Raw genomic sequence first — 55,211 nt, forward strand, 5'->3', positions numbered from 1 at the left:
GCACCGAGATCGAGCTGACCGTGCCGCGGGGTGACCGGTGAGCATCCGGGTGATGGTGGTCGACGACCACCCGATGTGGCGGGAGGGCGTGGCCCGGGACCTCACCGAGGCCGGGCACGTGGTGGTGGCGACCACGGGGGAGGGGCGCCAGGCGGTGCGGGTGGCCGCGGCGGCCCGCCCCGACGTGGTCGTGCTCGACCTGCAACTGCCGGACGTCTCCGGCGTCGAGGTGGTCCAGGGGCTGCGTGCCGCCCTTCCCGAGGTGCGGGTGCTCATGCTGTCGGCCAGCGGCGAGCCGCAGAGCGTGCTGGACGCGGTCAAGGCCGGCGCCACCGGCTACCTGCTGAAGTCGGCCGCGCCGGCCGAGTTCCTGGACGCGGTGCGCCGCACGGCGGCCGGCGAGCCGGTCTTCACCCCGGGCCTGGCGGGCCTGGTGCTGGGGGAGTACCGGCGGCTGGCCGCCGCGCCGCCCGCCCCGCACGACGACGCACCCCGGCTCACCGAGCGGGAGACCGAGGTGCTGCGTCTGGTGGCGAAGGGGTTGTCGTACAAGCAGATCGCCGAGCGCCTCGGGCTCTCCCACCGGACGGTGCAGAACCACGTGCAGAACACGCTCGGCAAGCTCCAGCTGCACAACCGGGTCGAGCTGACCCGGTACGCGATCGAGCGGGGCCTGGACGGCTGAGGCTCAGGTCGCCTCCGGCGGCCGCGTCTCGTGGATGGCCAGTTCCTCCGCGGTCGCCCCGCCCCCGGCCGAGCCGGCGTCGTACGCGACGTTGTCGGTCTCCTGGTCGGTGTGCGCCCCCTCGTCCGGCTCGACCAGCCGCCCCACCTGGTGGTCGGCGACCGTGCCGAGCTGGCCGTGGTCGTAGATGGAGACCGGGGAGTGCGGGTCGGAGGTCGGGCCGGGGTCGATCACGTCGGCGTCGAGCTGGGCCTGCGCGGCGGCCTCCTCGCTGTCCGCCTCGGCCGCGATGTCCGGGTCGACCGGGCCGGCCAGCGGGTCGTCGGCGGCCCGCTCGTACTGCTCGCGCTGGAGCTTGTAGTCCAGCGACTCGCCGTCGAGCTGCTCCTCGGCGGTGGTGCCGAAGCGGTCCACGGCCACCGGGGTGCGGTCGCCGGGCAGCTGGGCCGGCTCCGGCCCGTCCGCCTCGCGTCCGGTCAGCACGTCGTCGTTGGCGGTCGAGTCGTCGTCGGCGGTGTCCGGCAGGCCCTCCGCCTCGGGGTCGGACACGGGGGTGGGGTACTCGTCGTCGCGCATGACCGGGATCTACCCACTGCGCTCGCCGGATTAACCGCAACCGGCGGGGTGGATCGGGAGAAACGGGGCAAAAAGGGGCCTCAGCTGCGGAGCCGGGCCTCGTCCTCCGCGTGCAGCACGCACCAGACGACCTTGCCGTCCGGCAGCGGCGTGCTGCCCCAGCACCGGGCCACCGTGTCGATGAGCAGCAGCCCCCGCCCTCCGGTGGAGGTGAGCGGGGCCAGCCCGGCGTACGCCGGCCGCCGGTGGGAGTGGTCCCCGACCGCCAGGTGCAGGGCGCCGTCCCGCGGCGCCACCCGGACGGTCATTGGCGTCCCGGCGTGCGCGACCACGTTGTTGACCATCTCGGTGACCGCGATGGAGGCCGGCTCGGCCAGCTCCGGCACGCCCCACCGGGCGCAGCCGTCGGCGACCACCGCCCGGGCCTCCCGGGCGGCCGCCACCACCGGGGGCAGGTCGGCGGTGAGCACCGCGGCCAGCGGCGCGTCGCGCAGCGCGGCCTGCGCCGCGTCGAGGGACCGGTGAACCGGCGCGGCGCCGCCCGGCCGGCCGGGCGGGTCCAGCACTAGCAGGCCGGCGGCGGGCCAGTCGGACGCCACCCGGTGCACCTCGTCGAGGACGTCCCGGGCCGCCGGGTCGGCGATCAGCACCCCGGACAGGTCGACGATCACCGCGCCCGGCCGCTGCCAGAGCCGGGCGAGCAGCGCGCCCCGCACGGCATCGAGCCCGGCCAGGTCCAGCACGCCGGTCAGCCGGACGACGGCGGAGGACTCGTCCGTCTCCACCAGGCAGCGCACGTCCGTCGGCATGATCGTCCCATTGTGCATGCCCGCCCCCCGACGCGCATCAGTCCGGTCCGCGGGACTCATCCGCGTTCCGTACGGGAACGTCGGCTCATGGCCGCCACGGTGCCGACGGCCGTGCCGGCCGCCGCCAGCCCGAAGGCCGCCGTCAGGCGGATCAGCTGCGCGCGCCGGCCCTGCCACCCGTCGGTCCGCTCTGCCGCCGCGTCCGCCCGGAACACGTTGCCGGTGGCGTCCAGGCGTACGCCCGGGCCGAACTGGGTGCGCGCGGCGTACCAGCCGAGCACCCGCTCGGCCAGCGCCGGGGCGAGCCGCCACTGGATCCCCATGAGCCGGGCCGCGCCCCCGGCGTACGCCTCCCGCCGTGGCCGGCGCAGCAGCCGGACGATCGTCTCGGCCACCATCTCCGGCGGGTAGACCGGTGGGGGCGGGGTCAGCTCCCGGCCGGTGTGGTTGGCGGCGTGCCGGAAGAACGGGGTGTCGATGGTGGCCGGCAGCACCGTGCAGAGCGAGATGTGGCCCCGGCCGGTCACCCGCAGCTCCTGCCGGACCGTGTCGGCCAACCCACGGATCGCGTGCTTCGTGGCGTTGTACGCCGACTGGTACGGCATGGCCACCTCGGCCAGCACCGAGGCGTTGTTGACCAGCACCCCGCCGCCGCCCGCGTCGAGCCAGGGCAGGGCCGCCCTGGTCCCGTACACGGTGCCGAGCAGGTTCACCTCGACCACCCGGCGGAACTCGATCACCGGGATCTCGTCGAAGAGCCCCACCGTGCCCACCGCCGCGTTGTTGACCCAGGCGTCGATCCGGCCGAACTCGGCCGCCGCCCGCGCCGCGAGCCGCACCACCGCCTCCGGGTCCGTCACGTCGGTCGGCACCACCAGGGCCCGCCCGCCCAACTCCCGGCAGCGGTCGGCGACCCGGTGCAGCGCCTCCTCGCTCCGGGCGGCCAGCACCACGTCGGCGCCCCGGCGGGCCAGCGCGTACCCGGTGGCCGCGCCGATGCCGCTGGAGGCGCCCGTGATCACGACCGTGGCGTCGTCGAGGCTGCGGGTGAGAGGCATTCTTCGCCCGTACCCCCGGTCCGGCCGGGTCATGCCGCCCGAGTCGCCCGGATCACGGTTGGTTTGCCGCCCGTCCGGGCAACCTGTCCGTAAGGCGACCGCGCCGCGCGCTGTCCCATCCGCGCGACGGCCCGCCGGTCCGCTCCCGATCTGCCAGGTTTCGGCGCACCGGGGCCGGGTTAATGGGACCCTCTGACCGGAGGACTCCACCGCTCGCGAGAACGCATGGAGGTGCACCATGCGCGTCGGCCTTGTGTGCGCGCACGCCGGCTCGTCCGTCGACGGTCCCACCGTCGGGACGCACCAGCACATCGCGCGGGTGGCGGCCGAGCTCGCCGCACGGGGCCACGACGTCCGGGTGTACGAGCGCCGCGACGCGCCGGGCCAGGAATCCGTCGACGTGGACGGCTACCACCTGGAGCGCGTCCCGGTCGGCCCGCCCGCCCCGCTGCCCACCGCCGAGCTGGTGCCGTACGTGACCGAGTTCGGCCGCTGGCTGGCGCAGCGATGGTCCGGCGACTGGACCCCCGAGGTGGTGCACGGGCACTACTGGGTCGGCGGGCTGGCGGCGGCACACGCCGTCCGCGAGACCGACATCCCGGTGGTGCAGACCTTCCACTCGCTCGGCGTCGAGCAGCTGCGCCACCTCGGCGGCGGGTACGACGGGCCGGGGGAGCGGATCCCGCTGGAACGGGCGCTGACCCGGGCCGTCGACATCGCGGTCGCCCAGTGCAACGACGAGGTCGACGAGCTGACCCGGATGGGACTCCAGCGCACCTCGGTGGCGATGGTGCCGACCGGGGTGGACACCGCGCAGTTCCACCCGGACGGCGAGGCGGCACCTCGCGACCAGCGGGCCCGCATCCTCTCCGTCGGCGGGCTCGCGCCCGGGCACGGCCAGGACGACCTGATCCGGGCCATGCGGCTGGTCGGCGACGCCGAGCTGGTGATCGCCGGTGGCCCGCCGGCCGAGCAGCTCGCCAACCACGCCGAGGCGCGCCGGCTGCGCGAGCTGGCCGAGCGGACCGGGGTGGGCGAGCAGGTGAAGCTGGTCGGCGCGGTCCCGCACGACCAGATGGCCACCTGGTACCGCTCCGCCGACGTGGTCGCCTGCACCCCGCACTACGCGTCGGCCGGCCGGGTGTCGCTGGAGGCGATGGCCTGCGGCGTCCCGGTGGTCGGCTACGCCATGGGCGGTATCGCCGACGCGGTGGTCGACGAGGTGACCGGCAAGCTGGTGCCGCCCGGGGACGTACGCACGCTCGGCGTCACCCTGCGCCGGATCCTCGCCGACAACGCCGGGCGGTTCGCGTACGGGCACGCCGCGGTGGACCGGGTCCGGTGCAGCTACACCTGGGAACGGACGGCCGGCGCGCTGGAGCGGCTCTACGAGCGGGTGATCGGGCGGCGGAAGCCTGCCGAGCCGCCGGCCCCCGTCGAGGTGGCCGCCGAGCGCGGACCCGTCGAGGCGGCCTGACTCAGCGCCGGGCGCGGACGGCCGAGCCGGCCCCGATCATCGCGGGCTCCCGGTCCCGCGCCACCGCGTGGTGGTGCTGCGGCTCGGCGTAGCGGGTCAGGCCGACCACGGCGGCCAGCGTGGCCAGGAAGCCGAGCCCGGCCAGCCACTCCCTGCCCGGCCAGATCCGGTCGTCGAGCAGCAGCAGGCCGACGATCGCCGCGGGCACCGCCCCGGCGGCGTCCATGGCGGCCACCGCGGCCGTGGTCGAGCCGCGCTGCATGGCCAGGCCGAGCAGGAGTTGGCCCACCACCGAGTGGGCGATCAGCAGGTAGAGCAGCGGGTCACGGACGAACGCCTCCGCCGAGTCGGCCGAGGCGAGCGGCCGGGCCGCAACCGCGGCGGCGGAGAACGCCATCCCGGCCAGCGAGCCCAGCACCACGGAGCCGGGCGCGCCGTGCAGCCGGACGGCGAAGAAGCCGAGCACCGCGATCACCCCGAGCGCCACCGCCAGGCCGACCAGCCCGGCGGTGCCGAGCTGCCGGGACGGCGCCGGCTGGGCGGCCAGCACCAGCGCGGTGATCCCGCCGAACAGGAGCACCAGCAGCGCCACCTCGGCGGCCGGCAGGCGCCACTTGAGCACCAGCACGCCGAGTACGGCGGTCACCCCCAGCCCGGCCGCCACGCTCGCCTGGACCAGGAACAGCGGCAGGTCGCGGCGGGCCAGGAAGGCCAGCACGAAGCCGACGACCTGGCAGGAGAGCCCGACCAGGTAGGTCCGGTGACTGGCCAGCCGGATCAGCAGCCCGGGATCGAAGGTGTGGTGCACGGTGGTGCGCGCCGCGGCCACCGACTGGAGGAGGTTGGCGAAGCCGTACGCGACGATCATCGCCGCCAGGAAGCACCAACCGGAGGAGACCACCTGGCGAGGATAGAGGCTACCGGTGGGTCAGCGCGCGGCTGGCCGGCCGAGCCGGGCCAGGATGTCGTCGTGCAGCGGGCCGTTGCTGGCGATGGCGCTGAGGTCACCCGCGCCGTCGCCGGCCAGGGCCGGCCGGCCGGCCAGGTCGGTGAACGTGCCGCCGGCCTCGGTGACGATCGGGACCAGCGCCGCGACGTCCCAGAGCGACAGCTCCGGCTCCACCATCACGTCCAGCGCCCCCTCGGCCAGCAGCATGTAGCCGTAGAAGTCGCCGTACGCCCGGCTGCGCCAGGCGTCCCGCATGATCTGGAGCACCGGCTCCAGCCGGCCGGCTTCCTCCCAGCCGGTGAGCGAGGAGTAGCAGAAGCTGGCGTCGGCCAGGGTGGTCACCCCGGAGACCCGGATCGGGGCGCCGGAGGCCAGGTCGGGGCCGGCGAAGGCGCCCGCGCCGCGGGCCGCCCACCAGCGCCGGCCGAGCGCCGGGGCGGACACCAGGCCGAGCACGGCCCGGTCGCCCTCCAGCAGCGCGATGAGGGTGGCCCAGACGGGTACGCCCCGGACGAAGTTCTTGGTGCCGTCGATCGGGTCGACGATCCACCGCCGCCCGTCCGGGCCGGTGGCCGGCTGCTCGCCGTACTCCTCGCCGAGCAGGCCGTCGCCGGGACGGTGGGTGGCCAGCAGGGACCGGATCTCCCGCTCGACGGCGGTGTCCGCGTCGGAGACCGGGGTCAGGTCGGGCTTCGACTCCACCCGCAGGTCCAGGGCGCGGAACCGGGCCGTGGAGAGGGCGTCGGCGGCGTCCGCGAGCCGGTGGGCGAGGGCGAGGTCGTCGGCGTACCCGGTCATGGTCGACACGGTAGCGACGCCCGCCCGGCCGCGACCGGCGGGTGGCCGGGGTTCCGCCGGTCAGGAACCGGCGAGCGGGTCGCCGGGGTTCCGCTCGGGCTCGCGCGGATCGCCCTCGCCGCTGCGGGAGGCCAGCAGCCGCCGGTACGAGGCCAGCCGGCGCGGGTCGGCCTTGCCGGCGGCCACCCAGGCGTCCAGCGCGCAGTCCGCCTCCTCGGCGGTGTGCTGGCAGTTGGCCGGGCAGTCGACCGTCGCCTCCACGAGGTCGGGGAAGCCGTGCAGCAGGCTCTCCCCGGAGACGTGCGCCAGCCCGAAGCTGCGTACCCCCGGGGTGTCGATGATCCAGCCGGGGTCGCTGTCGGCCTCGGGGAGTGGGGGCAGCCGGAGCGCCACGGCGCTGGTCGAGGTGTGCCGGCCCCGGCCGATCGCGCTGACCGTGCCGACCGCCCGGTCGGCCGCCGGGACGAGGCGGTTGACCAGCGTCGACTTGCCCACCCCGGAGTGCCCCACCAGGACCGAGATCCGCCCAGCGAGCAGCGCGCGCAGCGCGGCCAGGTCGGAGTCCGGCCGGATCAGCACGTACGGCAGCTCCAGCTCGGTGTAGTAGCCGATCACCGCCTCGGGGCCGGCCAGGTCGGCCTTGGTCAGGCAGAGCAGCGGCTCGATGTCGGCGTCGTACGCGGCCACCAGGCAGCGGTCGATGAACCCGGTGCGCGGCGGCGGGTCGGCCAGCGCGCTGACGATCACGAGCTGGTCGGCGTTCGCGACGACCACCCGTTCCAGCCGCCCCTCGGCCGTGGTGGCGTCGTCCTCGGCGGTGCGCCGCAGCACCGAGCGGCGCTCGGCGATCCGGACGATCCGGGCCAGCGCGCCGGGTGCGCCGGAGGTGTCGCCGACCAGGCCCACCCGGTCGCCCACCACCACCGACTTGCGGCCCAGCTCGCGCGCCCGCATGGCGGTGACGGTCGGGTCGTCCGGCCCGGCGTCGGGGAACACGCAGGTGTAGCGCCCCCGGTCGACGGCGACCACGAACCCGTCGACGGCGTCCTCGTGGCGGGGCCGGGTGCGCGTACGTGGGCGCGACGACTTGCCGGGTCGGACCCGTACGTCGTCCTCGTCGTACTCCCGCCGCCTGGTCGCCAGGACGTCCCCCCGTCGTCAGCTCTTGCCGGTCACCATCCCCGACCATAGTGCCGGGAACTCCGGCATGGTCTTCGAGGTGCACGACACGTCGTCGACCTCGATGCCGGGCACGGCCAGCCCGGCCACCGCCGCGGCGTGCGCCATCCGGTGGTCGTCGTACGTCCGGAACGTCCCGCCGCGCAGCGGGCGGGGCCGGATCTCCAGCCCGTCGGCGGTCTCGGTGAGGTCCGCGCCCAGCGCGGCGAACTCCTTCGCCAGCGCGGCGACCCGGTCGGTCTCGTGCCCGCGGATGTGCCCGACGCCGGTCAGCCGGGACGGGGAGTCGGCGAGCATGGCCAGCGCGGTCAGCACCGGGGTCAGCTCGCCGACGTCGGAGAGGTCGGCGTCCAGCCCGCGGACGGTCCCGGTGCCCCGCACGGTCAGCCCGGCGGTGCCCAACGTCACCTCGCCACCCATGCGGTGCAGCAGCCCGCGCAGCTGCTCGACCGGCTGGAGGCTGCTGCGCGGCCAGCCCTGGAGGGTGACCTCACCGCCGGTGACCAGGGCGGCGGCGAAGAACGGCGCCGCGCCGGAGAGGTCCGGCTCGATCTCCCAGCCGCGCCCGGTCAGCGGGCCGGGCTCGACCGTCCAGACGTCGGGGGTGGTGTCGTCGACCGCGGCCCCGGCGGCGCGCAGCATCTGCACGGTCATCCGCAGGTGCGGCGCGGACGGCACGGGCGGCCCCTCGTGCCGGACCACCACGCCCCGGTCGAAGCGGGGCCCGGCCAGCAGCAGCCCGGAGACGAGCTGGCTGGAGGCGGACGCGTCGATGACCACCTCGCCGCCGGTGACCCGGCCGGCGCCGAGGACGACCAGCGGGAGGCTGCCGGCCGGCGGGGCGTCGATGCGGACGCCGAGGGAGCGCAGCGCGCCGATCAGCGGGCCGAGCGGGCGGGTCCGGGCGTGCGGGTCGCCGTCGAAGGTGACCCGGCCCTCGGCCAGGCCGGCCACCGGCGGCAGGAACCGCATCACCGTGCCGGCCAGGCCGACGTCGACGTGCGCGGGGCCGACCAGCGGATGCGGCCGGACCAGCCAGCGGTCGTCGTCGGAGACCGACATGTGCGCGCCCAGCTGCCGCAGGCCGCCGGCCATCAACTCGGTGTCCCGGGCCCGCAGCGGCCGGTCGAGCGTCGACGGGCCGCTGGCCAGCGCGCCGAGCACCAGGGCCCGGGCGGTCATCGACTTGGAGCCGGGCAGGCGCAGCGTCGCGGCGACCGGGTCGCTCGCGGTCGGCGCGGTCCACGGCTGCGGCGGCCGGGTCGCGGTCAGATTCCCCACGCTCACATTCTGCCAACTCCACGGGCCGGTGGAACCGCGCGTCTCGCCTGCTCCCGGTTGGCGGGACAGCCGGAACGCCGGCGGCGGGTTAGCGTTGGCGCCATGTGCGGGAGGTACGCGACGACCCGGAGCGCGGGTGACCTGAGCGCGCTGTTCGAGTCGTCCGACTCCACCGGCGGGGTCGGGCCGGACTACAACGTCGCCCCGACCGATCCCGTGCCGCTGGTCCGGCTGGCCCCGGAGGGGCACCGGCTGCTCTCGGTCGGCCGCTGGGGGCTGGTCCCGCACTGGTCGCGCACCGCCGCGGGCGCCGCCCGCATGATCAACGCGCGGGCGGAGACGGTCGCCACCAGCCGGGCGTACGCCCCGTCGTTCGCCCGCCGGCGCTGCCTGGTCCCGGCCGACGGCTGGTACGAGTGGGTCCGGCAGGCCGACGGCCGGCGCCAGCCCTACTTCATGACCCCCCGCGACGGTTCGGTGCTGGCCTTCGCCGGCATCTGGTCGGCCTGGGAGGCCGCCGGCGAGGCCCGGCTCACCTTCAGCGTGCTCACCACGGCGGCGGTCGGCGAACTGGCCGAGGTGCACGACCGGATGCCGCTGCTGCTGCCCCGGGAGCGCTGGGCGTCCTGGCTCGGCCCGACCGCCGAGCCCGCCGCGCTGCTCGTGCCGCCCGCCCCGGACTGGCTCGCCGGGCTGGAGATCCGGCCGGTCTCGCCGGCGGTCGGCGACGTCCGCAACGACGGCCCGGAGCTGACCGCCCGGGTCCCGCTGGCGCGTGCGGAGGCCGACACGGAAATGACGCTGTTCTGATCACGCTCAGCACATTGTCGTGTGCTGATTTGCCGGGGTTGCGCCTGAAACGTCGCCCGGCCGTTTAGCCATGTTTACCGAAGACCCTTGTCCCCGCCTACGCGAGTGCGATAGAACACAGCGCCGGTGTTGGGCGTCTGTTCGCACGGGGCGGATGACACCCATCGATCTTCCATGATCATTTGCCGGTCCCACGGGGGAGGTGGGTGTATTGACACGGGCACGTATGCCCCGCCCGCACGAGGTGGCCGCCGCGCGGCGAGATCCGCGACTGCTGCGGGCCCTGCGCGAGCGGCGCCAGGACGAGGCGTGGCGGACCAGAGGAACCTGCCAGAGCGTGGATCCGGAGACGTTCTTTCCGGCACCCAACGAACCGGCCGACGCGGCCGTGGCGCTCTGCCGAAGCTGCGACGTCCAGGGGTCCTGCCTCGCCTGGGCCCTGGAGGTGGGCGACTGCCACGGCGTCTGGGGCGGCACCACGCCCCGCGAGCGGCGGGCCATGCTCGTCGCCTGGCGCAGCGAGGTGCAACCGGACCCGGACGCGGTCGACGAGGCCGGCCCGCCGGTCCGTGACCGCCTGCTCACCCTGGTGCCGTCGGGCTGATATTCGTTCCGCCGTCGCCCGCGTCCCCGCCATCGGGCACGCGGGCGACGGCATTTCTCCACCTGACGGCCGGCGCGGCACCGCCCGCACGCAGAATGGGCCGGTGCGGCACAGCGACGAGATCGGAACACCCCGCGGACCGGCCCGCGTCCACACCGACCTGCCGGCGGCCGGCGGGGCCACCGTGCTGGTGCTCGGCCACGGGGCGGGCGGCGACGTGGACGCCCCGGACCTCGTGGCGGTCCGGGACGAGCTGGTCGGCGCCGGGGCGGGCGTGATCCGGGTGACCCAGCCGTACCGGGTGGCCGGCCGGCGCGCCCCCGCCCCGGCGGGGCACCTCGACGAGGCGTGGACGGCGGTGCTGGCCGAACTCCGGTCCCGCCACCCCGAGGCGGCCCGCTGGCTGGTCGGTGGCCGGTCCAGCGGCGCCCGGGTCGCCTGCCGCACCGCGCACACCGTCGGCGCGGCCGGGATCGTCGCACTGGCCTTCCCGCTGCACCCGCCGGGCCGCCCGGAACGGTCGCGGGCCGAGGAGCTGCGTACCGGCCTGCCCACGCTGGTGGTCAACGGTGACCGGGACCCGTTCGGGGTGCCCGAGCCCGGCCCCGGCGTCGAGGTGGTGACCCGGCCGGGGGAGCGGCACGACCTCCGCGGCGACCCGGCGGGCACGGCCGCCGTCGTCCGCGACTGGCTGCGTGGCCGCGGCTGGCTCCCGACCTGACCTCGGTGGATGCGACACGCGGCGGCGCGGGGTCGGCGTGACCGTCGGTGGCGGAGGGTCGTTGCTACGGATGGTGTCGGGCGTCCGGTTCGGGCGTCCGGGGCCACCCTCCCAGGCCCTTCCTGGTCCCAGCGTCGGTCGCGGCCGAGGCCGGGACCAGGAACGGGTGGGCGGTGACGGAATGTCCCGCCCTACGGCGCGCGTTACTACCTTCGGATGACATTTCCAGCCGAGGGGGGTGGCCGGTGCCGACCGAGACACGGAGCCGGGAGCGGGACGAACGGGACGCGCGGCAGCTGAGGCAGCTGCTCGACGCGCCGGAGTGGCCCGCGGGGGCGACGGCCGTGAGCACCGGCACACAGTCCGGAAGTGAATCTGCCGACAGGTGGGTACGCGTATCCTCGGCGAGAAAGCATCCGACGCGAGGGGACGTGCGGTTGACGACCGAGAAGACGGACGAGCGCAGGGCCCGCTTCGAGCGGGACGCGATGCCCTTCGTCGATCAGCTCTACGCTGCCGGGCTGCGGATGACGCGCAACCCGGCGGATGCCGAGGACCTGGTCCAGGAGACGTACCTGAAGGCGTACGCCGCCTTCCACCAGTTCGAGCAGGGCACCAACCTGAAGGCCTGGTTGTACCGGATCCTGACGAACACCTACATCAACTCCTACCGGAAGCGGCAGCGCCAGCCGGTGCAGGCGCCCACGGACGAGATCACCGACTGGCAGCTCGCCGAGGCTGAGTCGCACACGTCCAGCGGGCTGCGCTCGGCCGAGACCGAGGCGCTGGACCGGCTGCCGGACAGCGATGTCAAGGAGGCCCTCCAGCAGTTGCCGGAGGAGTTCCGCCTGGCCGTCTACCTGACCGATGTCGAGGGCTTCTCCTACAAGGAGGTCGCCGACATCATGGGCACGCCGATCGGCACCGTGATGTCCCGGCTGCACCGCGGCCGTCGTAATCTGCGGAAGCTGCTCGAGCAGTACGCGGCGGAGCGGGGTTTCAGCGCCGCGCCGTCGAAGGGTTCGACCGCCGCCGCCGGCCGGGAGGTGTGACCGTGAGCTGTGGAGAGCCGCACGAGACGGACTGCCGCGAGGTGCTGGCGGAGGTCTACCTCTACCTGGATCTGGAATGCGGCGAGGAGCGGCGCGTCCTGATCCGCACCCACCTCGAGGAGTGTGGGCCCTGCCTGCGCGAGTACGGCATCGAGCAGGAGGTGAAGGCGCTGGTTGCCCGCTGCTGCGGCAACGAGACCGCGCCCGAGAAGCTGCGTGAGCGGCTGCGCCTGCGCCTGGCCGAGCTGGTGGTCTTCGAGACCACCGAGTCCCGCGAGCTGGCCGACTGACGGCAGCGGGAACGAGCTGAAGACACCGGTGGCCCGGGTCCTCGTGGACCCGGGCCACCGGTGTGTCCGGCCCTGAAGGGCCGGCGCCTCGCTGATCCGAAATCAGGAGTTGGGGCGCTTGCCGTGGTTGGCGCCGCTCTTCTTCCGGGCCTTCTTCTTGCGGGCCTTCTTCGCCATGCTCTGCCTCCTTGTGCTGGTCACGGTCCGGCCGCGGGCGAGCGCGGCGGAGGTCGCGTACGGTTCCCGGGCGCCGGGAACCGACGGCGCTGATGCTAGTGCCGACCGGGGTGCCCGGGGACCGGTGGGGGCGGAACCGGCGTGCCGGGCGCGCTGTGCCCGGACGTGAGCGGCGTCATGATTGGATACCGTTCGCAGGAACACCGGTGGAGAGGGAGGGCCCGAAGATGGCCGAGGAGATCCGCGCCGAGATGGTGGCGAACGTCTGGAAGGTCGTCGCGTCGGCCGGGGACACCGTGTCCGAGGGCGACACGCTGGTGATCCTGGAGTCGATGAAGATGGAGATCCCGGTGATCGCCGAGTCCGACGGTGTGGTGCAGCAGATCGCGGTCAACGAGGGCGACGTCGTGCAGGACGGTGACCTGATCGCGGTGATCGGTTGAGCGGGCTGCTGGTCCGCCGCGCCGAGCCGGCGGACTTCCCGGCGGTGGCCCGCCTGACGGTCGCCGCGTACGAGGCCGACGGGCAGCTCAAGGGCGAGACCGGCTACGCCCCGGTGCTCGCCGACGTGGCCAGCCGGGCGGAGACCGGCGAGGTGCTGGTCGCCGCCGACGAGGTCACCGGCGAGGTGGTGGGCGCCGTGACGTTCGTGCTGCCCGGCACCCCGTACGCCGAACTCGCCGGCCCGGGCGAGGCCGAGTTCCGCATGCTCGCCGTCGACCCCGCCGCTCAGGGCCGGGGCGCCGGGGCGGCCCTGGTCGGGGCCTGCGTGGCCCGTGCCACCGAGCTGGGCTGCTCGGCCGTGGTGATCTGCGTACGCAGCGGGCTGGCCCCCGTGGCGCGGCGGCTCTACGCGCGGCTGGGCTTCGTGCGGGCGCCGGAGAAGGACTGGACCCCGGTGCCCGGCGTCGAGCTGCTGGGCCTGCGCCTGGACCTGACGCCACCCGCCTGACCCCGCCGGCCCGCCACTGGCCGCCGACCCGGGTCAGGATTCGTCGGTGATCTTCGCGAGCAGCTCGTCGGCCACCTCGAGGGCGATCTTCTTGCGCTCGTCGTCGGTGATGCCCGGGGTGCGGACCGCGAACCAGCTGCTGTGCACGGCGAACAGGGTCAGCACGGCGCGCAGCTGGGCGGCCGGTGTGTCGTCGCCCCGGCTCAGCTCGTGTGCCAGCCGCATCATCCGTTCGCGCATCTGCTGCCCGGCGGCGAGGCTCTTGAGCACCGTCTGGTTCTGCTCGAAGAACCGCATGACCGTCGGCAGCTCACCGGCGAACATCGCGTCCGCGTACCGCCCGATCAGCTCGCGCCGGGTCGCCAGCGTGGCGGGCTGCGTGCCGGCCCACTCGATCAGCTCGTCCATCCGGCGCAGCCGGTCGTCGACGAAGCTGCTGACGATCTCGTCCTTGCTCTTGAAGTGGTAGTAGAGGGCGGCCTTGGTCACGTTCAGCCGCTCGGCGATCTCCCGGAGCGAGGTCTTCTCGTACCCCTGCTCGGTGAAGAGCTCCAGCGCGACGGCCTGAATACGCTCCCGCGTGCCGCCTGTGCTCTCCCTCACCCGTACCACCCAATTCGCTTGACGGTTCCTGGTGTCCAACTTACCGTCCGGCTAGTAAGGTAGCTAGCCGGACGGCAAGTAAGTTGGTCACAGATCTTCGGGGGAGCTTACCCATGAGTCAACCAGCCCAGGTGGCGGCGAGGCCCAACGTCCGGGTCGTGCTGTTCGGCCTGATGATCGCGATGATGCTCGCGATGCTCGACAACATGATCGTCAGCACCGCGCTGCCGCGGATCGTCTTCGAGTTCGGCGGGGCCGACCACTTCACCTGGGTGGTCACCGCGTACGTGCTGGGCACCACGGTCTCCACCCCGATCTGGGGCAAGCTCGGTGACCTCTACGGCCGCAAGACGGTCTTCCTGACCTCGGTGGTCGTCTTCCTGGTCGGCTCCGCGCTCTGCGGCATGTCCGGCTCGGGCTTCTTCGGCGGGGCCGACACCGGGATGATCGAGCTGATCGCGTTCCGGGCGGTCCAGGGCCTCGGCGCCGGCGGCCTCATGGTCGGCGTCATGGCGATCATCGGTGACCTGGTGCCGCCCCGCGAGCGGGGCCGCTACCAGGGCATGATCGCCGGCATCATGGCCATCGCCATGGTGGCCGGCCCGCTGGTCGGCGGGTTCATCACCGACAACCTCTCCTGGCGCTGGGCGTTCTACGTCAACCTGCCGCTCGGCGGCGTGGCCCTGCTGGTCCTCGCCACCACCATGCACCTGCCGAAGTACCGCACCGAGCACAAGATCGACTGGCTGGGCGCCGCGCTGCTCTCCGTCGGCATCACCGCGATCGTGCTGGTCACCACCTGGGGCGGCAACCAGTACGACTGGGTCTCGCCGCAGATCCTCGGCCTCGCCGCGCTCGCTCTGGTCGCCCTGGTGGCCTTCGGTCTCGTCGAGCGGCGCGCCCCCGAGCCGATCCTGCCGCTGGGCCTGTTCGCCAACCGGAACTTCGCCCTCATCTCGGTGATCGGCTTCCTGCTCGGCTTCGCCATGTTCGGCGCCATGAACTTCCTGCCCCTCTACCAGCAGACCGTGCAGGGCGCCTCGGCCACCAACAGCGGCCTCCTGCTGCTCCCGCTGATGTTCGGCATGCTGGTGGTCTCGCTGGTGGTCGGCCGGGCCATCACGAAGACCGGGCGCTACCGGGCCTTCCCGATCGCCGGCGGCGTGGTGATGACCGCCGGCATGGGCCTGCTGACCCAGCTCGACCTGGGCACCAGCAAGACCGTCTCCTCGCTCTACATGGTGGTGCTCGGCGTCGGCATGGGCTTCCTCATGCAGACCTCGATGCTGATCGCGCAGAACAGCGTGGAGCAGAAGGACCTGGGCGCGGCGAGCGGCGCGGCCACCTTCTTCCGGTCGATCGGCGGCTCGTTCGGCGTCTCGCTCTTCGGCGCGATCTTCGCCAACCGGCTGGCCGACTCCGCCGCCGGCCCGGCCTTCGCGGGCGGGGGCGGCGGCGAGGGCGGCGCCATGAACCTCGACAAGCTCAAGGAGCTTTCCGGCCCGGTGCGGGAGGTCGTGCTCGGCGGGCTCTCCGACGCCATCTCGCACGTCTTCTTCTGGGCGGTCTTCTTCACCGTGGCGGTCCCGGTGCTCGCCTGGTTCATCAAGGAGGTCCCGCTGCGCTCGGCGAACGACGCCCCGCCGGCGGACGCCACCCCGGAGGACCAGGCCGAGGCCGCCCTCGGCAAGGCCCCCGTCGCCTGAACCATCCGTCGCGGCCACGCCGTACCCGGTGACGGGTACGGCGTGGCCGCGCCGTTTTCCGTCAGCGGCGGAAGAGGGCCGTGAGGCGGTGCCAGAGGCGGCGCAGGGGGCCGGCCGGAGCGTCCGGTGCCGGGCCGGCGATCAGCGTGCCGGCCAGGGCCCTGGTGGGCGGGTCGAGGTCCGGGGTGGCCAGCGCCAGGTGGGCCAGCGAGACGGCGATCGGCACCCGGCGCTCGCGTGCCACGGCCGCCACGTCGGCGAGCCGCTCGGCCACCGCCCGGGCCACGTCCGGGCGTACGGCGGGGTCCACCCAGGCGGCGGTGACCAGGGCGAACAGCGCCGCCTCGGTGATCCAGTCCTCCACGCCCCAGACCAGTTCCAGCAGCACCCGGCGCCGGGTGGACTCCGCCCACGGCTCGTCGGTGCGGTGGTGCAGCAGGCCGAGGCAGGCCCAGACCTGCACGCAGCGCACCCAGAGCGACGGGTCCTGCCCGGCGAGCACCCGCCCCAGCGCGGTGGCCGGTGCGGCCGGTGGGTGCACCAGCAGGGCGAGCAGGTCGGAAAGGTCCAGTGTGGCCAGTGCCACCGCGGCGTCGTACGCGGCCGGCGGGTGCGGCCAGGCCGGGTGCGCGAGCTGGCGGATCCGCTCCGCCGCCTCGGCCGAGGGGGTGGGCAGCGTGGGCGCGGCCACCGTGCCGTCCCAGCGCCAGAGCTGGCAGGTGGTGGCCCGGCGGGGTTCGCGCGGGTCCGGGTCGGCCACGGCGGCCACCTCGACGGCCAGCCCCGGCGCGGCCGCCGCCGCGGTCCGCATGGCGCTCGGCGGTTCCAGCCCGTCGAGGCGTACGGCGACCGGGGCGCCGCCCTCGGCGGCGAGCGCCTGGCGCAGCGCCTCCAGCACCGGCCCGCCGGCCGGCGTCACCTGGCCGAGCCAGGGGCGCCCACGGCAGGACTCGGCCAGGTCGCCGTGCTCGTGGGTGTCGTCGGGATGGTCGCGGACGAAGTCGGCGAGGGCGACCAGGTGGGCCACGTCCCCGTCGCGCTGGAAGCGCAGCCGGTGCGCGGTGTGCACGGCGCAGTCGAAGGTCGGGTCCTTGACCAGGGCCCGGTCGATCCAGCCCAGCGCCTCGTCGAGCCGGCCGTTGTCGGCCAGGGTGCCGGCGATGTCGGCGTAGACCGCCAGGTCGTCGGGGTCGAGGGCGACGGCCCGTTCGAGGGCGGCGAGCGCGTCCCGGGTCCGGCCGGCGCTGCGGTACGCGTAACCGAGCCACACCTCGCCGAGTTTGGTGGGCTGTGCGCGTACCCCTCGGGAGGCCCAGGTGACGGCGAGGGCGACCTCGCCGAGGCGCCGGGCCAGCGCGGACGCCGCGCCCAGCAGCAGCGGGTGGGCGGGGTGCACGGTGACCGCGTTGCGGGCCAGGGTGAGGTACGGGCGCAGCGGGTCGCGCAGCCGGCGCGGGACCGGGTCGGGCGCGGCCGCGCAGATCTGCATGAGGATCCGGGCGGTGCGCTCGGGGTCGAGCCGTTCGGGCAGATCGGGCGCGGTCACCCAGGGCACGGCGGCCCACTGCGCGGCGGGGGCGTAGCCGGTGGCCGCGGCCAGCAGGTCGAGCCCCTCGGCGGGGCGACCGGCGGCGGCGAGCAGGTGGGCGCGGGCCACCACCGCGCCGACGAAGGCGTGCTGGCCGAGCGGGAAGAGGTCCAGGTCGCCGCCACCGGCCGCGGCGAGCCGGGCGAGCGTCTCGTGGACCTCGGGCAGCGTGGGCGCCTGGACGAGTGCGGCGGCGACGTGGTCGGCGGCGTGCCGGAGGTCCCCCTCGGCCAGCGCCAGCCGGGCCAGCGCGAGTTCCTCCTCCGCGGAGAGCGCGGGGTCGTCCTCGGGCACGTCGTCCTCTCGGTGGTCGGTCCGCCAGCCGGGCAAGCCTAGGGGATCATGCGACCGGATGGTGATCCACTGCGCACTACTGTTCGTTCCGTTGCTCGTTACCGCCGAAAGGTGCAAGACTGAGCACCGAACGCGCGGCAATCGCGCAGGAGGGGGTCTTTCGTGACGCGTCCAGGGGCCGGGATGGCCGCCGACATCGACGAGCAGCCGGCCGGCTACGACCGCCTGCTCTCCGCCGAGCACGCCGGGGCGATCGCCCGGGTCGCGGCGGTGATCGCCGAGCGTCGGCCCCGCCACGTGGTCTTCACCGCCCGGGGCACCTCCGACCACGCGGCGCTCTACGCGGCCTACCTCACCGAGATCCGGCTCGGCCTGCCCGCCGGGCTCGCCTCGCCCAGCGCCATCACGGTCTTCGGCGCCCGGCCGGACCTCTCCGACGCCCTGGTGGTCGGGGTCAGCCAGAGCGGCGGCTCGCCCGACCTGGCCGAGGTGCTGCGGGTGGCCCGGGAGTCCGGCGCGCTCACCCTGGCCGTCACCAACAACCCCGACTCGCGGCTGGTGGGCACGGCTGAGCTGAGCGTGGACATCGCCGCCGGCCACGAGCGGGCCGTCGCCGCCACCAAGACCTACACGGCCGAGCTGCTCGCGCTGCTCATGCTCGTCGAGGGGGTACGCGCCGGCGACGGCGTGCTCCCCGCCGAGGAGCGGGCCTGCCTGGCCCGGCTGCCCGAGCTGGCCGAGCGCACCCTGTCCGACGCCACCCCGGCCCAGCTCGCCCCGCGCTACCGGTTCGCCGCCCAGCTCGTCACCACCGGCCGGGGCTACGCGTACCCGACGGCCCGGGAGGCGGCGCTGAAGCTGATGGAGACCTCCTACCTGCCGGCGCTCGCCTTCTCCGGCGCCGACCTGCTGCACGGCCCGCTCGCCATGACCGACCCGGACGTGCCGGTGCTCGCCGTGGTCGGCTCCGGCCCCGGCGGGCGGTCGATGCGCGAGGTGCTGCCCCGGCTCGGCGAGCGCCGCGCCGACGTCGTGGTGGTCGGCTCCGCCGACGTCGAGGCGACCGCCCGGATGGCCGTGCCCGAGGTCGACGAGCGGTACGCCCCGCTGCTCGACATCCTGCCGCTGCAGCGGCTCGCCCTGGCCCTGGCCCTGGCCCGGGGCGAGGACCCGGACGCCCCGCGCGGGTTGAAGAAGGTCACGGCGACGATGTGAGGCCCGGCGTGGCACGCTGGTCAGCGTGTCCACCCTCCGTGACCTCGCCGAGGAGCACACCTCGCTCCGGCCGGCCGACATCGACCACCTGCACCGGATCGCCGGCGACTGGCAGCTCCTCTCCGACCTGTCCTTCGCCGACCTGCTGCTCTGGGTGCCGGTCGACGGCGACGGCACGTTCCTCTGCGTGGCCCAGGTCCGCCCGACGACCGCGCCGACCGCGTACCTCGACGACCAGGTCGGCCGGATCGTCGGCGGGCCCGAGGTGGCGCACCTGGAGGTCGCCCACCGGCAGGGCCGGATCTGGCGGGAGGGCGACCCGGTCTGGTACGGCGACGTGCCGGCCCGGCACGAGGCCATCCCGGTGCGGCTGCGCACCGCCGACGGGGAGTCCGGCGAGGTCGTGGCGGTGGTCGGCCGGGACACCAACCTCTCCACCGCGCGCACGCCCAGCCAGCTCGAACTGAACTACCTGACCACCGCCGACGACCTGGCCCAGATGATCGCCGACGGCACCTTCCCGCCGCACCGCCACCCGGGCGAGACCACCTCGGCGCCCCGGGTCGGCGACGGCCTGGTCCGGCTCGACGCCAACGGGAAGGTCACCTACGCCAGCCCCAATGCGCAGTCCGCGTACCGCCGGCTGGGTTATGCCTCCCACCTGGTGGGGGAGGACCTGGCCAAGCTGCACCGCCGGCTCGCCAGCGATCCCCTGGAGGGCACCGACGCCGGCAACGCCGTGCTGGCCGCGCTGCGCGGTGAGGCGCCGCCCCGGCGGGAGATCGACGCCCGGGGCGCCACCATGCTCACCCGGGCCCTGCCGCTGATGCCCGCGGGCGTGCCGATCGGCGCGCTGGTCCTGGTCCGCGACATCACCGAGGTACGCCGCCGCGACCGCGCCCTGATCACCAAGGACGCCACCATCCGGGAGATCCACCACCGGGTGAAGAACAACCTTCAGACCGTCGCCGCGCTGCTCCGCCTCCAGGCCCGCCGGGTGGCCATGCCCGAGGCCCGGGTCGCCCTGGAGGAGTCGGTACGCCGGGTCGCCTCCATCGCGCTGGTCCACGAGACGCTCTCCATGTCCAGCGACGAGGCGGTCGAGTTCGACGGCATCGTCGACCGGGTCGCCAGCGCGGCCACCGAGGTGGCGGCCACCGAGGTGTCCGTCGGCATGCGCCGCCAGGGCAGCTTCGGCGTGCTCCCCGCCGAGATCGCCACCTCCCTGGTGATGGTCCTCAACGAGCTGCTGCTCAACGCCGTCGAGCACGGCTTCCCGCCGGCCGGCGAGGAGGGCGCGCCCGGCCCCGAGGGCGCGCCGGAGCCGGCCGTGGTGGTCACCGCGCACCGGTTCCGCAAGCAGTTGCACGTCTCGGTGGCCGACAACGGCCGGGGCCTGCCCGAGCAGTTCGACGCCGAGAAGGGCGGCAACCTCGGCCTCCAGATCGTCCGGGCCCTGGTCACCGGCGAGCTGCGCGGCACCATCGAGCTGCGCAACGGCGCCGAGGGCGGCACCGAGGCCATGCTGGTCGTCCCCCTGGCCCGGGGCACCGCCGACCGCCTGGCCGGCTGACCGCGTCCCGGTCCTCGGCCTCGGGCACGTCAAGCGACCTGCCGCGTCACCGGCGCGGATCACCGGGTGAGGAGGGCGACCGTGAGGCCCGGGCGGGGCCACACCTGGCGCACCGTGAAGGCGTCGCGCAGGGCGTCGCCCTTGGCGCCGGGCACCGCCGCCAGCGGGTCGGCACGCCGGCCCGTGACCACCAGCCAGACCCGGTCCACGCCGGCCAGGCACTCCGCCGGGCGGTCGCACTCGGCGGCCCAGAGGTCCGCGCGCTGCCGCTGGTCGCGTACCACCAGCACGTCGCGCGGTCGCCGCGCCCCCACGTGGTACGCCAGGCCCAGATCGGGGAAGAGCCAGCTGTCCCGGGGCGAGTAGACGATCGCGTCGCCCGGCTGCTCGCGGTCGGCGACGATCCGGGCCACGCCCGCGTAGTCCACCGGGGCGGTCCGCGGCCACTCGTGGGTGCGCCGCAGCGCCGCCTGGTCGGGCAGCCCGAGCAGGCCGGCCAGGGTCACCACGGCCAGCGCCGGCCCCAGGCGTACGCCGGCCAGCGCCGCCCCGGCCAGCAGGCAGGCGAACGGCACCGTGAAGACCAGGTACCGGGTCACCCAGAGCGGCACCGCCGTGCCGGCGGCGAAGAGCAGCAGCACCGGCAGCAGCACGGCGGTCCCCGGCAGCAGCGCCCGCCGGCCGAGCCATCCCGCGCCGAGCGCGGCGAGACCGACGAGCAGGCCGCCCACCACCCCGCTCTGCGCCAGCCCGCCGGGCAGCGCGGCCAGGTCGTCGACGCGGACCAGGCGTACCCAGTCGAGCTGGCGGCCGCGCTGCCCCCCGGCCGCCAGCACCAGCGGGGCGACCAGCACGGCCGCCGGCAGCAGCGCCACCAGCCACCGCCAGAGCAGGCCGCGGCCCGTCGCGCCGGCTGGCGGGGCCGCCTCCCGTCCTCCGGCGCCGCCCGGGGCCGGGTCGGGTGCGTCGGGCCAGGGCTCCACGCCGGCCGCCGGCCGGCCCCGCGCGGCCGCCAGCACCACCACGAGGGCGTGCGCGGCGAGCAGGGTGAAGGCGATCAGGTGGAGCAGGCCGAGCGCGGCCACGGCGACGGCGTACCCGGCCCAGCGCCGCCAGGTGGGCCGGCGCAGCGCCCCGACCAGCAGCAGCGTGGCGAGCACGGCGAGCAGGGTGGCCAGCGCGTACGGGCGGGCCTCCTGGCCGTACCGGGAGGTGCCCGGCAGCACGGCGAGGAGCAGCCCGGCGAGCAGCCCGGCCCGGGGACCGGCCAGCCGGTCGCCCAGCCGGGCGGTGAGCGCGGCGGCCCCGGCCATGGCCAGCGCGGACGGCAGCCGCAGCGCGGTCGGCGAGGTCCCGGCCAGCGCGGTCCAGCCGTGCATGAGCAGGTAGTACGGCCCGGTCGCGGCGTCGATGGTGCCGGCCAGCCGGACCAGGTCGGGGACCGGGCGGGTGGCGGCGCTCCAGGTCGCCAGCTCGTCCCGCCACGGCTGCGCGTGCCCGATCCCGGCGAGCGTGACCACCAGGGTGACCAGCGCCGGCAGCACCCAGACCAGCCATCCCCGCCGGTCGCGGGACCGTGCGGGTTCGGCGGGCGGGGTCACATTCCGCAGCGTCACACGGCGGCGGTGCCCGGCGGGCCGGTCCGCCGATTTGTCTCCACCCCTCCCGGGGCCGGTGCGGCGGATTCGATCAACGAGGTCGATGCCGCACGGCTGCCCGTGATGTGGGATCACACACTCGGTCATTGGCCGGTCATCCACGGCTGTGGGAGCATGTGGCCTATGACCGCCGCTGTCATCCGCCGCTTCGTGGCTCGCCGCCACGTCGATTACGGCCGCGTCCGCAGCGCGATCTGTCCGGCCAACTGACGACGCCCGACCCATCCGTCTCGGGCGCGTTCCGCGCCGGCCGTCATCGACATCGCCGTCCTCGGCCCTCACCCAGGGCCGGCCGCCGCGTCCGCGCTTCCAGGCACAGCAGACAACGGAGGACGCCGCGATGGCGGTCAGCAGCACCACCACGACCCGGCCCGACACCCCGGCGCCCGCCGCCCGGGCCCCGCGCCGGCCACGTGGCGAGGGGCAGTGGGCGCTCGGGCACCGCGAGCCGCTCAACGCCAACGAGCGCATCAAGAAGGACGACGACCCGCTGAACGTGCGGGCCCGGATCGAGAACATCTACGCGCACCGGGGCTTCGCCTCGATCGACCCGCAGGACCTGCGCGGCCGGTTCCGCTGGTGGGGTCTCTACACGCAGCGCAAGGCGGGCATCGACGGCGGGCGCACGGCCGTGCTGGAGCCGCACGAGCTGGAGGACGAGTTCTTCATGCTCCGGGTGCGGGTGGACGGCGGTGAGCTCACCCTGGCCCAGCTCCGGGTCGTCGCGGACATCTCGCGGGAGTTCGCCCGCGACACCGCCGACATCACCGACCGGCAGAACATCCAGTACCACTGGATCCGGGTCGAGGACATGCCGGAGATCTGGCGCCGGTTGGAGTCGGTCGGCCTGCAGACCACGGAGGCGTGCGGCGACTGCCCCCGGGTCGTGCTGGGCAGCCCGGTCGCCGGGGTGGCCCGGGACGAGGTGCTCGACCCGACGCCGGCGGTCGACGAGATCGTCCGCCGGTACGTCGGCGACAAGGCGTACTCCAACCTGCCCCGCAAGTTCAAGACCTCGATCTCCTGGCTGGTCGACACCCCGTACGAGGCGAACGACATCGCCTTCCTCGGCGTCGAGCACCCCGACCACGGTCCCGGCTTCGACGTCTGGGTGGGCGGCGGACTGTCCACCAACCCGATGCTGGCCAAGCGCCTCGGCGTCTGGGTGCCGCTGGCCGAGGTGCCGGACGTCTGGGCCGGGGTGGTCGGCATCTTCCGCGACTACGGCTACCGCCGGCTGCGCAACCGGGCGCGGCTGAAGTTCCTGGTCGCCGACTGGGGCGTGGCGAAGTTCCGCGAGGTGCTGGAGAAGGAGTACCTGGGCCGGGCGCTGCTCGACGGCCCGGCCGCGGCGCTGCCGGCGAAGCCGGTCGACCACATCGGCGTGCACCCGCAGCGTGACGGCGCCAACTACGTGGGCGCCGCCCCGGTGGTGGGCCGGGTCTCCGGCACCCAGCTCGCCCGGCTCGCCGACGTGGCCGATGCGCACGGCAGCGGCCGGGTGCGGCTCACCCCGTACCAGAAGCTGCTGGTGCTGGACGTGGCGCCGGAGCGGACCGACTCGCTGGTGGCGGAGCTGCGCGGGATCGGCCTGGAGGCCCGGCCGTCGGCCTGGCGGCGCGGCACCATGGCCTGCACGGGCATCGAGTTCTGCAAGCTCGCCATCGTCGAGACCAAGCGGCGCGGCGAGGAGCTGGTGGCGCGGCTGGAGGAGCGGCTGCGCGACTTCGACGCGGACATCTCCATCCACCTCAACGGCTGCCCGAACGCCTGCGCCCGCACCCAGGTCGCCGACATCGGCCTCAAGGGTCAGCTCGTGGTGGGCCCGGACGGCCGGCAGGTGGAGGGCTTCCAGGTGCACCTCGGCGGCGGCCTGGGCATGGCCGCGGGGCAGACCGCCGGCTTCGGCCGCAAGCTGCGCGGCCTGAAGACCACCGCCGAGGAGCTTCCGGAGTACGTGGAACGCCTGGCCCGCCGCTACCTGGCCGGCCGGACCGAGGGCGAGAGCTTCGCCAACTGGGTGATCAGGGTCGACGAGGAGGAATTGCGATGAGCGATGCCCGATCTGCGCCTCTCTACTGCCCGTACTGCGGGGAGGAGGACCTGCGGCCGCACGAGGCCGGGCACGGCGCCTGGGAGTGCCACGCCTGCGCCCGGGTCTTCACCGTCAGGTTCACCGGCCTGCTGAGCCGGGCGGTGACCCGATGAGCGCCCTGCCCTCCGCCGCCGGCCTGGGCCTGGTCGGGATCGGCGGGCCGGCCCCGGCCGACCCGGCCCGGCGCGACCCGGAGGAGCTGCGCGCGCTGGCCGAGCGGGCCGGCCGGGAGCTGGAGGGCGCGCCCGCGCTGGAGATCGCCCGCTGGGCCGCCGAGACCTTCGGGGACCGGTTCTGCGTGACCAGCTCGATGGCCGACGGGGTGCTGGCCCACCTGGTCTCCCGGGTCGCACCCGGGGTCGACGTGGTCTTCCTGGACACCGGCCTGCACTTCCCGGAGACGCTCAAGGTCCGCGACGAGGTGGCCCGGCGGCTGCCGGTGACCGTGCGCTCGATCCGCCCCCGGATGACCGTGGGCCAGCAGGACGGCCAGTACGGCCCCCGGCTGTTCAGCAAGTCCCCGGACGACTGCTGCCAGCTGCGCAAGGTCGAGCCGCTGGAGCGGGCGCTGACCGGGTACGACGCCTGGGCCGCCGGGCTGCGCCGGGACGAGTCCCCGACCCGGGCCAACACCCCCGTGGTGGCCTTCGACGCCCGGCGCGGCAAGGTCAAGGTCAACCCGATCGCGGCCTGGAGCCAGCGGGACGTGGACGCCTACATCGCCCGCTACGACATCCCGGTGAACGAGCTGTTCGCCCGGGGCTACGGCTCGATCGGCTGCTGGCCCTGCACCCGCCGCACCCGGGCGGGGGAGGACCCGCGGGCGGGCCGCTGGGCCATGTTCGAGAAGACCGAGTGCGGCCTGCACACCTGACCGGCGAGCCGCCGGTGGTGCTGGTCGCGCACGGCAGTCGGGATCCGCGAGCGGCCGCGGCGACCCGGGCGCTGGCCCGGGCCGTGGCGGCCGCCCGCCCCGGCGTCCCGGTGCTGCCGAGCTGGCTGGACCACACCGACCCCGGTCCCGCCGCCGTGCTGCGGGACCTGGCCGCCGCGGGTCACCCCCGGGCGGTGCTGGTGCCGTTGCTGCTGACCGCCGCGTACCACCGGAAGGTCGACGTCCCGGCGGCGGTGGCGGCGGCCCGCGCGGACGGCACCGCCATCGACGTACGGGTGACGGACGTGCTGGGGCCGGCGGACGGGATGGTGGACGCCCGGCTGCTGGCCGGGCTGCGCCGCCGGCTGGCCGAGGCGGAGCCGGGCGGCTTCGACGCCGTGGTGCTGGCCGCGGCGGGCACCCGGGATCCCCGGGCGCGGGGCTCGGTGGGGCGGGTGGCCGCGGCGCTCGGCGCCGAGCTGGGCGTGCCCTGCCGGGTGTCGTACGCCTCGGCGGCGCCCCCGGGCGCCGGTGTCGCGGTGTCCCGACTGCGCGCGGCGGGCGCGCGCCGGGTGGCGGTGGCCGCCTACTTCCTGGCCCCGGGCCTGTTCCACGACGCGGTCCGGGCGACGGCGGAACGGGCCGGTGCCGTGGCGGTCGCCGACCCGCTGACCGACCTGCCCGAACTCGCCGACCTGGTGCTGCGGCGGGTCGATGCCGTGCCGGTCGGGAGCCCGGTGTGACGCGCGTCGCCTTCATGATCAACCAGGCCGGCGTCGGGGTAGCCGGGTGTCATGGGCCCGGACAGCAGAACGCCCCGGCCGGAATCCGGCCGGGGCGTGCAGCGTGCGTGCGAATCAGGCGGAGTGAGCGCGCAGCACCCGGAGACCACCGCGGCGCTTGACCGCGCGGCGCTCCTCCTCGCTCATCCCGCCCCAGACGCCGGCGTCCTGACCGGACTCCAGCGCCCACTGGAGGCAGTGGTCGGTCACCGGGCAGCGCCGGCAGACGGCCTTGGCCTGCTCCACCTGCAGGAGGGCCGGGCCGGACGTCCCGATCGGGAAGAACAGCTCCGGGTCCTCGTCGCGGCAGACGGCATCGTGGCGCCAGTCCATGGCGGCAACACTCCTCATTCTTAAGTGGGTGGCCAGATAACGCTTCGTTGCTATTCCTATATGCATCCGCATTGCCGATCGGTGACGGTCAGCATCCATCAATTCGGCTCTGCGTGAGCAAGCTTGCGGGCCCGTGGACCTGCTGGAACAGCTCAACCTGCCGAGCATATCCAGGCAATGTCCCGGTAACACGTCTTCGCTTGTGAATACTTTCACGAACTGTCGTGATGTCAAGGGTGACGCTCGGAAAAACTCCGAACAGTGAGCGGGCTCACCACCCTTTTGTCCGGGTTTCAGAGCGCTCTGGTTACCCGGCGTGCCACAGTCGAGGATCAATATAGTACGGTCTGCGTGACGTTGCTGACATTTCCGGCACCTTCCCTCGGTGTGGCGGACACCGCCGGGGGCGGTGAGGGGTCCGCGTCAACCGACGGGAGTACCCGAGACCTAGCAGATTACTCTCAGTGCCGCGGGCACGGATGCGAATCTGACTTTTTCCCGCTCGCCGAGGTAGTCGCCGTCCAGTTGGAAGGCCAGCGGACGGGCCGAGAGCAGGGTGAACTCCGCCACGTCGTGCAGCCGGAGCACCTGCCGGCCGTGCGGGTCGGGCTGTCGCGAGAAGAACTGGGTCACCGTGCGTGCCGTGCTGGCCACCTTCAGCTGTCGCATGGCGAGCACGTCCAGGCCGAGGTCGAACGAGGCCTCCGGGTTCGGGTTGATCTCCCGGTCGCCCAGGTACGTCCACGGCGCGGTGTTCTGGATGATGACCGTGCCCAGGTCGGTCTCGGCGGCCTCACCGGGGCGCTCCAGCGTGATCGCCGGATGCCGGCGGTCGGAGGCGAGGAAGTACTGGCTCACCGTGGAGCGGAAGTAGAGCGCCGGGGTGGACACCCGGCCCCGCTTGCGGGCCTGCTCGACCCGCTGGATGACGGCCGCGTCGATGCCGAAGCCCGCGCAGAAGGTGAAGTAGCGGTCGTCCGCCCGGCCCAGCCCGATGGTCCGGGACCGGCCCAGCCGCAGCCCCTCCAGGATCATGCTGGTGCCGTCCGGCCACTCCCGCGGCAGGCCGAGGGCGCGGGCGAAGACGTTTGTCGAGCCGCCCGGGACGGTGGCCAGCGCCGGCAGCCGCTCCGCCGGGGTCTGCCCGGTGCGGAACGTCGGCGGCTCGGCGGCCATCAGGCCGTTCACCACCTCGTTGACCGTGCCGTCGCCGCCGAGCGTGACCACCAGGTCGACGCCCTCCTGGGCGGCCTCCCGCGCCAGGTCCATGGCGTGACCCCGCCGGCGGGTGTACCGCACCGACAGGTCGACTTCGCTGCGCAGCGCCCGGACCAGCACGTCCCGGCTGCGTTCGCTGGTGGTGGTGGCCTTCGGATTGACCACCAGGACGGCCCGCATGGGCGGCACTGTACCGCGACTACCCACGGGTATCGTGTCGCGCGTGACGATCGACTCCGGCCCGGTCCCCGGCACGCTCCGCTGGGCGGTGCTCCTGCTGCGCGCCGAGGCGGTGGCGCTCGGCCTGGTCGCGGCGTGGCTGATCTGGTCCGACCTGACGGCGCGTACCACCGACCTGACCTCGGCGCTGCTCGTCACCGCGTTCGCGGTCGGCGGGGCGGTCGCGCTCTGGGCGCTCGGCGGCGCGCTGGCCCGCCGCCGGTCCGGCGCCCGGGCACCGGCCATCGTGCTCCAGCTCATGCTGCTGCCGGTCGGCTGGTACATGATCCAGGGCGGGCTGGGCTGGCTGGGGGTGCCGCTCATGGCGCTCGGCCTCGGCGTCACCGGCCTGCTGGTGAGCACCCCGACCAACCGCGCGCTCGGCTTCGAGTGAGGCCGCGCCGACGCGCCGGAACGGTCAGTAGCCGGAGGCGCGGCGGGTGAGCAGGGAGATGGTGGCCCGGCCGTCGGCGGCCCGGGCGCTCGCCGAGGTGGTCAGCGCGGTGAGCACCTTCCAGGCGAAGGACGACTCCGAGGGAAGCGTGGCGCCCCGCACGGTCGGCACGGTCACCTCGACGGTGAGCGCGTCCTCGGTGACCGCGAAGCGGCACTCCAGCTCGGCGTCGCGGGTGGCGATGGCGAGCAGCATGGCGCACGCCTCGTCGACCGCGATACGCAGGTCCTCGATCTCGTCGAGGGCGAACTGGAGCCGGGCCGCCAGACCGGCGGTGGCGGTGCGCAGCACGCCCAGGTAGCCGCCGTCGGCGGGCACCGTGAGGTGCACGACGTCGTCGTCCGTCGTGGGCTGGCCGGTCAGTTGAGTCACGCCTCATCCCCCCGGTGCGGGACTCTACCCGGTCAGGCGTCCGGCTGTGTGGGGGCGGCCGGCACCTGCGCGGCGAGCTCGTGCAGCGCCTTCCCGGCCAGCCGGTACGGCACCCACTCGTCCATGGGGGTGGCCCCGATGGCGGCGTAGAAGCGGGCGGCCGGATTCCAGTTGATCATCCACCAGTCGAGCCGCCGGTAGCCGCGTTCGACGCAGATCGCCGCGAGGGTGGCGAGCAGCAGCCGGCCCGCGCCGGTGCCGCGGGCGGCCGGCCGGACGTACAGGTCCTCCAGGTAGATGCCGTGCACGCCCTCCCAGGTGGAGAAGTTCAGGAACCAGAGGGCGAAGCCGATCGGCTGGTCGGCGGCATCCACCGCGACGTGCCCGAACAGCGCCGGCGCCGGGCCGAAGAGGGCGGCGGTGAGCTGCTCCTCGGTGAGGTGGCACTGCTCGGGGGCGCGCTCGTAGTCGGCGAGTTCGTGCACCATCGCGACGACGGCCGGCACGTCCTCGGGACGCGCCGGCCGGATCGTCGGTGCCTGGGCGGGCAGGCTCACGCCTGCTTGGTCTCCCAGAAGATCTTCGAGATCTCGTCGATCTTCGAGAGCAGCTCGTCGGCCTTGGCGGGGTCGGTGGCGCCCTTGGCGCCGGCCGCGCCGGCCAGCTTGGTGGTCTCGTTGAACAGCTGGTGCAGGTGCGGGTACTTCTCGAAGTGCTGCGGCTTGAAGTAGTCGGTCCAGAGCACCCACAGGTGGTGCTTGACCAGCTCGGCCCGCTGCTCCTTGATGATGATCGCCCGGGTACGGAACTCCGGGTCGGTGTTCGACTGGTACTTCTCGCAGATCATTTTGACCGACTCGGCCTCGATCCGGGCCTGCGCCGGGTCGTAGACGCCGCAGGGCAGGTCGCAGTGGGCGCTAGCGGTCACCCGGGGCGTGAGGATGCGAGGAAGGCGCATCAGGGTCCTCCATGGGATGTTTGCGATGATCCAAGACGACATTACTCCTGGAGATGCTCCCCGGCGGGCGGGAGGTGAAACCCCGGTGCGTGCCGCCGACGACCCGGCCGCGTCCGTGCTGCGCGGCCCGCTGTCGCCCGTCCTGGTCACCGGCCCGTCCATGGCCCCGACGCTGCGGCACGGCGACGCCGTGCTGGTGCGGACCGGGGGCCGCCCGGTCCGCCCCGGCGACGTGGTGGTGGCGGTCTTCCGCAGCCGCCCCGACCTGCTCGTGGTGAAGCGGGCGGTCCGTCCGCAGGACGGCGGCTGGTGGCTGCGCGGCGACAACGACCTGGTCACCGACGACTCCCGGGCGTACGGGGTGGCGGACGTGCGGGGCCGGGTGGTGGCCCGGTACTGGCCGCGTCCCGGGCGGGTCACCGGGCGGCCACGGTGGATATGACCCCGATCACATCCCGGTGCGGCGTGCCTGACTATGCTCGGAAAGTGCCCGGGTGACCCCCCGCACCGCCGCCCCGCTGGCCGCTGACCACGCGCGCCGAGCCGGCCGGTCCGTCTGCTCGACAGATCCTGGAGTCACCGATGTCTACGTCCACCCCGGACCCCGCTGATCCCGTCTTCCGGCTGCACCTCGGCGGCAAGATGGCCGTCGCCTCGACCGTGCCGCTCACCAGCAGGGAAGACCTCTCCCTCGCGTACACGCCGGGCGTGGCCCGGGTCTGCGAGGCGATCGCCGCCGACCCCGACCTCGCCGACGACTACACCTGGGTGTCGCACACCGTCGCCGTGGTCACCGACGGTTCCGCCGTACTCGGCCTGGGCAACATCGGCCCGCGCGCGGCGCTGCCGGTGATGGAGGGCAAGGCGGTGCTGTTCAAGCAGTTCGCGGGCGTGGACGCCGTACCGGTCTGCCTGGACACCCAGGACGTCGACGAGATCGTGGCCACGGTGCGGGCGCTCGCACCCTCGTTCGGCGGGATCAACCTGGAGGACATCAGCGCCCCGCGGTGCTTCGAGGTGGAGCGCCGGCTGGACGAGGCGCTCTCCATTCCGGTCTTCCACGACGACCAGCACGGCACCGCCATCGTGGTGCTGGCCGCGCTGCGCAACGCCGCCACCCTGCTCAACCGCAAGCTGGGCGACCTGCGGGTGGCGGTCAGCGGGGCCGGCGCGGCCGGCGTGGCGGTGACGAAGATGCTGGTGGCCGGGGGCGTCAACCCGGACCAGGTGGTGGTCTGCGACTCCAAGGGCATCATCGGCCGGCACCGCGAGCTGACCGGCACCAAGGCCGAGCTGGCCGAGACCACCAACGCCGAGGGCCGGCAGGGCGACATCACCGAGGCGCTGCGCGGCGCGGACGTCCTGGTCGGTGTCTCCGGCGGGCAGATCCCCGAGGCGGCGGTGGCCGGCATGGCCCCGGGCGGCATCGTCTTCGCGCTGGCCAACCCCACCCCGGAGGTGCACCCCGAGGTGGCCGCCCGGCACGTGGCCGTGGTCGCCACCGGGCGCAGCGACTACCCCAATCAGATCAACAACGTGCTCGCCTTCCCCGGCGTGTTCCGTGGCGCGCTGGACGCCCGGGCCACCCGGATCACCGAGGGGATGAAGGTGGCCGCGGCGGACGCCATCGCCAACGTGGTCGCCGAGTCGCTGACCCCGGAGGCGATCGTGCCCTCCCCCCTGGACCCGCGGGTCGCCCCTGCGGTGGCGGAGGCCGTCGCCGAGGCCGCCCGCCGCGACGGGGTGGCCCGCCGCTGACCGGTTGAGTGAGGGGCCCTTCTTATCGCGTTTTGCACAGGAAGGGCCCCTTCTTAACGGGCGCTCAGCTTGTTACGGTGCCGATCATGCGTGCCGCCTATGCCTCGGCCTTCGACGCCGACAACCCGCTCGCCGCGCTCACCGTCGGCGACCGCCCCGAGCCGACCCACCCGCAGGAGGACTGGGTCACCGTGCAGGTGCGGGCCAGCTCGCTCAATCACCACGACCTCTGGTCGCTGCGTGGGGTGGGCCTCGGCGCCGACCAGCTCCCGATGATCCTCGGCTGCGACGCGGTCGGCACCGACCCGGACGGCAACGAGGTGGTCATCTACCCCGTGGTGCCCACACCGGGCGACCCGCGCGGGGTCTCCATCCTCTCCGAGCACTTCGCGGGCACCTTCGCCGAGCGGGTGGCCGTACCCCGGATGAACCTGCTGCCGCTGCCCGACGGCCTCTCCGTGACCGACGCGGCGTGCCTGCCCACGGCCTGGCTCACCGCGTGGCGGATGCTCACCACCAAGGGCCGGGTCGCCGACGGCGAGTCGGTGCTGGTCCAGGGGGCCGGCGGGGGCGTGGCCACCGCGGCCGTCGCGCTCGGCGTCGCGCTCGGCAAGCGGGTGTACGCGACCAGCCGCGACGCCGCCAAGCGGGAGCGGATCACCGCGCTGGGCGCGACCGCGCTGGAACCCGGTGCCCGGCTGCCCGAGCGGGCCGACGTGGTGATCGAGACGGTCGGCGCGGCCACCTTCGACCACTCCCTGAAGTCGGCCGCCCCGATGGCCCGGATCGTGGTCTCCGGCGCCACCGCCGGCCACGAGCCCAAGGTGAACCTGCGCCGGGTCTTCGCCATGCAGCTGGAGATCCTCGGCACCTCGATGGGCACCCCCGAGGAGCTGACCGAGCTGCTGGCGTTCTGCGCCGAGCACGAGGTGCGCCCGGTGGTCGACAGCGTGGTGCCGTTCAGCCGGATCGAGGAGGCCTTCGCCCGCCTGCACTCCGGCGACGTCTTCGGCAAGGTGGTCGTCGACCACACCGCCTGACCGGCACCGCCGCCCTGGGCGACCGGTCAGAGATGGTCGTCCAGGGTGGCCACGCCGCCGCGGGTGGCGTCGGCCGGGAGTCGCTTCTTCGCCGCGGCGTCGCCGTACAGGGTCCAGCGGAGGAACTCGACGGTGGTGTCGGCGACCACCCGCAGCGCCTTGCCGTCGCCGAGCAGGGCCCGCCCGTGGTCGCCCTTCGGCAGGCTGAGCATCGCCTTCGGCCAGGGCACCGCGTCGTACACCGCCTTGCCGGCGGCGTAGCCCACCACCTCGTCGGCCTCGCCGTGCACGAAGAGCTGCGGCGCGGCCGCCCCGGCGAACGCGGTGCCGACGCCGAGCGCCGTGCCGGCGAAGACGATGCCGGCGTCCAGGCGCTCGTCCCGGCCCGCGGTGAACAGCCCGATCGTGGTCACCCCGCCCGCGCTGTGGCCGGTCGCGGCCACCCGCTCCGGGTCCAGCCGGCCGCGCAGCGGGTCGCCCGCCTTCCCGTCGAGGGCGAGCACCTGGGTCAGCACGTACGACACGTCGGCCGGCTGGTTGAGCACGTCGAGCGGGTTGCCGTCGCCGCCGGCGCCGGTGTGCGGGAACTTCGGCGCGGCCACCACGAACCCGGCGGCCGCCCAGCGGGTCAGCAGCACCTGGTAGTCCTCCGGCCGGGCGCCCAGCCCGTGGCTGAACAGCACCACCGGGAACCGCCCGGCCGCCGCCGGCGCGGACCGCTCCGCCGCGCCACCGGCCTCACCCTCCGCCGGGTACCAGAGGGTCACCGGCAGCGGGCGGTCGCCGTCGCGGTTCAGCTTCAGCTGGCGTACGCCGACCGCGAAGCTCTCGGTCGGGGCGTGCCCGGCGGGTACCCGCGGGGCGGGGGTGGTGGCCTTCGGCGGGGCGTCGGGCGCGGGTCGCCCGGCCGGGGCGGTCCCGCCCGAGCAGCCGGCCAGGCCGGCGCTGAGCAGGGCGGCGGTGACGAGGGCGGCAGGGCGACGGCGCATGGACACGATTGTGCCTCGCGCTCGCCGGTGACCGGCCGGCATCGCACGGAGCGTGACGCGACCGCCTCAACCGGGCGGCGGCCGGCTCCCGCGCAGCCGGGCCAGGTCGGCGGCGTCCTTGGGTCGGCGGGGCCGCTCGGGCATCCAGACCGGGTACATCTCCTTGAACTCGATCTGGGCGGCGACGCTGATCACCGGGGCGGTGTGCGGGCCGATCCGCCCCGGCGGGGCGTCCAGCATCCCCTCCGGCAGTGGAGTGCCGGCCCACGCCCCGGCCCCGACCACCACCCGGCCCGCCCGGTCCCGGTCCAGGTAGGCGAAGCTCAGCTCGACGTCGCCCCGCACCAGGTCGAGCTGCCGCTCGACCGGCATCCGGGGGTCGACGCGCCAGCCCCGCCCGCCGAGCCGGGCCGCCAGCGGGCCGGCGTCGCCCAGCCAGCAGTACCAGTCGACGTCCACGTGCGGCCGGCTCACCGCGCCGAGGTGGAAGTCCATGGCCCACCCGCCGCGCAGCCACACCGCGATCCCCGCCGCGCCGGTCAGCTCGACCACCTCGCGGATCGCGTCGAGTTGCCGCCCCGCCAGTCCGTCCACCCCGGCAAGCTACCGCCCGGCACCCGACCCCGCCGTCCCGCCCGAGCGGGGGCCGGCTGCCCGCTCCACCGACCCCGGCTCGCCGAGGTGGCGGGGTCCGTGGCCGGCAGATACCGCCGGGTCGCCGAGGTGGAGTGGATCACGCTCGGCCGGGGAGGGCGCGGGTGGTGAGGGTGGTGACGCCGGGGAGGCGGGCGTCGACGGGAAGGCGGTCCCGGGCGCGACGGTCGTCGTAGAGGGTCCACCGGAGGAAGTCGGTGGTGGTGGCCAGGACCTGCGCGAACCCGGGCCGGCCCGGGGTCAGGTACTCGCCGTGGCCCTGGCCGGGGAGGCACAGGAAGGCGGCCGGCCCGAGACTGCGGGCGTACGCCGCCTGGCCGACCGACTCCGGCACGATCGGGTCCGCGCCGCCGTGCACGAACAGCAGCGGCGCCACCGGGCCGGCGAAGCTGCCGGCCATCCCGCCGCCGGCGACGACGATGCCGGCGCGCAGCCGGGGCGGGTGCCCCGAGGTGAACATGCCGGCCGTGGTGAAGCCGCCCGCCGAGTGTCCCGCGGCGGCGAACCGGTGCACCGCCAGGTGCCCGGCGAGCGGATCCCCGGGCCGGGCGTCGAGGCGGACCAGGTGGCGGATCAGCCGCCAGCCGTCGGCCGGCTGGTTCCGCACGTCGGCCCGGCTGAAGTCGCGCGCCCGCAGGTTCGTACGCGGGTAGGTCGGCGCGGCCACCACGAACCCGGCCGCCGCCCACCGTGTGGTCAACGGGGCGTGCAGTTCGGGGAGGCTGTGCAGCCCGTGGCTGTAGACCACCACCGGGAACCGCCCGGCGGCCACCGGCGCGCCGGGCCACGGCACCGGCTCGGACGTCGCCCCGCTGCTGGCCGGGCCGGAGGTCGCTTCGCTGGCCGGGCCGGCCGTCGCTTCGCTGCTCGGGCCGGAGGTCGCCCCGCCGCCGGTCGGACCGGCCGTGACCGGGGTGGTGGCCGGCGCGGTGGCGTGGGGCAGGGCGACGGGCTCCGCCGGGTACCAGACGGTGACCGGCAGCGGCCGGGACCCGTCGGGGTCGACGACGAAGTGGCGCACGCCCACGGCGTACGGCTCCGGGCGCGCCGGGCGGAAGGACGGGACCTGTTCGTCCGTGGGGGCGACGGCCGGGCCGCAACCGGCCACCAGCGCCACCAGCAGCGCGGCGACCAGCCGCTGCACCCCCACCCCCTCACGGTAGGCGGCCGGCCGGCCGGTCCGGCCCCGCCGACCGGCCCGACGCGCCTCCACCGGCCGGCCGGGCTGTGCCCGCCACCGGCCCGGCGGGATCGTCCGCGTCGGCCGGCTTCGCTAGGGTCACGCGCATGGCTGAGAACTACACCGACCCCAGTGGCAACACCGCGCAGTTCCGCGCCTTCGTCGACTCGCCGGACAGCGCGGCGAGCGCGGCGGAGGCCCCGTCCCGCCTGCCCCTGATGGTCGGCATCGGCGTCGCCGCCGTCGTGGTCGTCGCCGTCATCGCCTGGCTCGCCCTGGGCTGACCCCTCACGCACCCACCGCACACGCGCCCGTCCACCCGCGCCCACCCGTCCCGGCCCCGCCCGGCCCGTTGATCATGAAGTTAGCGGCTCGATATGTCCCGATTCACCGCCGCCAACTTCATGATCGCCGCAGCGGGGCGAGGGGGTGCGGTGGGCGCGGTCAGAGGTTCAGGACTTCGCGGGTCTGGCGGGCTATCTCGCGTTCCTCGTCGGTGCCGATGACGCAGACCGTGACCTCGGCGCCGTCGGGGGAGATGACCCGGTCGCCGCTGCCGGCGTTGCGCGCCGGGTCCACGGCGATGCCGAGGCGGTCCAGGCCGGCCAGCGCCGCCGCCCGGACCGGGGCGGCGTGCTCGCCGACCCCGGCCGTGAAGGTGACCGCGTCGACCCGGCCGAGCAGGGCGTAGTACGCGCCCACGTACCCGGTGATGCGGCGGCGGTAGACGTCGAAGGCGAGCGCGGCGGCCGGGTCGCCGGCGTCCCGGCGGGCCAGCACCTCCCGCATGTCGTTCACCCCGGTCAGCCCGAGCAGGCCGCTGCGGTGGTTGAGCAGGTCGTCGATGTCGTCGACGCCCATTCCGGCCTCGCGGCGCAGATGGAAGATGATCGTCGGGTCGAGGTCGCCGCTGCGGGTGCCCATGACCAGGCCCTCCAGCGGCGACATGCCCATCGAGGTGGTCACGCTCCGCCCGCCCTGCACCGCGCAGGCGCTCGCCCCGTTGCCCAGGTGCAGGGTGATGGTGTTCAGCTCGTCGTACGGCCGGTCGAGCAGTTCCGCCGTGCGCCGCGAGACGTACGCGTGCGAGGTGCCATGGAAGCCGTACCGGCGCACGCCGTACCGCTCGGCGAGGTCCCGGTCGATGGCGTACGTGGCGGCGGCCTCGGGCAGCGTGTGGTGGAACGCGGTGTCGAACACGGCGACCTGCGGGGTGTCCGGAAGCTTCTCCAAGGCCACCCGGATGCCGGCCAGGTTCGCCGGGTTGTGCAGCGGGGCGAGCGGGACGAGGTCCTCGATGGCGGCGATGACCCGGTCGTCGATCTGCACCGGCGCGCTGAACTTCCGCCCGCCGTGCACCACCCGGTGCCCCACCCCGGCCAGCCCCGTCAGGTCGAGCCCCTCGATGATCTGCCGCACGGCGCTCTCGTGGTCGGCCGGCCCGCCGCCCGGCTCGCCGACCCGCTCGACGGTGCCCTTGCCGCGGACCTCGTCGCCGTCGTAGAGCCGGTACTTGACCGACGAGGAGCCGCAGTTGAGGACCAGAATCCGGCTCATTCCGACTCCCCGGCGGCGGCCTGGATGGCGGTGATCGCCACCGTGTTGACGATATCCGGCACGGTGGCGCCCCGGGACAGGTCGTTGACCGGCCGGCGCAGGCCCTGCATGACCGGGCCGACCGCCACCGCGCCGGCCGAGCGCTGCACCGCCTTGTAGGTGTTGTTGCCGGTGTTGAGGTCCGGGAAGATGAACACCGTGGCCCGCCCCGCCACCGGGCTGTCCGGCAGCTTGGTGGCCGCGACCTGCGGGTCGATCGCCGCGTCGTACTGGATCGGGCCCTCGACCAGCAGCTCCGGCCGGCGCTCCCGGACCAGCTTGGTGGCCGCCGCGACCTTCTCCACGTCGGCACCGAACCCGGAGTCTCCGGTCGAGTAGGACAGCATCGCCACCCGCGGCTCGATGCCGAAGCGGGCGGCCGTGTCGGCCGAGGAGATGGCGATGTCGGCGAGCTGGGCGGCGTCCGGGTCGGGGTTGACGGCGCAGTCGCCGTAGACGAGCACCCGGTCGGCGAGCAGCATGAAGAACACGCTGGAGGCGACGGAGACCCCCGGCACGGTGCGGATGATCTCGAAGGCCGGCCGGATGGTGGCCGCCGTGGTGTGGGTCGCCCCGGAGACCATGCCGTCGGCGCGGCCGGTCCGCACCATCATGGTGCCGAAGTAGTTGGGCTGGGCCACGATGTCGTGCGCCAGCTCGACGGTGACGCCGCGGTGGGCGCGCAGCTTCGCGTACTCGGCGGCGAACTCGTCGCGCCACTCGCTGGTGACCGGGTCGACCACCTGCGCGTCGCCGACGTCGATGCCCAGCTCGCGGGTGCGCCGGGCCACCTCGTCCGGGCGCCCGAGCAGGGTCAGGTCGGCTACGCCGCGGCGCAGCAGCACCTCCGCGGCGCGCAGGATCCGCTCCTCGGTGCCCTCGGGCAGCACCAGCCGCCGGCGCTGCGCCCGGGCGCGGTCGATCAGGTCGTTCTCGAACATCAGCGGGGTGACCCGCTCCGACCGGCTGACCCGCAGCCGGCGGGCCAGGTCGACGGTGTCCACGCAGCGCTCGAAGGCGCCCAGCGCGGCCTCCACCTTGCGTGGGTTCGCCACGCTCGGCCGGCCCTCGATCCGGCTGGACGCCGCCACCGTGTCGTAGCTGTCGCTGCTGACGGAGAGCACGGCCAGCCCGGTGTTCAGCGCTTCGAACAGCCTCATCGCCCGCGGGTCGGGCTGCTCGCCGAGGGTCAGCACGAGGCCGGCCAGGGAGACCTGACCGGCCACGTGCGCCGCGCCGGCCGCCACGAGGAGGTCGTCCCGGTCGCCGGGGGTGATCACCAGCGCCCCGTCGGTGAAGTGCTCCAGGAGGGTGGGCACGTGCGCCGCGCCGACCACGTAGTCGAGCACGTCCCGCTCCAGCGCGGCCTGGTCGCCGGCGAGCAGGGTGGCGCCGAGCGCCGCCGCCACCTCCGCCACCGTCGGCGCCGACACGGTCGGCACCTCCGGGATGGCGTACGCGGGGACGGGCAGCTCGGGCAGCGTCATGGGCTCGGGCACCCGGTTGGCGACCACCGCCACCACCGTGGCGCCCAGGTCCTCCAGGTCGTGGTACGCCCCGCGCAGCGCCGCCGCGATCGCCTCGGGCGACTGCCCGAACCCGTCCACCACGGGCACCACCACGCTGCTGAACTCGGTCGCCAGACGGGCGTTGAAGGCCAGCTCGCGGGGGCCGGCGCCGTCCCCGTCGGCGAAGTCGCTGCCCACCACGACCACCGCCGGGCACTGCCGCTCGACCGCCCGGTAGCGGGCCACGATGCGGGAGATCAGCTCCCCCCGGCGGCCGTCCGCGACCAGCGCGGCGGCCTCGGCGTACGTCGCGCCGTGCAGTTCGTCGACCGGCAGCCGCACCCGGTAGCGCTCGGTGAGCAGGGCGAGGATCGGGTCGGGGCCCTGACCGGCGACCAGCGGCCGGAACGCGCCGATCCGCTCGACCTGCCGGGACAGCAGCTCGGCCAGCCCGAGTGCGACCGTCGACTTGCCCCCGCCCGACCCCACGCTGGTCAGGTACACGCTGCGCGCCACGACCTCACGCTACAAGATCGCGGGGTGCCTCGCCCGGGTCCTTCGACCCGTCACCGGCGGCACGGAGGAGCGCGTCGCTCTTCGCCACCCAGGCCGCCCCGAAGGCGAAGACGGCGACCGTCTCGCACCACAGCACCGGCTTGAGCGTGTGGCGGACGTCGGCGGGCAGTTGGGTGCTGGCGAGGGCGAGCAGGATGGCCAGCAGGATGATCCCGCCGCAGGCCCGGTAGAACCGGACGGCCATCGGGCGTGGTGGCACGCCGGCCCGGTCGGGGCGGGTGAAGAGGACGAGGCAGAAGACCGCCAGGAGCACGAAGAGCCCGGCGGCGGCGACCTGGTGCACGACGCCGACGAGCCGGTCCCCCCGGCTGACCGTGCCGACCTGCGCGCCCATCGTGGTAGGGAAGAGGGCCACGACGACGGCGAGCAACCCGGCGACCGTGCCGAGCACGTCGTCGGGCCACCGGTAGCGGTAGCTGATCAGGAAGACCCCGACGGCGCACAGCGCGCCGACGAAGACGTCCCGCATCTCCGTGTGGTAGTAGCCGCTGAGCGAGTCGAGCAGGGTGAGCCGCCCGGTGGCGATCAGGTGTCCGGCGACCAGGCCGACCGGCAGGGCGAGGCCCACCGCGCCGACGCCGAGGCGGAGTTGGCGGACGGTCACCGCGTCCTGCGGTGGGCGGGTCTCCGGGGTCATGTCGTCCCCCTGGCGTCCGGCTGACGGGTCCACCCGATTCTCCCCAGTGGACGCCGTGACCGGTACCCCGGCGACCAGGGTTCCCTGGATTGCCCTTGACCCGGCTAACGCTGTTAGCTACCGTCTAGCTAACAGTGTTAGCCAAGCGAGGGGACGTGCCGTGATGACCGGAACGACAACCGTGGAGACCCGACCCGCGACGACCGACGGCGGGCGCGTCGGGGACCGCATCGGCCGGGTGCTGCTCGGGCTGGCGGCGGTCGGCGCGGTGGCCGCGGCTCTGGGGGCGTACGGCACCGTCGCCGACGCCGAGCCGGCCGTCACGGTGGTCGAGACGTGGCGGGCGTACGGCTTCGTGGTCTTCGCGGGCCTCTTCGCCCTGCTGGCCCTGCGGCCCCGGGGTCAGCGGGGGGTGTGGCTGCTGGTCATCTTCCACAAGGTGGCCATGACGGTGACCGCGCTGGCCTACACGCGGAACGCCGCGATCGAGGGGACCGGCACGATCATCGCCTGGGACGGCACCCTGTCGGTGATGCTCGTCCTGGCCTTCGTGCTCTGCCGCGGCTGGGTGGCCGAGGCGCGCCGGTGAACCGGCGGGAGGAGATCGTCGACGTGGCGGAACGCCTGCTGGAGCGTGCCGGGCCGGAGGCCGTCACGATGCGCCGGCTCGCCGACGAACTGGGCATCCAGGCGCCGTCGTTGTACAAGCACGTCGCGGGGAAGCCCGAGATCGAGGCCGCCCTCCAGGAGCGGGCGCTGCAGCGGCTCGCCGCGGCCCTGGAGGCGGCGCCGGACCTGCCCTCCCTCGCGGCCGCGTACCGCGCCTGGGCGCTCCGGCATCCCCGGCTGTACGAGATCGCCACCCGACTGCCGCTGGCACGCGAGCGCCTGGCGCCCGGCGTGGAGGCGGCCGCCGCGGCGCCGCTGCTCCGGGTGACCGGGGGTGACCTGACCGCGGCACGCGCGCTCTGGGGCCTGGCACACGGGCTGGTCGACCTGGAACTGGCCGGCCGGTTCCCGCCCGGGGCCGACCTCGACGCGGTGTGGGCGCACGCCATGGGGAAGCGGGTCGCACCCGGGGCCGGCGCGGGCGCGACGGGCTGACCATCCGGCCGCGGGGCCGCCGGCACTCGGCGGGGAAGGTCAGACGGTCACTCGTCGTCCTCGTCGTCCAGCCGGGCCAGCCAGGTGGCGAACCGCTCGATCGGGGTCTCGAACTCGGGGTTCAGGTCCACGAAGTCGCGCAGGCGCTCGCCCAGCCACTCCAGGCTGACCTGCTCGTCGCCCCGGCGCTCGACCAGTTCCTCGATGCCACGGTCGGTGAAGTACATCTTCGTCCTCTCGGCGGAGAAGGGCCGGCACGCGGCGAGGGGCAGCGGCCGTCGTACGGTCGCTGCCCCTCGTGCCGGCGGTGCGGTCAGGTCACGGGCGGGGGAGAGCTGCCTCGATGAGGGCGTTCTGCTCGACCTCGTGCATCTTCGCCGAGCCGACCGCCGGGGCGGCGGCGGCCGGGCGGGAGATGCGGCGCAGCCGGACCTCGGGCAGGTGCTCCAGCAGGTTGAGCGCCACGAACGACCAGGCGCCCTGGTTGGCCGGCTCCTCCTGGACCCAGGCGAAGTCCTCGGCGTTGGGGTACTGCGCCAGGGCGGCCCGGACCTCCTCGACGGGCAGCGGGTAGAGCTGCTCCATCCGCAGGATCACGGTGTCGGTGACGCCCCGCTCCTGCCGGGCCTGGAACAGGTCGTAGTAGACCTTGCCCGAGCAGAGCAGCACCCGCTTGACCTGCTCCGGCGCCGGGGCGGCGGTGTCGGCCAGCACCGGCTGGAAGGTGCCCGTGGTGAAGTCCTCCACCTGCGAGATGCAGAGCTTGTGCCGCAGCAGCGACTTCGGGGTGAACACCACGAGCGGCTTGCGCTTCGGCGACAGGGCCTGGCGGCGCAGCAGGTGGAAGTAGTTCGCCGGGGTGGTCGGGATGGCCACCCGCATGTTGTCCTCGGCGCAGAGCTGGAGGAACCGCTCGGGGCGGCCGGAGGTGTGGTCCGGGCCCTGGCCCTCGTGGCCGTGCGGCAGCAGCAGGGTGACCGCGGAGCGCTGGCCCCACTTCACCTCGCCGGAGGAGATGAACTCGTCGATGACCGACTGGGCGCCGTTGACGAAGTCACCGAACTGGGCCTCCCAGGCCACCAGTGCGTTGACGTTCTCGACCGAGTAGCCGTACTCGAAGCCCATGGCCGCGTACTCGGAGAGCAGCGAGTCGTGCACGAAGAAGCGGGACCGCTCGCCGTCGCCGGTGAGCGACTTCAGCGGCAGGTAGTCGTCGCCGGTCTTCGCGTCGACCACCGACGCGTGCCGCTGGACGAAGGTGCCGCGGCGGGAGTCCTGCCCGGCGAGCCGGACGGTGACCCCGTCGTGCAGCAGCGCGCCGAACGCGATGATCTCGCCGAAGCCCCAGTCGATGCCGCCCTCGACCGACATCTTGCGCCGCCGCTCCAGCAGCTGCTGGATCCGCTTGTGCGGGGTGAAGCCCTCCGGCAGGTTGACGTGCGCCTCGCCGATCGCCTTGACCACCGCGGCGTCGGTGGCGGTGTCGACCTGCGGCTCCGGCTCGTCCTCGCGGCGCGGCCGGCTGAGCTGGCGCGGCGTGGTGGCGGCGTCCCGGGTGGCCTTGAAGACCCGCTCCAGCTGCGACTGGTAGTCGCGCAGCAGCTCCTCCGCGTCCTCCACGGTGATGTCACCCCGCCCGATGAGCTCCTCGGTGTAGAGCTTCCGGACCGACCGCTTCGAGTCGATGATCTTGTACATCTGCGGGTTGGACATCGACGGGTCGTCGCCCTCGTTGTGCCCGCGCCGGCGGTAGCAGACCATGTCGATCACGACGTCCTTGTTGAACGCCTGCCGGTACTCGAAGGCGAGCCGGGCCACCCGGACGACGGCCTCGGGGTCGTCGCCGTTGACGTGGAAGATCGGCGCCTGGATCATCCGGGCCACGTCGGTGCTGTAGAGGCTGGACCGGCTGTACTCCGGGGCGGTGGTGAAGCCGACCTGGTTGTTGACCACCACGTGCACGGTGCCGCCGGTGCGGTAGCCGCGCAGCTGGGACAGGTTGAGGGTCTCGGCGACCACGCCCTGGCCGGCGAAGGCGGCGTCACCGTGCACCGCCAGCGGCAGCACGGTGTAGCCCTCCAGCTTGAGGTCGATCCGGTCCTGCTTGGCCCGGACGATGCCCTCCAGCACCGGGTCCACGGCCTCCAGGTGCGACGGGTTCGCCACCACCGACACCTTGACCGCGTGCGCGCCGTCCGGGGTGGTGAACTTGCCGTTCTGGCCGAGGTGGTACTTCACGTCGCCCGAGCCCTGCGTGGAGCGCGGGTCGAGGTGCCCCTCGAACTCGGAGAAGATCTTCTCGTACGGCTTGCCGACGATGTTGGCCAGCACGTTGAGGCGGCCGCGGTGGGCCATGCCGATGACGACCTCGTCGAGCCCGCCCTCGGCCGAGCACTCCAGGACCTCGCCGAGCAGCGGGATCAGCGACTCGCCGCCCTCCAGCGAGAAGCGCTTCTGGCCGACGTACTTGGTCTGCAGGAAGGTCTCGAAGGCCTCGGCGGCGTTGAGCCGGTTGAGCACGTGCTTCTGCTCGTCTGCGCCCGGCTTCTCGTACCGGCGCTCGATCCGCTCCTGGATCCAGCGCCGCTCCTCCGGGTCCTGGATGTGCATGTACTCGATGCCGACCCGGCGGCAGTAGGAGTCGCGCAGCACACCGAGGATCTCGCGCAGCTTCATCCGCTGCTTGCCCGCGAAGCCGTTGACCGGGAAGACCCGGTCCAGGTCCCACAGGGTCAGCCCGTGCTGGAGGACGTCCAGGTCGGGGTGCTTGCGGATCTTGAACTCCAGCGGGTCGGTGTCGGCCATGAGGTGGCCGCGCACCCGGTACGCGTGGATCAGCTCGTGCACCCGAGCGGTCTTGTTGATCTGGCCCTCGGAGTCGACGGCCACGTCCCGCACCCAGCGCACCGGCTCGTAGGGGATGCGCAGGGAGGTGAAGATCTGGTCGTAGAAGCCGCGCTCGCCGAGCAGCAGCTCGTGCATCACCTTGAGGAACTCGCCGGACTGGGCGCCCTGGATGATCCGGTGGTCGTACGTGCTGGTCAGCGTGATGATCTTGCTGACCGCCAGCTCGGCCAGGGTCGCCTCGCTCATGCCCTGGTACGGCGCCGGGTACTCCATCGCGCCGACGCCGATGATGGCGCTCTGGCCCTGCATCAGGCGCGGGATCGAGTGGACCGTGCCGATGCCGCCCGGGTTGGTCAGCGAGATCGTGGTGCCGGTGTAGTCCTCCATGGTCAGTTCGTTGCGGCGGGCGCGCCGGACCACGTCCTCGTACGCCTGCCAGAACTGCCGGAAGTCCATCTGCTCGCAGCCCTTGATGGACGGCACCACCAGGTTGCGGGAGCCGTCCGGCTTGGCCAGGTCGATGGCGATGCCCAGGTTGACGTGCTCCGGCCGGACCATCGCCGGCTTGCCGTCGACCTCGGCGAAGGAGTTGTTCATCTCCGGGTGCTCGACCAGCGCCCGGACCATCGCGTAGCCGATCAGGTGGGTGAAGCTCACCTTGCCGCCGCGACCGCGGGCCAGGTGGTTGTTGATCACGATGCGGTTGTCGACCAGCAGCTTCGCCGGCACCGCGCGGACGCTGGTCGCGGTCGGCACGGCGAGCGAGGCGTCCATGTTCTGGACGATCTTGGCGGCGACACCCCGCAGCGGGGTGGTGCCGGCGGCGCTCACGGCCGGCGCCTTGGCGGCCGGCTTGGCCGGGGCAGCCTTCTTCGCCGGGGCCTGCTCCGGAGCCTTCGCCGCCGGCTTGGCGGCCGGCTTCGCCGGGGCGGGCGCGGGCTTCGCGGCGGGCTGCTGGCTGACCGTGGCGACGGCCTCCTGCTGCTCGGCCGGCTCGGGGCGGGCGTCAGCCGGGGCGGGCTTCGCCTCGGGACGCGGGGTGGCGGCCCCGGGCGCCGGCCGGTAGTCGGCGAAGAAGTCGTGCCAGGCCGAGTCGACGCTCGAGGGGTCGGCGAGGTAGCGCTGGTACATCTCCTCGACGATCCACTCGTTCGGGCCGAAACCCGCCAGTGGGTTCTCCTGCGAAGTCTGCTGGGTCGACACGGCCGCTAATCGCCTCTTTCACGCGGTTGTGAATGTCACGCGGTCCCGTGCCCGTTTCGAGACGCACGGGAGACGGGTCCCAGGCTACGCCGTGGGATCGGCGCAGGCATTCTCGCCTCCGGCTGGTGGTCCGTTTCACAGAAGATGCCAGAAGTTCGGCAAACGCTGCGTGTTCCGTCGACTCCTGCTAGACGACGACGGCCCCGGCCGGTGACGCGGGGTCACCGGCCGGGGCCGGGTCGGGTGATCCAACTCAGGAGATGTCGCGACGCCGGATGGTCAGCACGCCGATCACGCCGGCCACCACGGCGTACCCGATCAGCACCGCGGCCCCCGCCCAGCGCGGCGGGTTGCCCGGGATGTCGGCGCCGCTGACCATCAGCGACGACGCCAGCGACGGCACGAGGAGCTGGAGCTGGTTGATCCAGTCACCGAACTTCGCGGCCAGCAGGCCGATCGCGATGGCCGCGCCGATGGCGCCGCCCAGGTAGAGCAGGATGCCGGTCACCGTGGCGCCGATCTGGCTGCGGATCAGCACGCCGAGCCCGACGCCCAGCACCGACCAGAGCAGGTAGGCCAGCCCGTTGAGGGCCACGGCCCGCCAGACCGCCCCGCTGCCCAGCTGGGCGCCGACGTCCGTGGCGCTCAGGATCAGCGGCGCGAAGACCAGGTTCAGCAGCGTGGTGCCCACCCAGAAGAGCAGTGCCAGCGTGCCGGCGGCGGCCAGCTTGGCCACCATCACGGCGGTGCGGTGCGGTGCCGTGAGGAACGTGGTGGTCACCGTCTGGTGGAAGAACTCGCTGGTCACCACCACGATGCCGAGCAGCATCACGATGAGCAGCCCGAAGAACTGGCCGTTGGTGTAGAGGTTGGCGGCCAGGCTGTCGGCGCTGGAGACGGCCTGGACCTGGTCCGCCTGGTCGGCCGGCACCTCGCCCATGTTCCCGCTGGTCAGGGCCTCGGTCTGCAACCAGTTGAAGAGCAGCGCGAGGCCCCAGAGCGGCACGGTGATGAGCGCGAAGACCCACCACGTGTTGGTGGTACGGATCTTGAGCAGCTCGGATCGGACCAGGTTCATCGGATCTCCGCCTTTCCGGCCGTCAGCTCCAGGAAGACACCTTCCAGGTCGGGGCGTTCGGTGGTCAGCTCGTGCAGCTCCACCTTGGCGGCGAGCGCCACCCGGCCGACCGTCGGCGCGTCCACCCCGGCCACCAGCAGCACGCCGTGCCCGTCGGTGTCCACCGTGGCCGACTGCTCGCGCAGGGCCGCGGTCAGCTCGTCGGCCTGCGGGGTCCGTACCCGGATCCGGGAGCCGTGCGTCATCGAGCTCATCACCTGCTCGACCGGACCCTGCCGGACCAGCTTGCCGGCCGCGATGATCACCACGTCGTCGGCGAGCAACTGCATCTCGGAGAGCAGGTGGCTGGAGACCAACACCGTGCGCCCCTCGGCGGCCAGCCCCTTGAGGAAGCCGCGCATCCAGCGGATCCCCTCCGGGTCCAGGCCGTTGGCCGGCTCGTCGAGGATCAGCACCCGCGGGTTGCCGAGCATGGCGGCGGCGATCCCGAGCCGCTGCTTCATGCCCAGCGAGTAGCCCTTGAACTTGCGCTTCGCCGCCGGGGTGAGCCCGACCAGGGCGAGCGCCTCGTCGGCCCGCTCGCGGGGCAGGCCCGCCGCCGCGCAGATCACCCGGAGGTGGTTGATCCCGGTGCGGCCCTTGTGCGCACTGGACGCCTCCAGCACCGCGCCCACCGTGCGCAGCGGGTCGGCCAGGTCGGCGTACCGGTGGCCGCCGATGGTGGCCTCGCCCGCCGTCGGGGTGACCAGGTTGAGCAGCATGCGCAGGGTCGTCGTCTTACCGGCGCCGTTCGGGCCGAGGAAACCGGTGACCCGCCCCGGCTGGACGGTGAAGGACAGGTTGTCCACCGCCCGGACGTTCTTGTATTCCTTCGTCAGTCCGGACACCACGATCTGGCCGGTCCCGGCGTTGGGGCTTGTCTGCCCGTCGGACATCGTTCTCCTCTCCTGCCACGGCGGGCTTTCGGGGCACGCCGGTGGGGGCGCCGTTGCGGGGCGCCGAGCACAGCCTTCCAACCCGGCGCAAGAGGGTCAATCAGGCGGGATGCGTACGCCCTCCTCCCCCGGGGGCAGGAGCGGATCATCCCCAGGGAGGAGAGGTCAGGCCGGCGGCAGCGCGATCCAGGTGGCCCGGGCCCGGCCGAGCAGCGCGCCGTCCGGGCCGTAGAGGCTGGAGTGCACCTCGGCCTTGCGTCCCGTGCCGCCCACCATGGCCCCGGTCACCACGCACTCGTCGCCGGGGCGCGGCAGCGCCGTGACCTGCGCGGCGATCCGGCCCAGCACGTACGGGCGGCCGGGCGCGATCACCGCCCAGCCGCCGGGGCAGTCCAGCGCCGCCCAGACGGTCGCCGGCACCACCTCGGCCGGGGCGCGGAACGGCGCGGCGGTCCGCCCGTCCGGCAGCCGGCCCGGGAAGATCCGCAGACCCGCCGGGTTCGCCGGCCCGCAGACGTAGCAGCCGGGGAAGGGGTGGTCCACCAGTCCGGGGTACGCCTTCGCGGCGGCCTCGGCCGTCGCCCGGTCCACCGGCGGCACCACGGCGTCGATCGGCTCGACCCGGCGCACCTGGGCGATCACCTGGCCGTCCGGGTCGCGGACCTCGCCGTCGACCGCGGTCAGCGGGGCCTCCAGGGGCGGCGGCCGGCGCAGGGTGACCTCCACCGGGCCCCGGTCGTCCACCACGGCGGCGAAGATCCCGGCGCTCCAGCCGCCGTTGCCCGAGCCGTCCGGCCCGTGGAAGCGGGACTCGATGATCATGTGGCACCTCCGGGGGCTCCGACCGCCGGCCTCGGCGCCGGGGGTCCGCCCGCGCAGCCTCGCACGGCGGCGCCGGCCCGCCGCAGGTGAGGGGGTGTGCCGGCGCGCCGGGCGCCGTTCACCGGATCGACACCCCTCTTCACCGGGGCCGGCAACCCGGGCCCCTTACACAGGTAGCCATGGCCGTTCTGCACGCCGCTGGCGCACCCCTCACGACCAGCGGATACACCCTGCTGATCGCCGACGACCCGACCCTGGTCGCGGCCGCGCAACGCCTACGTCACGAGGTGTTCGCCAGCGAACTCGGCGCCACCCTGCACCCGGGGGCCGCCGGGCTCGACACCGACGAGTTCGACGCGCACTGCGACCATCTGGTCGTGCTGCGCGAGGGCACCGACGAGGTGGTCGGCACCTACCGGCTGCTGCCGCCCGGACGCACCGACCGCCGGTACGCCGACGGCGAGTTCGACCTGACCCCGCTGACCCCGCTCCATGGCGACCTGGTCGAGGCGGGCCGGTCCTGCGTGCATCCGGACCACCGCTCCGGCGCCGTGATCAACCTGATGTGGGCCGGGATCACCCGGTACCTGCACCTGCGCGGCTCCCGCTGGCTGGGCGGCTGCGCCTCGGTGCCGGTGGCCGACGGCGGGGCCGCCGCCGCCGAGGTCTGGTCCCAGGTCGTGGCCCGGCACCTGGCCCCGCCGCCGCTGCGGGTGACGCCCCGCCGGCCCTGGTTCGCCGAGGCGCCGGCGGTCGTGGACCCGGAGTTGCCGCCGGGCGGGCGTCGCGCGCCGGTCCCGCCGCTGCTCCGCGGCTACCTGCGGCTCGGCGCCTGGGTCTGCGGGGAGCCGGCGTACGACCCGGACTTCGACTGCGCCGACTTCTACGTGCTGTTCTCGCTGGACCGGATGAACCCGCGCTACCTGCGGCACTTCCTGGGTGAGGCGGCGGCGTGACCGGCGAGCTGTGGCGCCCCGCCTCGGGCTGCGGGCCGGGCTGCCTACCGGCGGCCACGGGGCCGGACGTGTCGCCGCCGCGCCGGTTGGGGCGGCTGCTCGGCGTACTCGGGATGCTGCTGGCGGGGGCCGGCCTGGCCGCGCTGCTGCCGCTGCTGCCGGCCCGGGACCGGCGGGCCGCGCTGCGCGGCTGGGCCCGGGGGACGCTGCGCGCCCTCGGCGTGCGGCTGGTGGTCCGGGGCCGGCTGCCGCGCGGGCGGGCGCTGCTGGTCGCCAACCACGTCTCCTGGCTGGACGTCCTCGCGGTGCTCGCGGTCGCCCCGGCCCGGATGCTGGCCAAGCGGGAGGTCCGCGACTGGCCGGTGGTGGGCCCGCTGGCCGCCGCGGCCGGCACGGTCTTCGTGGACCGGTCGCGGCCGCGCGACCTGCCCGCCACCGTCGGCCGGGTGGCCGGGGCGCTGCGCGCCGGGCACTCCGTGGCGGTGTTCCCGGAGGGCACGACCTGGTGCGGCCGGGCGTCCGGCTGCCGGCCCGGCCGGGGCTTCCGGCCGGCCGTCTTCCAGGCCGCGGTGGACGCCGGGGCGCCGGTCGTCCCGCTCGGGCTCGGCTACCGGTACGCGGGCGACCCGAGCGCCCTGCCCGCGTTCCTCGGTGAGGAGACGCTCTGGGAGTCGGTCCGCCGGGTGCTGGCCGCCCGGGACCTGACCGTGGCGGTGACGGTGGCCGCCGCGCTGCACCCGGCACACGGAGCGGACCGGAGGATGCTGGCCCGGGCGGCCGAGTCGGCGATCCAGCCGGCCGGTGTCCGCGCGCCCGCCCGGCGCCCGGCGGCGGTCGGCGTGCGGATCGTCCGGCCGGTGGCGCCGGCCGCGCCGGTGGGGGTGGGGGCGGAGGTGGGGCTGGACCTGGTGGCCTGACGCGAACGCGACACAGTCGCGACAGTCTTGTTCAGTCGCGATGTATCGCGTTATGCTCCTCCCATCACTCAACACGCCGTCGGCGTGTCACCGAGGGGAGGACGCCATGACCAGCTGGACGGTCGACAGTCCGCAACGCATCACCCTGGACGAGCCGGTCACCCGGCTGGACGTCCGGCTCATCTCCGGCCGGCTCAACGTGGTCGGCACGGACGGGCCGGCCCGCGTGGACGTCACCCGGGTCAGCCGGCAGCCGGTCCGCGTCGAGCTGCGCGACGGCCGGCTCAGCGTCGGCCACGAGCGACCGCCCCGCTGGCCGGGAGTGCTCTGGTGGCTCGGCCAGCTCGGCCGCCGGTTCCGGGCCGAGGTCTCCATCGCCGTCCCCGCCCACGTGCTGGCCGACCTGCAACTGGTCGACGGCTCGCTGGTCGCCTCCGGCCTGCGCCGGGACACCCGGGTCGACGTGACCTCCGGTCAGGTCACCCTGATGGGGCTGCGCGGCCGCACCTCGGCGAAGGTCACCTCGGGTCCGGTCGAGGCGCTCGGCGTCGGCGGCGACCTCACCCTGGAGACGGTCTCCGGCGAGCTGATCCTCGCCGACAGCGCGCCCGAGCGCGTGCGCGCCCACGCGGTCTCCGGGTCGATCACCTGCGACCTGGACAACCCGCGCGGCAGCGAGATCCGGCTCAGCGCCATCTCCGGCAGCATCACCGTCCGGGTCCGCGAGGACAGCGACCTCACCGTCCACCTGCACACCACATCCGGCCGGATCACCAGCGGCTTCCCGCAGGTCTGCGGCGGCCAGCACGGGTTCGGCGCGGTGAAGGACAGCCACGGGGTGCTCGGCGGGGGCGCCGGTAAGCTCTGGGCGTCCGCGACCTCCGGCAGCATCGCGCTGCTCGCCCGTCCCGTCGAGGACACCGACGACGTGGAGGACCTGCCGTGACCGCCGTGTTCAGTCACGGGCGGCTCCGGCTCTACCTGCTCAAGCTGCTCGACGACGGGCCGAAGCACGGCTACGAGCTGATCCGCCTGCTGGAGGACCGCTTCCTCGGCCTCTACGCGCCCAGCGCCGGCACCATCTACCCCCGCCTCCAGCGCCTGGAGGTGGAGGGGCTGGTCAGCCACACCGCCGCCGGCGGCCGCAAGGTCTACGAGATCACCGACGCGGGCCGCGCCGAGCTGCGGCAACGCGCCGACGAGCTGGCCACCCTGGAAGCGGACATCACCGCCTCCGTCGAGGACCTCTCCGCGCTGGCCGGCGAGATCCGCACCGAGGTACGCGGCTCGGTCCGGGACCTGAAGCGGGAGCTGCGCGAGGCGGCCCGGCAGACCCGCCAGGCCCGCTGGGCGCCTCCGCCGCCGACCACCCGACCGCCGAGCAGCGGCGGCCCCCGCCCGAGCGCGGAGCCGCCCCTGCTCGCCGAGTTCGACCAGCGGCTGGCCGCGTTCACCGTCGAGGTAGGCGCGCTGGTGCGGGCCGGCCGGCTCACTGACTCCCAGCTCCGTACGGCCATCCGCCTGCTCGACGGGGCACTGGACGGGCTCCGCCGGCTGCTCCGCTAGGGGCCCGGCGGCTCACAGGTTGTTTCCAGGGTCCACCCAGCGCGGCCGCAGCGAGAGCGCGGATGATGGGTGCCATGGTGGCTACCCAGACCGAGGCCCGACTGCTCGTCGTCGAGGACGATCCCAACATCCTCGAACTGCTCTCCGCGAGCCTGCGCTTCGCCGGCTTCGACGTCGCCACCGCTACCAGCGGCAGCGCGGCGCTCAACGCCGCCAAGGACCACCGGCCCGACCTGGTCGTGCTCGACGTGATGCTGCCCGACCTCGACGGCTTCGAGGTCATCCGGATGCTCCGCGAGGGCGGCACGCGCACCCCGGTGGTCTTCCTGACCGCCCGGGACGCCACCGACGACAAGATCCGTGGGCTCACCCTGGGCGGGGACGACTACGTCACCAAGCCGTTCAGCCTGGAGGAGCTGACCGCCCGGATCCGGGCCGTGCTGCGGCGCACCGCCACCGGCGAGCACGCCCCCTCCCGGCTCACCTTCGCCGACCTGGAGCTGGACGAGGAGACCCACGAGGTGCACCGCGCCGGCCAGCGGGTGCAGCTCTCGCCGACCGAGTTCAAGCTGCTGCGCTACCTCATGCTGAACGCCAACCGGGTGCTGTCCAAGGCGCAGATCCTCGACCACGTCTGGAACTACGACTTCCGCGGCGACGACAACATCGTCGAGTCCTACATCTCCTACCTGCGGCGCAAGGTCGACAACACCCAGCCCCGGCTCATCCACACCCTGCGCGGGGTCGGGTACGTGCTGCGCAAGCCGGCGGCGTGAACGCCGTCCACGACGCGAAGGGCTGGCTGCGCAGCGTCCCGCTGCGGGTGAAGCTGGTCACCTCGGTTCTCGCCCTGGTGGCGGTGGCCCTGCTGGTGATCAGCGGGCTCACCGCGTTCCTGCTCCGCGACTACCTGATCGGACAGGTGGACGAGCAGCTCAGCGGGGGCGCGATGAACGTGGCCCGGTCGCTGGATCAGGCCGGCGGCAATCCGGTCAAGATCAACATTCCGTCCGACTACGTGGCCGCCCAGGCGACACCCGGTCAGCCGGTGGAAGCACCCACCCGCTACACCGGCCTCCGGGACGAGGAGCTGCCGCCCTTCCCCGCCGACTTCGCGGGCTACCGGGAGCAGGTGGGCGAGCCGTTCACGGTCCGCTCGCTGGACGGCCGGACCCGGTGGCGGATGCTCTATACCGACCTTCCCGACGGCCGGGTGATCGCCTTCGGGCAGCACCTCACCGCCGTCGACCAGTCGGTCGGGCAGCTCATCTGGATCGACCTGCTGGTGGGCGGGGCCGTGCTGATCATCCTGGCCTCGGTCGGGGCGGGCATCGTGCGTACCAGCCTCAAGCCTCTCGTGGAGATCGAGCGGACCGCGGCGGCCATCGCCGGCGGTGACCTGACCCAGCGGGTGCCCGACCCCGAGGAGGGGCGGGCCTGCCCGACCTCCGAGCTGGGCCGGCTCTCCCGGGCTCTCAACGCCATGCTCGCCCAGATCGAGGCGGCGTTCACGGCGCGGGCCGCCTCCGAGGCGGCGGCGCGCAGCGCCGAGGTGAGCGCCCGGGACGCCGCCGCGTCGGCCCAGGCGTCCGAGGCGCGGGCCCGCCGCTCCGAGGAGCGGATGCGGCAGTTCATCGCCGACGCCTCGCACGAGCTGCGCACCCCGCTGACCACCATCCGGGGCTTCGCCGAGCTGTACCGGCAGGGCGCGGCCCGGCAGCCGGAGCAGACCGCCGGCCTGCTGCGCCGGATCGAGGACGAGGCGTCCCGGATGGGTCTGCTCGTCGAGGACCTGCTGCTGCTGGCGCGGATGGACCGGGAGCGGCCCATCGCGCTGGCCCCGGTCGAGCTGCCGGTGCTCGCCTCGGACGCGGTCCAGGCGGCCCGGGCCGTGGAGCCGAACCGGGCCATCACGCTGGAGATCGAGCCGGGCGTGGGTCCGCTGGTGGTGCTCGGCGACGACGCCCGGCTGCGCCAGGTGATCGGCAACCTCATGACCAACGCGCTCACCCACACCCCGGCGGACACCGCGGTGACCCTGCGGCTGCGGGCGGAGCCGGGGAACCTGGCCGTGGTGGAGGTGGCGGACACCGGTCCCGGCCTCACCCCCGAGCAGGCCGAGCGGGTCTTCGAGCGGTTCTACCGGGTGGACGCGGCGCGTACCCGGCGGGCGGGTGGGCCGACCAGCACCGGGCTGGGGCTGGCCATCGTCGCCGCGTTGGTGGCCGCGCACCACGGCACCGTGGAGGTGGCCGAGACGCCGGGCGGCGGGGCCACCTTCCGGGTGAAGCTGCCGCTGCTGCCCGAGGCGCCCGAGCCCGGCGAGTGACTTTCAGAAAACATTCAGGCGGGTTCCAGGCTGGTCGCAGTGCCAGGGGAGAAGGTGGAGTCATGACCGACCACGAGACCGATCCGCAGCGGTCGCCGGCTCCCGCCGACGCCGAGCCGTCGCACCCGACCGCCGAGCTGCCCCGCGCCGAGAGCGGGCAGTCGGACCCCACCGTCACCCCGGCCGTGGCGCCGGTTCCGGCCGACTCCCCGGCCGCCGGAACCACCGCCCCGGCTCCCGCCGGCCAGGCCGAGGCGCCGGCCGCGCCCGCCGGCCCGTACGCGCCGCCGGCGGCAGCGGCGTACCCGGTCTCCGGGCAGCCGCAGCAGCCGCACCCCTGGTACGGGGGCCACCAGCAGAACCCCTGGTCGCAGCAGGGCGGCTACCCGTCGCAGGCCGGCGGCCCGGTCCCGCCGTACCAGCCGCACCAGGCGTACCCGCAGCACCAGCCGCACCAGGTCCACCAGGCCGGGCAGCCGGTCCCGCCGTGGGGCCCGCAGCAGCCCGCGCGGCCCAGCCGGGCCGGGAAGTTCATCGGTGCGGGCGCCCTCGCGCTGGCGCTGATGCTCGGCTCCGGTGTGGCCGGCGGCGCGCTCGCCCTCGCCCTCGACGGCGACGGCACCGTCACGCGCACCTACTCCGCGGCTCCGGTACTCAACAGCGCCGACCTGCCGAAGATCGCGGCCGCCGTCCAGGACAGCATCGTCACGATCATGACGGACAGCGGTGAGGGGTCCGGGGTGATCCTCAGCGCCGACGGGTACGTGTTGACCAACAACCACGTGGTCGCCTCCGCGAGCGGCAACACGGTGAAGGTGGTCTTCGCCGACGGCAAGACCGCCCAGGCGAAGATCGTCGGCACCGACCCGAAGACCGACCTCGCGGTGGTCAAGGCCAACGGCGTGAGCGACCTGAAGGCGGCCAAGTTCGGCGACAGCGACGCCATGCAGGTGGGCGACCAGGTGCTCGCCCTGGGCAGCCCGCTCGGCCTCCAGGGCTCGGTCACCGCCGGCATCCTCAGCGCCCGCGACCGCACCATCCAGGCCGGCGAGGGCGGTCAGCAGCAGAGCCCGCAGCAGGGCGCCAGCTCGATCTCCGGCCTGCTCCAGACCGACGCCCCGATCAACCCGGGCAACTCGGGCGGCGCGCTGGTCAACACCCGCGGCGAGGTGATCGGCATCAACACCGCCATCGCCACCGCCGGGCAGGGCAGCAACGGCAACATCGGGGTCGGCTTCGCCATCCCCAGCAACAAGGCCAAGAACGTGGCCGAGAAGCTCCAGCGCGGCGAGAAGATCAGCCACCCGTCCCTCGGGGTCAGCGTGGCCGGCGCGGAGGACGGCGGCGCGCTGGTCTCCGACGTGGTCGCGGGCAGCGCCGCCGAGAAGGCCGGGCTCCAGCGGGGCGACGTCATCACCAAGTTCGGTGACAAGGTGATCAACGACTCGAACGACCTGGTCGGCGCCGTGCAGGCCGGCAAGGTCGGGGACCGGGTCGAGGTCCAGTTCAAGCGGAACGGTTCGACCGAGACGGCAACCGTGACGCTCGCCGAGACGTCCTAACACCAGACCTGCCTCCTCCACGGGCGGCGGGCGACGGAGCCAAGGGGGTTGGTTCCGTCGCCCGCCGCCCTTTTCGCGTCCTCACCCGCACCGGGTGAGCCGGTCTCACCCCGTCCGGCGGCACCCTCGGGGCATGACGACCACCTCCGCCGTCCGTACCGACCAGGACATCCAGCGGGACGTGCTCGCCGAGCTGGACTGGGACGCGCAGACCCGGCCGACCGAGATCGGGGTGACCGTCGCCGACGGCGTGGTCTCGCTCACCGGCCAGGTGGACAGCTACGCCCGGCGCTGGGCCGCCGAGCGCTGCGCGCACCGGGTCCGGGGCGTCCGCGCCGTCGCCAGCGACCTGGAGGTCGAGCTGCCCGCCACCGAGGCACGCACCGACGCCGACATCGCCATCGCGGCCAGCCGGGCGCTCGAGTGGGACAGCTTCGTCCCCGCCGAGCGCCTCGACGTGACTGTCGCCGACGGCTGGGTCATGCTCCGCGGCGAGGTGGAGTACGGCTTCCAGCGCCGTACCGCCGAGCGGGAGCTGCGCCGGCTGCGCGGCGTACGCGGGGTGACGAACCTGGTCGAGGTGCGCCCGCCCAC

General features: G+C 74.3%; 58 protein-coding genes and 1 pseudogene (2 of these 59 running past the window's edge). 32 read left to right on the top strand and 27 right to left on the bottom strand.

From position 1 onward, the window contains the following. A protein-coding gene (gene macS, locus IEY96_RS16145; RefSeq protein ID WP_189195612.1) for a MacS family sensor histidine kinase crosses the window boundary here: on the top strand, nt 1-41 show its end. 1,084 nt of this gene lie to the left of the window's left edge; only the last 41 of its 1,125 coding nucleotides appear in the window; the start codon falls outside the window, past its left edge; its stop codon occupies nt 39-41. An 11-nt stretch (nt 42-52) separates the two neighbouring features. Beyond that, the gene (locus tag IEY96_RS16150; RefSeq protein ID WP_189195746.1) at nt 53-685 is read left to right on the top strand and encodes a response regulator; all 633 of its coding nucleotides are present in this window, start codon (nt 53-55) and stop codon (nt 683-685) included. Between the two features lie 3 nt (nt 686-688). Here IEY96_RS16150 and IEY96_RS16155 read toward each other — a convergent pair whose 3' ends face one another. The 3 genes from IEY96_RS16155 to IEY96_RS16165 all read right to left on the bottom strand — a co-directional run bounded on the left by IEY96_RS16155 (nt 689) and on the right by IEY96_RS16165 (nt 3,128). Beyond that, nucleotides 689-1,261: a DUF5709 domain-containing protein gene (locus tag IEY96_RS16155; protein WP_189195613.1), complete on the bottom strand. Its 573-nt coding sequence runs from the start codon at nt 1,259-1,261 to the stop codon at nt 689-691. A gap of 80 nt (nt 1,262-1,341) precedes the next feature. Then, on the bottom strand, nt 1,342-2,070 hold the full coding sequence (locus tag IEY96_RS16160; RefSeq protein ID WP_229791615.1) for an ATP-binding protein: 729 nt from the start codon (nt 2,068-2,070) through the stop codon (nt 1,342-1,344). Nucleotides 2,071-2,126: 56 nt separating this feature from the next. Next, on the bottom strand, nt 2,127-3,128 hold the full coding sequence (locus tag IEY96_RS16165; protein WP_189195615.1) for an SDR family oxidoreductase: 1,002 nt from the start codon (nt 3,126-3,128) through the stop codon (nt 2,127-2,129). A 238-nt stretch (nt 3,129-3,366) separates the two neighbouring features. On the opposite strand from IEY96_RS16165, the gene IEY96_RS16170 reads away from it, so the two are divergent. Next, complete coding sequence (locus IEY96_RS16170; RefSeq protein ID WP_189195616.1) at nt 3,367-4,605, top strand: glycosyltransferase; 1,239 nt, start codon at nt 3,367-3,369, stop codon at nt 4,603-4,605. Here the strand turns inward: IEY96_RS16170 and IEY96_RS16175 are convergent. The 4 genes and pseudogenes from IEY96_RS16175 to aroA all read right to left on the bottom strand — a co-directional run bounded on the left by IEY96_RS16175 (nt 4,515) and on the right by aroA (nt 8,812). Further along, nucleotides 4,515-5,473 (bottom strand): annotated as a pseudogene (locus IEY96_RS16175) (hypothetical protein). The gene IEY96_RS16170 and the pseudogene IEY96_RS16175 sit on opposite strands and share 91 nt — an antisense overlap. Before the next feature lie 60 nt (nt 5,474-5,533). Continuing rightward, the gene (gene hisN / locus IEY96_RS16180; protein WP_189195617.1) at nt 5,534-6,352 is read right to left on the bottom strand and encodes a histidinol-phosphatase; all 819 of its coding nucleotides are present in this window, start codon (nt 6,350-6,352) and stop codon (nt 5,534-5,536) included. A gap of 60 nt (nt 6,353-6,412) precedes the next feature. After that, on the bottom strand, nt 6,413-7,348 hold the full coding sequence (gene rsgA / locus IEY96_RS16185; RefSeq protein WP_229791626.1) for a ribosome small subunit-dependent GTPase A: 936 nt from the start codon (nt 7,346-7,348) through the stop codon (nt 6,413-6,415). 162 nt (nt 7,349-7,510) lie between these two features. After that, on the bottom strand, nt 7,511-8,812 hold the full coding sequence (gene aroA / locus IEY96_RS16190) for a 3-phosphoshikimate 1-carboxyvinyltransferase (RefSeq protein ID WP_189195619.1): 1,302 nt from the start codon (nt 8,810-8,812) through the stop codon (nt 7,511-7,513). 102 nt (nt 8,813-8,914) lie between these two features. Between aroA and IEY96_RS16195 the strand changes: the two genes are divergently transcribed. From IEY96_RS16195 to rsrA, 5 genes are all read left to right on the top strand, one after another. Further along, entirely contained in the window at nt 8,915-9,622 is a 708-nt protein-coding gene (locus tag IEY96_RS16195; RefSeq protein WP_189195620.1) for an SOS response-associated peptidase, read from the top strand. Nucleotides 9,623-9,833: 211 nt separating this feature from the next. Further along, a complete protein-coding gene (locus tag IEY96_RS16200; RefSeq protein WP_189195621.1) occupies nt 9,834-10,226 on the top strand; it encodes a WhiB family transcriptional regulator in 393 nt (130 codons plus the stop codon). A 103-nt stretch (nt 10,227-10,329) separates the two neighbouring features. Beyond that, nucleotides 10,330-10,947 carry an alpha/beta hydrolase family protein gene (locus IEY96_RS16205; RefSeq protein WP_189195622.1) on the top strand — a complete coding sequence of 206 codons (618 nt, stop codon included), beginning with the start codon at nt 10,330-10,332 and terminating at the stop codon, nt 10,945-10,947. 245 nt (nt 10,948-11,192) lie between these two features. Next, complete coding sequence (locus IEY96_RS16210; RefSeq protein WP_308429919.1) at nt 11,193-11,999, top strand: sigma-70 family RNA polymerase sigma factor; 807 nt, start codon at nt 11,193-11,195, stop codon at nt 11,997-11,999. 2 nt (nt 12,000-12,001) lie between these two features. After that, on the top strand, nt 12,002-12,289 hold the full coding sequence (gene rsrA / locus IEY96_RS16215) for a mycothiol system anti-sigma-R factor (RefSeq protein WP_189195623.1): 288 nt from the start codon (nt 12,002-12,004) through the stop codon (nt 12,287-12,289). Nucleotides 12,290-12,391: 102 nt separating this feature from the next. Here rsrA and IEY96_RS33360 read toward each other — a convergent pair whose 3' ends face one another. After that, on the bottom strand, nt 12,392-12,466 hold the full coding sequence (locus tag IEY96_RS33360) for a 50S ribosomal protein bL37 (RefSeq protein WP_369700219.1): 75 nt from the start codon (nt 12,464-12,466) through the stop codon (nt 12,392-12,394). A 227-nt stretch (nt 12,467-12,693) separates the two neighbouring features. Between IEY96_RS33360 and IEY96_RS16220 the strand changes: the two genes are divergently transcribed. Then, the gene (locus IEY96_RS16220; protein WP_089012714.1) at nt 12,694-12,909 is read left to right on the top strand and encodes a biotin/lipoyl-binding carrier protein; all 216 of its coding nucleotides are present in this window, start codon (nt 12,694-12,696) and stop codon (nt 12,907-12,909) included. Then, complete coding sequence (locus tag IEY96_RS16225; protein ID WP_189195624.1) at nt 12,906-13,418, top strand: GNAT family N-acetyltransferase; 513 nt, start codon at nt 12,906-12,908, stop codon at nt 13,416-13,418. Before IEY96_RS16220 ends, IEY96_RS16225 begins: the two co-directional genes overlap by 4 nt. A 33-nt stretch (nt 13,419-13,451) precedes the next feature. Here IEY96_RS16225 and IEY96_RS16230 read toward each other — a convergent pair whose 3' ends face one another. Beyond that, nucleotides 13,452-14,021 carry a TetR/AcrR family transcriptional regulator gene (locus tag IEY96_RS16230; protein WP_189195625.1) on the bottom strand — a complete coding sequence of 190 codons (570 nt, stop codon included), beginning with the start codon at nt 14,019-14,021 and terminating at the stop codon, nt 13,452-13,454. 113 nt (nt 14,022-14,134) lie between these two features. Between IEY96_RS16230 and IEY96_RS16235 the strand changes: the two genes are divergently transcribed. Next, nucleotides 14,135-15,727 carry an MDR family MFS transporter gene (locus tag IEY96_RS16235; protein ID WP_189195626.1) on the top strand — a complete coding sequence of 531 codons (1,593 nt, stop codon included), beginning with the start codon at nt 14,135-14,137 and terminating at the stop codon, nt 15,725-15,727. Between the two features lie 61 nt (nt 15,728-15,788). Here the strand turns inward: IEY96_RS16235 and IEY96_RS16240 are convergent, their stop codons facing one another. Further along, the gene (locus IEY96_RS16240) at nt 15,789-17,609 is read right to left on the bottom strand and encodes a tetratricopeptide repeat protein (RefSeq protein ID WP_189195627.1); all 1,821 of its coding nucleotides are present in this window, start codon (nt 17,607-17,609) and stop codon (nt 15,789-15,791) included. 183 nt (nt 17,610-17,792) lie between these two features. On the opposite strand from IEY96_RS16240, the gene IEY96_RS16245 reads away from it, so the two are divergent. Both IEY96_RS16245 and IEY96_RS16250 read left to right on the top strand, forming a co-directional pair. Then, nucleotides 17,793-18,824, top strand: a complete 1,032-nt coding sequence (locus tag IEY96_RS16245) for an SIS domain-containing protein (RefSeq protein WP_189195748.1) — start codon at nt 17,793-17,795, stop codon at nt 18,822-18,824. Nucleotides 18,825-18,849: 25 nt separating this feature from the next. Then, a complete protein-coding gene (locus IEY96_RS16250; protein WP_189195628.1) occupies nt 18,850-20,397 on the top strand; it encodes a PAS domain-containing sensor histidine kinase in 1,548 nt (515 codons plus the stop codon). 59 nt (nt 20,398-20,456) lie between these two features. On the opposite strand, the gene IEY96_RS16255 is transcribed toward IEY96_RS16250, so the two are convergent. Further along, entirely contained in the window at nt 20,457-22,142 is a 1,686-nt protein-coding gene (locus IEY96_RS16255) for a glycosyltransferase family 39 protein (RefSeq protein ID WP_189195629.1), read from the bottom strand. Nucleotides 22,143-22,395: 253 nt separating this feature from the next. On the opposite strand from IEY96_RS16255, the gene IEY96_RS16260 reads away from it, so the two are divergent. From IEY96_RS16260 to IEY96_RS16275, 4 genes are read left to right on the top strand one after another with little or no spacing between them, the layout of a single operon-like run. Next, nucleotides 22,396-24,108 (top strand): nitrite/sulfite reductase, encoded by a 1,713-nt coding sequence (locus IEY96_RS16260; protein WP_189195630.1) that lies wholly within the window; start codon nt 22,396-22,398, stop codon nt 24,106-24,108. Then, nucleotides 24,105-24,263, top strand: coding sequence for an IS1 family transposase (locus IEY96_RS16265; RefSeq protein ID WP_146167879.1), 159 nt, complete (start codon nt 24,105-24,107; stop codon nt 24,261-24,263). Before IEY96_RS16260 ends, IEY96_RS16265 begins: the two co-directional genes overlap by 4 nt. Beyond that, complete coding sequence (locus tag IEY96_RS16270; protein ID WP_189195631.1) at nt 24,260-25,024, top strand: phosphoadenylyl-sulfate reductase; 765 nt, start codon at nt 24,260-24,262, stop codon at nt 25,022-25,024. The genes IEY96_RS16265 and IEY96_RS16270 overlap by 4 nt, the downstream gene beginning before the upstream one ends. After that, nucleotides 25,006-25,767: a sirohydrochlorin chelatase gene (locus tag IEY96_RS16275; protein WP_229791616.1), complete on the top strand. Its 762-nt coding sequence runs from the start codon at nt 25,006-25,008 to the stop codon at nt 25,765-25,767. The genes IEY96_RS16270 and IEY96_RS16275 overlap by 19 nt, the downstream gene beginning before the upstream one ends. Nucleotides 25,768-25,881: 114 nt before the next feature. On the opposite strand, the gene IEY96_RS16280 is transcribed toward IEY96_RS16275, so the two are convergent. Then, a complete protein-coding gene (locus IEY96_RS16280; protein ID WP_088975879.1) occupies nt 25,882-26,139 on the bottom strand; it encodes a WhiB family transcriptional regulator in 258 nt (85 codons plus the stop codon). Between the two features lie 447 nt (nt 26,140-26,586). Continuing rightward, nucleotides 26,587-27,537, bottom strand: a complete 951-nt coding sequence (locus tag IEY96_RS16285) for a diacylglycerol/lipid kinase family protein (RefSeq protein WP_189195632.1) — start codon at nt 27,535-27,537, stop codon at nt 26,587-26,589. A 43-nt stretch (nt 27,538-27,580) separates the two neighbouring features. On the opposite strand from IEY96_RS16285, the gene IEY96_RS16290 reads away from it, so the two are divergent. Beyond that, nucleotides 27,581-27,970: a hypothetical protein gene (locus IEY96_RS16290; protein ID WP_189195633.1), complete on the top strand. Its 390-nt coding sequence runs from the start codon at nt 27,581-27,583 to the stop codon at nt 27,968-27,970. A gap of 24 nt (nt 27,971-27,994) precedes the next feature. Here the strand turns inward: IEY96_RS16290 and IEY96_RS16295 are convergent, their stop codons facing one another. The 3 genes from IEY96_RS16295 to sodN all read right to left on the bottom strand — a co-directional run bounded on the left by IEY96_RS16295 (nt 27,995) and on the right by sodN (nt 29,360). After that, nucleotides 27,995-28,402: an ATP-binding protein gene (locus IEY96_RS16295; protein ID WP_107076638.1), complete on the bottom strand. Its 408-nt coding sequence runs from the start codon at nt 28,400-28,402 to the stop codon at nt 27,995-27,997. A gap of 32 nt (nt 28,403-28,434) precedes the next feature. Next, entirely contained in the window at nt 28,435-28,890 is a 456-nt protein-coding gene (locus IEY96_RS16300; RefSeq protein WP_189195750.1) for a GNAT family N-acetyltransferase, read from the bottom strand. 65 nt (nt 28,891-28,955) lie between these two features. Further along, on the bottom strand, nt 28,956-29,360 hold the full coding sequence (gene sodN / locus IEY96_RS16305) for a superoxide dismutase, Ni (RefSeq protein ID WP_091318510.1): 405 nt from the start codon (nt 29,358-29,360) through the stop codon (nt 28,956-28,958). Between the two features lie 25 nt (nt 29,361-29,385). On the opposite strand from sodN, the gene IEY96_RS16310 reads away from it, so the two are divergent. The 3 genes from IEY96_RS16310 to IEY96_RS16320 all read left to right on the top strand — a co-directional run bounded on the left by IEY96_RS16310 (nt 29,386) and on the right by IEY96_RS16320 (nt 32,158). Then, nucleotides 29,386-29,802, top strand: a complete 417-nt coding sequence (locus IEY96_RS16310; RefSeq protein ID WP_373293578.1) for a S24/S26 family peptidase — start codon at nt 29,386-29,388, stop codon at nt 29,800-29,802. A 140-nt stretch (nt 29,803-29,942) separates the two neighbouring features. Continuing rightward, entirely contained in the window at nt 29,943-31,118 is a 1,176-nt protein-coding gene (locus tag IEY96_RS16315) for an NAD(P)-dependent malic enzyme (protein WP_189195635.1), read from the top strand. Between the two features lie 77 nt (nt 31,119-31,195). Further along, nucleotides 31,196-32,158, top strand: coding sequence for a zinc-binding dehydrogenase (locus IEY96_RS16320; protein WP_189195636.1), 963 nt, complete (start codon nt 31,196-31,198; stop codon nt 32,156-32,158). A gap of 26 nt (nt 32,159-32,184) precedes the next feature. On the opposite strand, the gene IEY96_RS16325 is transcribed toward IEY96_RS16320, so the two are convergent. The 3 genes from IEY96_RS16325 to IEY96_RS16335 all read right to left on the bottom strand — a co-directional run bounded on the left by IEY96_RS16325 (nt 32,185) and on the right by IEY96_RS16335 (nt 34,951). Then, complete coding sequence (locus IEY96_RS16325) at nt 32,185-33,147, bottom strand: alpha/beta hydrolase family protein (protein ID WP_189195637.1); 963 nt, start codon at nt 33,145-33,147, stop codon at nt 32,185-32,187. 66 nt (nt 33,148-33,213) lie between these two features. Further along, a complete protein-coding gene (locus IEY96_RS16330) occupies nt 33,214-33,741 on the bottom strand; it encodes a nucleotidyltransferase domain-containing protein (RefSeq protein ID WP_189195638.1) in 528 nt (175 codons plus the stop codon). A gap of 139 nt (nt 33,742-33,880) precedes the next feature. Continuing rightward, nucleotides 33,881-34,951 (bottom strand): alpha/beta hydrolase, encoded by a 1,071-nt coding sequence (locus tag IEY96_RS16335; RefSeq protein WP_189195639.1) that lies wholly within the window; start codon nt 34,949-34,951, stop codon nt 33,881-33,883. 137 nt (nt 34,952-35,088) lie between these two features. Here IEY96_RS16335 and IEY96_RS16340 point away from each other — a divergent pair, with 137 nt between their 5' ends. Further along, nucleotides 35,089-35,265 (top strand): hypothetical protein, encoded by a 177-nt coding sequence (locus IEY96_RS16340; RefSeq protein ID WP_189195640.1) that lies wholly within the window; start codon nt 35,089-35,091, stop codon nt 35,263-35,265. 160 nt (nt 35,266-35,425) lie between these two features. Here IEY96_RS16340 and IEY96_RS16345 read toward each other — a convergent pair whose 3' ends face one another. The 3 genes from IEY96_RS16345 to IEY96_RS16355 are packed head-to-tail and all read right to left on the bottom strand — an operon-like array spanning nt 35,426 to nt 39,331. Beyond that, a complete protein-coding gene (locus tag IEY96_RS16345) occupies nt 35,426-36,538 on the bottom strand; it encodes an acetate/propionate family kinase (protein ID WP_189195641.1) in 1,113 nt (370 codons plus the stop codon). Further along, nucleotides 36,535-38,601, bottom strand: a complete 2,067-nt coding sequence (gene pta / locus IEY96_RS16350; protein WP_189195642.1) for a phosphate acetyltransferase — start codon at nt 38,599-38,601, stop codon at nt 36,535-36,537. The genes IEY96_RS16345 and pta overlap by 4 nt, the downstream gene beginning before the upstream one ends. 4 nt (nt 38,602-38,605) lie before the next feature. After that, complete coding sequence (locus IEY96_RS16355; RefSeq protein WP_229791617.1) at nt 38,606-39,331, bottom strand: hypothetical protein; 726 nt, start codon at nt 39,329-39,331, stop codon at nt 38,606-38,608. 130 nt (nt 39,332-39,461) lie between these two features. Here IEY96_RS16355 and IEY96_RS16360 point away from each other — a divergent pair, with 130 nt between their 5' ends. Further along, entirely contained in the window at nt 39,462-39,887 is a 426-nt protein-coding gene (locus IEY96_RS16360; RefSeq protein ID WP_189195644.1) for a hypothetical protein, read from the top strand. After that, nucleotides 39,884-40,402 (top strand): TetR/AcrR family transcriptional regulator, encoded by a 519-nt coding sequence (locus IEY96_RS16365; RefSeq protein ID WP_189195645.1) that lies wholly within the window; start codon nt 39,884-39,886, stop codon nt 40,400-40,402. Before IEY96_RS16360 ends, IEY96_RS16365 begins: the two co-directional genes overlap by 4 nt. Before the next feature lie 47 nt (nt 40,403-40,449). Here IEY96_RS16365 and IEY96_RS16370 read toward each other — a convergent pair whose 3' ends face one another. From IEY96_RS16370 to IEY96_RS16390, 5 genes are all read right to left on the bottom strand, one after another. Beyond that, a complete protein-coding gene (locus IEY96_RS16370; protein ID WP_089009804.1) occupies nt 40,450-40,629 on the bottom strand; it encodes a DUF6104 family protein in 180 nt (59 codons plus the stop codon). Nucleotides 40,630-40,720: 91 nt separating this feature from the next. Continuing rightward, nucleotides 40,721-44,452 carry a multifunctional oxoglutarate decarboxylase/oxoglutarate dehydrogenase thiamine pyrophosphate-binding subunit/dihydrolipoyllysine-residue succinyltransferase subunit gene (locus tag IEY96_RS16375; protein WP_189195646.1) on the bottom strand — a complete coding sequence of 1,244 codons (3,732 nt, stop codon included), beginning with the start codon at nt 44,450-44,452 and terminating at the stop codon, nt 40,721-40,723. A 253-nt stretch (nt 44,453-44,705) separates the two neighbouring features. Beyond that, nucleotides 44,706-45,530, bottom strand: a complete 825-nt coding sequence (locus IEY96_RS16380) for a DUF2705 family protein (RefSeq protein ID WP_189195647.1) — start codon at nt 45,528-45,530, stop codon at nt 44,706-44,708. Next, nucleotides 45,527-46,465 (bottom strand): ABC transporter ATP-binding protein, encoded by a 939-nt coding sequence (locus IEY96_RS16385; protein WP_189195648.1) that lies wholly within the window; start codon nt 46,463-46,465, stop codon nt 45,527-45,529. Before IEY96_RS16385 ends, IEY96_RS16380 begins: the two co-directional genes overlap by 4 nt. A gap of 165 nt (nt 46,466-46,630) precedes the next feature. Further along, nucleotides 46,631-47,287 (bottom strand): hotdog fold domain-containing protein, encoded by a 657-nt coding sequence (locus IEY96_RS16390; protein WP_189195649.1) that lies wholly within the window; start codon nt 47,285-47,287, stop codon nt 46,631-46,633. A gap of 179 nt (nt 47,288-47,466) precedes the next feature. Between IEY96_RS16390 and IEY96_RS16395 the strand changes: the two genes are divergently transcribed. The 8 genes from IEY96_RS16395 to IEY96_RS16430 form a co-directional block, all read left to right on the top strand. Continuing rightward, nucleotides 47,467-48,243 carry a GNAT family N-acetyltransferase gene (locus IEY96_RS16395; RefSeq protein WP_189195650.1) on the top strand — a complete coding sequence of 259 codons (777 nt, stop codon included), beginning with the start codon at nt 47,467-47,469 and terminating at the stop codon, nt 48,241-48,243. Continuing rightward, nucleotides 48,240-49,160: a lysophospholipid acyltransferase family protein gene (locus tag IEY96_RS16400; RefSeq protein ID WP_189195651.1), complete on the top strand. Its 921-nt coding sequence runs from the start codon at nt 48,240-48,242 to the stop codon at nt 49,158-49,160. Before IEY96_RS16395 ends, IEY96_RS16400 begins: the two co-directional genes overlap by 4 nt. 106 nt (nt 49,161-49,266) lie before the next feature. Continuing rightward, on the top strand, nt 49,267-50,106 hold the full coding sequence (locus IEY96_RS16405; RefSeq protein WP_189195652.1) for a DUF4097 family beta strand repeat-containing protein: 840 nt from the start codon (nt 49,267-49,269) through the stop codon (nt 50,104-50,106). Beyond that, nucleotides 50,103-50,726 carry a PadR family transcriptional regulator gene (locus IEY96_RS16410; protein WP_189195653.1) on the top strand — a complete coding sequence of 208 codons (624 nt, stop codon included), beginning with the start codon at nt 50,103-50,105 and terminating at the stop codon, nt 50,724-50,726. Before IEY96_RS16405 ends, IEY96_RS16410 begins: the two co-directional genes overlap by 4 nt. A 74-nt stretch (nt 50,727-50,800) precedes the next feature. After that, entirely contained in the window at nt 50,801-51,502 is a 702-nt protein-coding gene (locus IEY96_RS16415; RefSeq protein ID WP_046571468.1) for a response regulator transcription factor, read from the top strand. Continuing rightward, entirely contained in the window at nt 51,499-53,055 is a 1,557-nt protein-coding gene (locus IEY96_RS16420; RefSeq protein ID WP_189195654.1) for a sensor histidine kinase, read from the top strand. Before IEY96_RS16415 ends, IEY96_RS16420 begins: the two co-directional genes overlap by 4 nt. A 62-nt stretch (nt 53,056-53,117) precedes the next feature. Beyond that, nucleotides 53,118-54,617, top strand: coding sequence for a trypsin-like peptidase domain-containing protein (locus tag IEY96_RS16425; protein ID WP_189195655.1), 1,500 nt, complete (start codon nt 53,118-53,120; stop codon nt 54,615-54,617). A 133-nt stretch (nt 54,618-54,750) separates the two neighbouring features. After that, nucleotides 54,751-55,211, top strand: the 5' portion of a protein-coding gene (locus IEY96_RS16430) for a BON domain-containing protein (protein ID WP_189195656.1). Its footprint extends 211 nt past the window's final position; 461 of the gene's 672 nt are visible here — the first part of the coding sequence; it begins with the start codon at nt 54,751-54,753; the stop codon falls past the right edge of the window.

Source organism: Micromonospora fulviviridis (assembly GCF_014648395.1).
Taxonomy (GTDB): domain Bacteria; phylum Actinomycetota; class Actinomycetes; order Mycobacteriales; family Micromonosporaceae; genus Micromonospora; species Micromonospora fulviviridis.

Excerpts from the sequence above, each read along its gene's own strand:
- IEY96_RS16150 (WP_189195746.1), top strand. The coding sequence starts at position 53 with ATGGTGGTCGACGACCACCCGATGTGGCGGGAGGGCGTGGCCCGGGAC.
- IEY96_RS16155 (WP_189195613.1), bottom strand. The coding sequence starts at position 1,261 with ATGCGCGACGACGAGTACCCCACCCCCGTGTCCGACCCCGAGGCGGAG.
- IEY96_RS16160 (WP_229791615.1), bottom strand. The coding sequence starts at position 2,070 with ATGCCGACGGACGTGCGCTGCCTGGTGGAGACGGACGAGTCCTCCGCC.
- IEY96_RS16165 (WP_189195615.1), bottom strand. The coding sequence starts at position 3,128 with ATGCCTCTCACCCGCAGCCTCGACGACGCCACGGTCGTGATCACGGGC.
- IEY96_RS16170 (WP_189195616.1), top strand. The coding sequence starts at position 3,367 with ATGCGCGTCGGCCTTGTGTGCGCGCACGCCGGCTCGTCCGTCGACGGT.
- hisN (WP_189195617.1), bottom strand. The coding sequence starts at position 6,352 with ATGACCGGGTACGCCGACGACCTCGCCCTCGCCCACCGGCTCGCGGAC.
- IEY96_RS16195 (WP_189195620.1), top strand. The coding sequence starts at position 8,915 with ATGTGCGGGAGGTACGCGACGACCCGGAGCGCGGGTGACCTGAGCGCG.
- IEY96_RS16220 (WP_089012714.1), top strand. The coding sequence starts at position 12,694 with ATGGCCGAGGAGATCCGCGCCGAGATGGTGGCGAACGTCTGGAAGGTC.
- IEY96_RS16235 (WP_189195626.1), top strand. The coding sequence starts at position 14,135 with ATGAGTCAACCAGCCCAGGTGGCGGCGAGGCCCAACGTCCGGGTCGTG.
- IEY96_RS16245 (WP_189195748.1), top strand. The coding sequence starts at position 17,793 with ATGGCCGCCGACATCGACGAGCAGCCGGCCGGCTACGACCGCCTGCTC.
- IEY96_RS16255 (WP_189195629.1), bottom strand. The coding sequence starts at position 22,142 with ATGACCGAGTGTGTGATCCCACATCACGGGCAGCCGTGCGGCATCGAC.
- IEY96_RS16260 (WP_189195630.1), top strand. The coding sequence starts at position 22,396 with ATGGCGGTCAGCAGCACCACCACGACCCGGCCCGACACCCCGGCGCCC.
- IEY96_RS16265 (WP_146167879.1), top strand. The coding sequence starts at position 24,105 with ATGAGCGATGCCCGATCTGCGCCTCTCTACTGCCCGTACTGCGGGGAG.
- IEY96_RS16270 (WP_189195631.1), top strand. The coding sequence starts at position 24,260 with ATGAGCGCCCTGCCCTCCGCCGCCGGCCTGGGCCTGGTCGGGATCGGC.
- IEY96_RS16280 (WP_088975879.1), bottom strand. The coding sequence starts at position 26,139 with ATGGACTGGCGCCACGATGCCGTCTGCCGCGACGAGGACCCGGAGCTG.
- IEY96_RS16285 (WP_189195632.1), bottom strand. The coding sequence starts at position 27,537 with ATGCGGGCCGTCCTGGTGGTCAATCCGAAGGCCACCACCACCAGCGAA.
- IEY96_RS16300 (WP_189195750.1), bottom strand. The coding sequence starts at position 28,890 with ATGGTGCACGAACTCGCCGACTACGAGCGCGCCCCCGAGCAGTGCCAC.
- sodN (WP_091318510.1), bottom strand. The coding sequence starts at position 29,360 with ATGCGCCTTCCTCGCATCCTCACGCCCCGGGTGACCGCTAGCGCCCAC.
- IEY96_RS16310 (WP_373293578.1), top strand. The coding sequence starts at position 29,386 with ATGATCCAAGACGACATTACTCCTGGAGATGCTCCCCGGCGGGCGGGA.
- IEY96_RS16315 (WP_189195635.1), top strand. The coding sequence starts at position 29,943 with ATGTCTACGTCCACCCCGGACCCCGCTGATCCCGTCTTCCGGCTGCAC.
- IEY96_RS16325 (WP_189195637.1), bottom strand. The coding sequence starts at position 33,147 with ATGCGCCGTCGCCCTGCCGCCCTCGTCACCGCCGCCCTGCTCAGCGCC.
- IEY96_RS16340 (WP_189195640.1), top strand. The coding sequence starts at position 35,089 with ATGGCTGAGAACTACACCGACCCCAGTGGCAACACCGCGCAGTTCCGC.
- IEY96_RS16345 (WP_189195641.1), bottom strand. The coding sequence starts at position 36,538 with ATGAGCCGGATTCTGGTCCTCAACTGCGGCTCCTCGTCGGTCAAGTAC.
- IEY96_RS16360 (WP_189195644.1), top strand. The coding sequence starts at position 39,462 with ATGACCGGAACGACAACCGTGGAGACCCGACCCGCGACGACCGACGGC.
- IEY96_RS16370 (WP_089009804.1), bottom strand. The coding sequence starts at position 40,629 with ATGTACTTCACCGACCGTGGCATCGAGGAACTGGTCGAGCGCCGGGGC.
- IEY96_RS16380 (WP_189195647.1), bottom strand. The coding sequence starts at position 45,530 with ATGAACCTGGTCCGATCCGAGCTGCTCAAGATCCGTACCACCAACACG.
- IEY96_RS16385 (WP_189195648.1), bottom strand. The coding sequence starts at position 46,465 with ATGTCCGACGGGCAGACAAGCCCCAACGCCGGGACCGGCCAGATCGTG.
- IEY96_RS16390 (WP_189195649.1), bottom strand. The coding sequence starts at position 47,287 with ATGATCATCGAGTCCCGCTTCCACGGGCCGGACGGCTCGGGCAACGGC.
- IEY96_RS16395 (WP_189195650.1), top strand. The coding sequence starts at position 47,467 with ATGGCCGTTCTGCACGCCGCTGGCGCACCCCTCACGACCAGCGGATAC.
- IEY96_RS16405 (WP_189195652.1), top strand. The coding sequence starts at position 49,267 with ATGACCAGCTGGACGGTCGACAGTCCGCAACGCATCACCCTGGACGAG.
- IEY96_RS16415 (WP_046571468.1), top strand. The coding sequence starts at position 50,801 with ATGGTGGCTACCCAGACCGAGGCCCGACTGCTCGTCGTCGAGGACGAT.
- IEY96_RS16425 (WP_189195655.1), top strand. The coding sequence starts at position 53,118 with ATGACCGACCACGAGACCGATCCGCAGCGGTCGCCGGCTCCCGCCGAC.